Source organism: Pseudomonas sp. G.S.17, assembly GCF_038096165.1.
Lineage (GTDB): Bacteria > Pseudomonadota > Gammaproteobacteria > Pseudomonadales > Pseudomonadaceae > Aquipseudomonas.
Genome location: NZ_CP151076.1, coordinates 2,004,701 through 2,061,485, shown reverse-complemented (window position 1 = coordinate 2,061,485; position 56,785 = coordinate 2,004,701). Strand labels below are relative to the sequence as shown.

56 protein-coding genes (1 of these 56 only partly in view) are annotated in these 56,785 nt (G+C 57.6%); 25 read left to right on the top strand and 31 right to left on the bottom strand.

Annotated features, from left to right (window positions below; translation table 11 throughout):
• Window positions 1-376 precede the first annotated feature (376 nt).
• The 7 genes from AABC73_RS09455 to AABC73_RS09425 all read left to right on the top strand — a co-directional run bounded on the left by AABC73_RS09455 (window position 377) and on the right by AABC73_RS09425 (window position 8,059).
• The gene (locus tag AABC73_RS09455) at window positions 377-1,366 is read left to right on the top strand and encodes an IS5 family transposase (protein WP_341521129.1); all 990 of its coding nucleotides are present in this window, start codon (window positions 377-379) and stop codon (window positions 1,364-1,366) included.
• Window positions 1,367-1,647: 281 nt separating this feature from the next.
• A complete protein-coding gene (locus AABC73_RS09450; protein WP_341523355.1) occupies window positions 1,648-3,273 on the top strand; it encodes a methyl-accepting chemotaxis protein in 1,626 nt (541 codons plus the stop codon).
• Window positions 3,274-4,182: 909 nt separating this feature from the next.
• The gene (locus AABC73_RS09445; RefSeq protein ID WP_341523354.1) at window positions 4,183-4,860 is read left to right on the top strand and encodes a lipopolysaccharide kinase InaA family protein; all 678 of its coding nucleotides are present in this window, start codon (window positions 4,183-4,185) and stop codon (window positions 4,858-4,860) included.
• A 320-nt stretch (window positions 4,861-5,180) separates the two neighbouring features.
• Entirely contained in the window at window positions 5,181-5,474 is a 294-nt protein-coding gene (locus AABC73_RS09440) for a DUF6388 family protein (RefSeq protein WP_341523353.1), read from the top strand.
• Between the two features lie 5 nt (window positions 5,475-5,479).
• On the top strand, window positions 5,480-6,142 hold the full coding sequence (locus AABC73_RS09435; RefSeq protein WP_341523352.1) for a class I SAM-dependent methyltransferase: 663 nt from the start codon (window positions 5,480-5,482) through the stop codon (window positions 6,140-6,142).
• 121 nt (window positions 6,143-6,263) lie between these two features.
• Window positions 6,264-6,953 carry a crotonase/enoyl-CoA hydratase family protein gene (locus AABC73_RS09430; RefSeq protein WP_341523351.1) on the top strand — a complete coding sequence of 230 codons (690 nt, stop codon included), beginning with the start codon at window positions 6,264-6,266 and terminating at the stop codon, window positions 6,951-6,953.
• Between the two features lie 134 nt (window positions 6,954-7,087).
• Window positions 7,088-8,059, top strand: a complete 972-nt coding sequence (locus AABC73_RS09425; RefSeq protein WP_341523350.1) for a magnesium and cobalt transport protein CorA — start codon at window positions 7,088-7,090, stop codon at window positions 8,057-8,059.
• Window positions 8,060-8,064: 5 nt separating this feature from the next.
• Here AABC73_RS09425 and AABC73_RS09420 read toward each other — a convergent pair whose 3' ends face one another.
• From AABC73_RS09420 to speE, 11 genes are all read right to left on the bottom strand, one after another.
• Window positions 8,065-8,793 carry an amidotransferase gene (locus AABC73_RS09420; RefSeq protein WP_341523349.1) on the bottom strand — a complete coding sequence of 243 codons (729 nt, stop codon included), beginning with the start codon at window positions 8,791-8,793 and terminating at the stop codon, window positions 8,065-8,067.
• Between the two features lie 153 nt (window positions 8,794-8,946).
• Complete coding sequence (locus AABC73_RS09415; RefSeq protein WP_341523348.1) at window positions 8,947-11,091, bottom strand: 3-hydroxyacyl-CoA dehydrogenase NAD-binding domain-containing protein; 2,145 nt, start codon at window positions 11,089-11,091, stop codon at window positions 8,947-8,949.
• A gap of 45 nt (window positions 11,092-11,136) precedes the next feature.
• Window positions 11,137-12,342: an acetyl-CoA C-acetyltransferase gene (locus AABC73_RS09410; RefSeq protein ID WP_341523347.1), complete on the bottom strand. Its 1,206-nt coding sequence runs from the start codon at window positions 12,340-12,342 to the stop codon at window positions 11,137-11,139.
• 814 nt (window positions 12,343-13,156) lie between these two features.
• Entirely contained in the window at window positions 13,157-13,975 is an 819-nt protein-coding gene (locus AABC73_RS09405; protein ID WP_341523345.1) for a transglutaminase family protein, read from the bottom strand.
• Entirely contained in the window at window positions 13,972-14,931 is a 960-nt protein-coding gene (locus AABC73_RS09400) for an alpha-E domain-containing protein (protein WP_020291501.1), read from the bottom strand. The genes AABC73_RS09405 and AABC73_RS09400 overlap by 4 nt, the downstream gene beginning before the upstream one ends.
• Before the next feature lie 12 nt (window positions 14,932-14,943).
• Window positions 14,944-16,353 carry a circularly permuted type 2 ATP-grasp protein gene (locus AABC73_RS09395; protein WP_020291500.1) on the bottom strand — a complete coding sequence of 470 codons (1,410 nt, stop codon included), beginning with the start codon at window positions 16,351-16,353 and terminating at the stop codon, window positions 14,944-14,946.
• A 477-nt stretch (window positions 16,354-16,830) separates the two neighbouring features.
• Entirely contained in the window at window positions 16,831-17,184 is a 354-nt protein-coding gene (locus AABC73_RS09390; protein WP_065836272.1) for a ribonuclease E inhibitor RraB, read from the bottom strand.
• 246 nt (window positions 17,185-17,430) lie between these two features.
• Entirely contained in the window at window positions 17,431-17,667 is a 237-nt protein-coding gene (locus AABC73_RS09385; protein WP_341523343.1) for a hypothetical protein, read from the bottom strand.
• Window positions 17,668-17,848: 181 nt separating this feature from the next.
• Window positions 17,849-19,942, bottom strand: coding sequence for an LTA synthase family protein (locus AABC73_RS09380; protein WP_341523342.1), 2,094 nt, complete (start codon window positions 19,940-19,942; stop codon window positions 17,849-17,851).
• Between the two features lie 267 nt (window positions 19,943-20,209).
• Complete coding sequence (locus AABC73_RS09375) at window positions 20,210-20,488, bottom strand: hypothetical protein (protein WP_341523341.1); 279 nt, start codon at window positions 20,486-20,488, stop codon at window positions 20,210-20,212.
• Window positions 20,489-20,637: 149 nt separating this feature from the next.
• Window positions 20,638-21,498 (bottom strand): polyamine aminopropyltransferase, encoded by an 861-nt coding sequence (gene speE / locus AABC73_RS09370; protein WP_341523340.1) that lies wholly within the window; start codon window positions 21,496-21,498, stop codon window positions 20,638-20,640.
• Window positions 21,499-22,042: 544 nt separating this feature from the next.
• On the opposite strand from speE, the gene AABC73_RS09365 reads away from it, so the two are divergent.
• From AABC73_RS09365 to AABC73_RS09355, 3 genes are read left to right on the top strand one after another with little or no spacing between them, the layout of a single operon-like run.
• A complete protein-coding gene (locus tag AABC73_RS09365) occupies window positions 22,043-22,900 on the top strand; it encodes a DUF4123 domain-containing protein (protein ID WP_341523339.1) in 858 nt (285 codons plus the stop codon).
• Window positions 22,897-23,691, top strand: a complete 795-nt coding sequence (locus AABC73_RS09360) for a hypothetical protein (RefSeq protein ID WP_341523338.1) — start codon at window positions 22,897-22,899, stop codon at window positions 23,689-23,691. The genes AABC73_RS09365 and AABC73_RS09360 overlap by 4 nt, the downstream gene beginning before the upstream one ends.
• A 5-nt stretch (window positions 23,692-23,696) precedes the next feature.
• Entirely contained in the window at window positions 23,697-24,968 is a 1,272-nt protein-coding gene (locus AABC73_RS09355; RefSeq protein WP_341523337.1) for a lipase family protein, read from the top strand.
• Between the two features lie 73 nt (window positions 24,969-25,041).
• On the opposite strand, the gene AABC73_RS09350 is transcribed toward AABC73_RS09355, so the two are convergent.
• Window positions 25,042-25,233, bottom strand: coding sequence for a PLD nuclease N-terminal domain-containing protein (locus AABC73_RS09350; protein WP_020291491.1), 192 nt, complete (start codon window positions 25,231-25,233; stop codon window positions 25,042-25,044).
• Window positions 25,234-25,392: 159 nt separating this feature from the next.
• Between AABC73_RS09350 and AABC73_RS09345 the strand changes: the two genes are divergently transcribed.
• Window positions 25,393-26,319 carry a ZIP family metal transporter gene (locus AABC73_RS09345; protein ID WP_341523336.1) on the top strand — a complete coding sequence of 309 codons (927 nt, stop codon included), beginning with the start codon at window positions 25,393-25,395 and terminating at the stop codon, window positions 26,317-26,319.
• On the opposite strand, the gene AABC73_RS09340 is transcribed toward AABC73_RS09345, so the two are convergent.
• Together AABC73_RS09340 and AABC73_RS09335 are read right to left on the bottom strand one after the other, a co-directional pair.
• Window positions 26,320-26,844: a hypothetical protein gene (locus tag AABC73_RS09340; protein WP_341523335.1), complete on the bottom strand. Its 525-nt coding sequence runs from the start codon at window positions 26,842-26,844 to the stop codon at window positions 26,320-26,322.
• A 101-nt stretch (window positions 26,845-26,945) separates the two neighbouring features.
• Entirely contained in the window at window positions 26,946-27,482 is a 537-nt protein-coding gene (locus AABC73_RS09335) for an ankyrin repeat domain-containing protein (protein ID WP_341523334.1), read from the bottom strand.
• A gap of 452 nt (window positions 27,483-27,934) precedes the next feature.
• Between AABC73_RS09335 and AABC73_RS09330 the strand changes: the two genes are divergently transcribed.
• Window positions 27,935-28,213 carry a DUF3509 domain-containing protein gene (locus AABC73_RS09330; RefSeq protein ID WP_020291487.1) on the top strand — a complete coding sequence of 93 codons (279 nt, stop codon included), beginning with the start codon at window positions 27,935-27,937 and terminating at the stop codon, window positions 28,211-28,213.
• A gap of 172 nt (window positions 28,214-28,385) precedes the next feature.
• On the opposite strand, the gene AABC73_RS09325 is transcribed toward AABC73_RS09330, so the two are convergent.
• From AABC73_RS09325 to aroC, 6 genes are all read right to left on the bottom strand, one after another.
• Window positions 28,386-29,108, bottom strand: coding sequence for a LuxR C-terminal-related transcriptional regulator (locus tag AABC73_RS09325; protein WP_341523333.1), 723 nt, complete (start codon window positions 29,106-29,108; stop codon window positions 28,386-28,388).
• 263 nt (window positions 29,109-29,371) lie between these two features.
• Window positions 29,372-30,055: an acireductone synthase gene (mtnC, locus tag AABC73_RS09320; protein ID WP_341523332.1), complete on the bottom strand. Its 684-nt coding sequence runs from the start codon at window positions 30,053-30,055 to the stop codon at window positions 29,372-29,374.
• A 12-nt stretch (window positions 30,056-30,067) separates the two neighbouring features.
• Entirely contained in the window at window positions 30,068-30,616 is a 549-nt protein-coding gene (locus tag AABC73_RS09315; RefSeq protein WP_341523331.1) for an acireductone dioxygenase, read from the bottom strand.
• Between the two features lie 76 nt (window positions 30,617-30,692).
• Window positions 30,693-31,307, bottom strand: coding sequence for a methylthioribulose 1-phosphate dehydratase (locus tag AABC73_RS09310; protein WP_341523330.1), 615 nt, complete (start codon window positions 31,305-31,307; stop codon window positions 30,693-30,695).
• Window positions 31,304-32,497 (bottom strand): MFS transporter, encoded by a 1,194-nt coding sequence (locus AABC73_RS09305; RefSeq protein ID WP_341523329.1) that lies wholly within the window; start codon window positions 32,495-32,497, stop codon window positions 31,304-31,306. Before AABC73_RS09305 ends, AABC73_RS09310 begins: the two co-directional genes overlap by 4 nt.
• A gap of 6 nt (window positions 32,498-32,503) precedes the next feature.
• A complete protein-coding gene (gene aroC / locus AABC73_RS09300; RefSeq protein ID WP_341523328.1) occupies window positions 32,504-33,595 on the bottom strand; it encodes a chorismate synthase in 1,092 nt (363 codons plus the stop codon).
• Between the two features lie 159 nt (window positions 33,596-33,754).
• On the opposite strand from aroC, the gene AABC73_RS09295 reads away from it, so the two are divergent.
• Window positions 33,755-34,714 (top strand): alpha/beta fold hydrolase, encoded by a 960-nt coding sequence (locus tag AABC73_RS09295; RefSeq protein ID WP_341523327.1) that lies wholly within the window; start codon window positions 33,755-33,757, stop codon window positions 34,712-34,714.
• 132 nt (window positions 34,715-34,846) lie between these two features.
• Window positions 34,847-35,644 carry a hypothetical protein gene (locus tag AABC73_RS09290; RefSeq protein WP_341523326.1) on the top strand — a complete coding sequence of 266 codons (798 nt, stop codon included), beginning with the start codon at window positions 34,847-34,849 and terminating at the stop codon, window positions 35,642-35,644.
• Between the two features lie 127 nt (window positions 35,645-35,771).
• Here the strand turns inward: AABC73_RS09290 and prmB are convergent, their stop codons facing one another.
• Complete coding sequence (prmB, locus tag AABC73_RS09285; protein WP_341523325.1) at window positions 35,772-36,680, bottom strand: 50S ribosomal protein L3 N(5)-glutamine methyltransferase; 909 nt, start codon at window positions 36,678-36,680, stop codon at window positions 35,772-35,774.
• A 247-nt stretch (window positions 36,681-36,927) separates the two neighbouring features.
• On the opposite strand from prmB, the gene AABC73_RS09280 reads away from it, so the two are divergent.
• The 3 genes from AABC73_RS09280 (at window position 36,928) to AABC73_RS09270 (ending at window position 38,709) form a co-directional block, all read left to right on the top strand.
• Window positions 36,928-37,518 carry a cysteine hydrolase family protein gene (locus tag AABC73_RS09280; protein ID WP_341523324.1) on the top strand — a complete coding sequence of 197 codons (591 nt, stop codon included), beginning with the start codon at window positions 36,928-36,930 and terminating at the stop codon, window positions 37,516-37,518.
• A 225-nt stretch (window positions 37,519-37,743) separates the two neighbouring features.
• Window positions 37,744-38,064 (top strand): hypothetical protein, encoded by a 321-nt coding sequence (locus tag AABC73_RS09275; protein ID WP_065836290.1) that lies wholly within the window; start codon window positions 37,744-37,746, stop codon window positions 38,062-38,064.
• A gap of 87 nt (window positions 38,065-38,151) precedes the next feature.
• Window positions 38,152-38,709: a Smr/MutS family protein gene (locus AABC73_RS09270; protein WP_341523323.1), complete on the top strand. Its 558-nt coding sequence runs from the start codon at window positions 38,152-38,154 to the stop codon at window positions 38,707-38,709.
• A gap of 45 nt (window positions 38,710-38,754) precedes the next feature.
• On the opposite strand, the gene AABC73_RS09265 is transcribed toward AABC73_RS09270, so the two are convergent.
• Window positions 38,755-38,928: a hypothetical protein gene (locus AABC73_RS09265; protein ID WP_341524369.1), complete on the bottom strand. Its 174-nt coding sequence runs from the start codon at window positions 38,926-38,928 to the stop codon at window positions 38,755-38,757.
• A gap of 219 nt (window positions 38,929-39,147) precedes the next feature.
• Here AABC73_RS09265 and folE point away from each other — a divergent pair, with 219 nt between their 5' ends.
• Together folE and AABC73_RS09255 are read left to right on the top strand one after the other, a co-directional pair.
• Window positions 39,148-39,693: a GTP cyclohydrolase I FolE gene (gene folE / locus AABC73_RS09260; protein ID WP_020292882.1), complete on the top strand. Its 546-nt coding sequence runs from the start codon at window positions 39,148-39,150 to the stop codon at window positions 39,691-39,693.
• 76 nt (window positions 39,694-39,769) lie between these two features.
• Window positions 39,770-40,141 (top strand): glutathione S-transferase N-terminal domain-containing protein, encoded by a 372-nt coding sequence (locus AABC73_RS09255; protein ID WP_341523322.1) that lies wholly within the window; start codon window positions 39,770-39,772, stop codon window positions 40,139-40,141.
• Window positions 40,142-40,153: 12 nt separating this feature from the next.
• Here AABC73_RS09255 and AABC73_RS09250 read toward each other — a convergent pair whose 3' ends face one another.
• From AABC73_RS09250 to AABC73_RS09240, 3 genes are all read right to left on the bottom strand, one after another.
• Complete coding sequence (locus AABC73_RS09250) at window positions 40,154-40,546, bottom strand: lysozyme inhibitor LprI family protein (RefSeq protein ID WP_341523321.1); 393 nt, start codon at window positions 40,544-40,546, stop codon at window positions 40,154-40,156.
• A 133-nt stretch (window positions 40,547-40,679) separates the two neighbouring features.
• Window positions 40,680-41,282: a glutathione S-transferase family protein gene (locus AABC73_RS09245; protein WP_020292879.1), complete on the bottom strand. Its 603-nt coding sequence runs from the start codon at window positions 41,280-41,282 to the stop codon at window positions 40,680-40,682.
• Between the two features lie 34 nt (window positions 41,283-41,316).
• A complete protein-coding gene (locus tag AABC73_RS09240) occupies window positions 41,317-42,483 on the bottom strand; it encodes a PLP-dependent aminotransferase family protein (protein WP_341523320.1) in 1,167 nt (388 codons plus the stop codon).
• Window positions 42,484-42,565: 82 nt separating this feature from the next.
• Here AABC73_RS09240 and AABC73_RS09235 point away from each other — a divergent pair, with 82 nt between their 5' ends.
• Entirely contained in the window at window positions 42,566-43,045 is a 480-nt protein-coding gene (locus AABC73_RS09235; protein WP_341523319.1) for a MarR family transcriptional regulator, read from the top strand.
• A gap of 154 nt (window positions 43,046-43,199) precedes the next feature.
• Entirely contained in the window at window positions 43,200-44,390 is a 1,191-nt protein-coding gene (locus tag AABC73_RS09230; protein ID WP_341523318.1) for a benzoate/H(+) symporter BenE family transporter, read from the top strand.
• A 138-nt stretch (window positions 44,391-44,528) separates the two neighbouring features.
• Here AABC73_RS09230 and AABC73_RS09225 read toward each other — a convergent pair whose 3' ends face one another.
• The 4 genes from AABC73_RS09225 to AABC73_RS09210 all read right to left on the bottom strand — a co-directional run bounded on the left by AABC73_RS09225 (window position 44,529) and on the right by AABC73_RS09210 (window position 50,302).
• Window positions 44,529-46,499: a methyl-accepting chemotaxis protein gene (locus AABC73_RS09225; protein WP_341523317.1), complete on the bottom strand. Its 1,971-nt coding sequence runs from the start codon at window positions 46,497-46,499 to the stop codon at window positions 44,529-44,531.
• A 262-nt stretch (window positions 46,500-46,761) separates the two neighbouring features.
• On the bottom strand, window positions 46,762-47,694 hold the full coding sequence (locus AABC73_RS09220; RefSeq protein WP_341523316.1) for an LD-carboxypeptidase: 933 nt from the start codon (window positions 47,692-47,694) through the stop codon (window positions 46,762-46,764).
• Between the two features lie 98 nt (window positions 47,695-47,792).
• Entirely contained in the window at window positions 47,793-49,265 is a 1,473-nt protein-coding gene (locus AABC73_RS09215) for a mechanosensitive ion channel family protein (RefSeq protein WP_341523315.1), read from the bottom strand.
• Between the two features lie 275 nt (window positions 49,266-49,540).
• Complete coding sequence (locus AABC73_RS09210; RefSeq protein WP_341523314.1) at window positions 49,541-50,302, bottom strand: SDR family oxidoreductase; 762 nt, start codon at window positions 50,300-50,302, stop codon at window positions 49,541-49,543.
• Window positions 50,303-50,551: 249 nt separating this feature from the next.
• On the opposite strand from AABC73_RS09210, the gene AABC73_RS09205 reads away from it, so the two are divergent.
• Window positions 50,552-51,556, top strand: coding sequence for an NADP-dependent oxidoreductase (locus AABC73_RS09205; protein WP_341523313.1), 1,005 nt, complete (start codon window positions 50,552-50,554; stop codon window positions 51,554-51,556).
• Window positions 51,557-51,665: 109 nt separating this feature from the next.
• On the opposite strand, the gene pyrF is transcribed toward AABC73_RS09205, so the two are convergent.
• Window positions 51,666-52,373 carry an orotidine-5'-phosphate decarboxylase gene (pyrF, locus tag AABC73_RS09200; protein ID WP_341523312.1) on the bottom strand — a complete coding sequence of 236 codons (708 nt, stop codon included), beginning with the start codon at window positions 52,371-52,373 and terminating at the stop codon, window positions 51,666-51,668.
• Between the two features lie 214 nt (window positions 52,374-52,587).
• On the opposite strand from pyrF, the gene AABC73_RS09195 reads away from it, so the two are divergent.
• A complete protein-coding gene (locus tag AABC73_RS09195; RefSeq protein ID WP_020292869.1) occupies window positions 52,588-52,755 on the top strand; it encodes a DUF2897 family protein in 168 nt (55 codons plus the stop codon).
• A 59-nt stretch (window positions 52,756-52,814) separates the two neighbouring features.
• Here the strand turns inward: AABC73_RS09195 and AABC73_RS09190 are convergent, their stop codons facing one another.
• Window positions 52,815-53,606 (bottom strand): transporter substrate-binding domain-containing protein, encoded by a 792-nt coding sequence (locus AABC73_RS09190; RefSeq protein WP_341523311.1) that lies wholly within the window; start codon window positions 53,604-53,606, stop codon window positions 52,815-52,817.
• Window positions 53,607-54,219: 613 nt separating this feature from the next.
• Between AABC73_RS09190 and AABC73_RS09185 the strand changes: the two genes are divergently transcribed.
• Window positions 54,220-56,190 (top strand): acetyl/propionyl/methylcrotonyl-CoA carboxylase subunit alpha, encoded by a 1,971-nt coding sequence (locus tag AABC73_RS09185; protein ID WP_341524198.1) that lies wholly within the window; start codon window positions 54,220-54,222, stop codon window positions 56,188-56,190.
• A gap of 71 nt (window positions 56,191-56,261) precedes the next feature.
• Window positions 56,262-56,785: the 5' portion of an exonuclease domain-containing protein gene (locus AABC73_RS09180; protein ID WP_341523310.1), read on the top strand. Its footprint extends 19 nt past the window's final position; 524 of the gene's 543 nt are visible here — the first part of the coding sequence; the start codon lies at window positions 56,262-56,264; its stop codon lies off the right edge, out of view.

The following is a 56,785-nucleotide window of genomic DNA, read 5'->3' as shown; positions in this document are numbered from 1 at the left end:
ATATTCCTAGCGAATGTCAGGGGTTTTGTGTTTTTGGCCTAAGTTTTAGCGTAAGTTGGCGCTGGATTTGGCATCACTTAGCGTGATGTTTGGCACCAGCTCCGAGGTAATTCTCTCCGTTTGTTTTTCATCGTGCCCATCGGCGATAAATCATTCGGCTACCTTCGCGCGCCAACACCACAGGAATGCTTTGGACGTTCACCAATCCGTCTCCCACCCCATCACTTAACAGCTATGAAACCGTCATTTTTAAAAGACGATATTTTCACAATCTCCGCTCTATCTTCGGAAAATCAGCTCTGCTAGGGAAACTCTGAAAAAGACTTCCAAATCTGGTGAAATACGCCAGTCCCAAACACCGGACGGTTGAGCCCCGATGAAGCAAATCTCCTTCGCTGACGCCGAATATGCTGGCAAACGCAAACAAACCCGCCGTGAGCGCTTCCTGAACGAGATGGATCAGGTCGTGCCCTGGAATGGCTTGATCAAACTGATCGAACCGCACTATCCGAAGGGCGAAGGTGGTCGTCCGGCCTATCCGTTGATGGCGATGTTGCGGGTTCATTTGATGCAAAACTGGTTCGGTTATAGCGACCCGGCCATGGAAGAATCGCTCTACGAAACCACAATTTTGCGCCAGTTTGCCGGGCTGCATCTGGATCGGATTCCGGACGAAACCACGATCCTCAATTTCCGCCGACTGCTGGAAAAACATGAGTTGGCCGGCGGGATTTTGCAGGTGATCAATGGCTATTTGGGCGACCGTGGTTTGTTGCTGCGCCAAGGCACCGTGGTCGATGCGACGATCATTCATGCGCCGAGTTCGACCAAGAACAAGGACGGAAAACGTGACCCTGAGATGCACCAGACGAAGAAAGGAAATCAATATTTCTTCGGGATGAAATCGCACATCGGTGTCGATGCCGAATCCGGTTTGGTGCATAGCGTAGTGGGCACTGCGGCGAATGTGGCGGACGTAACCCAGGTCGATCAGTTACTGCACGGAGAAGAAACTTACGTCTCTGGCGATGCCGGTTACACCGGCGTCGAAAAGCGTCCCGAGCATCAAGATCGCCAAATGATCTGGTCGATTGCGGCGCGGCCCAGCAGCTATAAAAAGCATGCAAAGAAGAGCCTGATCGGGCGCATGCGTCGCAAAATCGAATACGCGAAAGCTCAGCTGCGTGCCAAGGTTGAGCATCCGTTTCGAGTGATCAAGCGTCAGTTTGGTTATACGAAAGTGCGCTTCCGGGGCCTTGTTAAAAACACCGCACAGCAGACCACGCTGTTTGCGCTGTCGAACCTGTGGATGATGCGAAAACGATTGCTGAATGCAGGAGAGGTGCGTCTGTATTGCGGACAATGAGCGCTGAAAAGCGCTCATACGCAGAAAAAAGGGGAATTAATAGAGGAAAAGGTCTGATTTTCGATTGAGTCGACATTTTTTGAGCCTCAAGCAACGGGGCCGTTGAAAACGTCTGCCTATTTCAGACCTTCCCTAGACACTGACACGCAGGAAAACTGTTGACGTCAATTATTTTCGCTCCTGAAGTTTATTAAAAAATTAAAGCAACGTCTTCATCAGCAGACAACCTAGTTGTTGGAACGGATTTCAGAATTCCTCCTAATAAACCGCTGGAGCCCACCATGAACCTGAGGTCAATGAACATTGCGCGCAGAGCCGCCGTCTGTTTCGGCGTCATCACAATTTTACTGATAGGACTAGGTGCCTTTTCTTATATCCAAATTCGGCATCTCAGGAGCGCCGAGCAGAATATAGAGACAAATACCCTGCCCAGTATCCAGGTCATTGATGACATCCAGATTGCCCTACTGCATGCCCGGCTTGAAAGTATCAGAATGCTTGCAAGTACCGCGCCCGACATTCACACAGCATCGCTGACGAAGACCCAGGAAGCAATTAAAACGCTTCAGGCACGTGCCGAATTTTATCGGAAAAACCTGATTGCGGGCGAGACCGACCAGGCTCAGTTCGAGCAGGCGGACAGGTTGATGCGTGACTACATTGATGGCCTTAATCAGGTGTTAGCGCTGGAATCTACTGATCATGAAAAAGCCGTATCCATTGCCAATAATGCACAAGCGCAAAGGGCAAGTGCTTATCAAGACCAGCTAACGGTTTTGCGCGAGCAGAACGCTCGTGAGGCCCTAAAATCGGGCATTGAGGCCGGGGACGTCTACGACCACAGCGTGAACGTATTAATAGCAGTTGTCGTTATCGCTTCAATCCTGACAGTCATTCTTGCCATTTCGCTAACCAGAAGTATCGTTACCCCTATTAGTTCGTCCTTGAAATTAGCAGAGGATATCGCCGCAGGCGACCTCACTCGTCAGCTTGAAGTGACAGGTTCTGATGAAGCATCAAGACTTATGAATGCACTGAACTTAATGGCAAAAAATCTGCGAGGTACTGTTCAAGAAATATCAGGAGCTTCAGCCCAGCTAAGCACCGCTGCAGTAGAGATGACTTCTATAACCGAAAGCGCTGACCGCACGCTTCAACGACAAAACAGTGAGATTGAACAAGCCGCTACCGCGGTTACTGAAATGAGCGCTGCTGTTGAAGAGGTTGCAAGAAACGCGACGTCGACATCCCAGGCTGCGAAACAGTCTAGCCTCTCCGCAGATGTCGGTAATAAAAAGGTGGCTGAAACCTTGGTCGCTATGCAAAACCTAACCGGGTTGGTGGAGGATTCATCTGCTCAGGTCCAAGCCCTTGCTACGCAGGCGCAAGATATCAGTAAGGTACTCAGCGTTATTCGTGCGATTGCCGAGCAAACCAATTTACTGGCGTTGAACGCCGCCATTGAGGCAGCTCGCGCAGGGGAGCAGGGTCGTGGTTTCGCCGTAGTTGCTGACGAAGTTCGGGCCTTGGCGCATCGCACACAGACGTCTACTCAAGAAATCGAACAAATGATTTCCGCCATTCAAGCCGGTTCTACTGCAACTGTCGAATCCATGAAGAACAGTACCCTGGAGGTTCACAGCACCCAACGTACTGCTGAAGATGCGGGACAATCGCTGCGTCAAATTACGGATTCGGTGCTCGAGATAAACAACCGAAACCTCCAAATTGCCACCGCGTCCGAAGAACAGGCCCATGTAGCTCGGGACGTTGATCGTAGCTTGATCAGTATTCGCGATTTAGCGATACAAAGCAGCGAAGGTACACGGCAAACTCTGATGGCAAGTAATGAACTATCGCGCCTCGCGGTCAATCTGAATGACCTGGTTCTGCGATTTAAAACTTGAGTGAAACGGCTCAGTCTGGGTAGTTCGGATATATTTGTTGTGCTTCGGGGAGGCGGCGGCGGGCAAGCTCTTATATTTCCGGACCGTCATGTCTCAAGGCAAGGAAGACGACACTCAGCTAGCAACCGGCAACAAGGCTTTGGCCTGCTGGAATAAGGGACCTGTTCAATGACCCGTCGTTCATTTCGGCGAGTCGAACAGGCTGGATTGAAGCGTTAGGAGCAAATGACAGGCTAAAAATTTGAAGCCCTCTACCATTTACTACACACACGCTGACGTTTTAACTTTTCTTCTAGTGGAAGTCGGAACTTTTCCGCCTAGGAAAGTTCGACAGGCTTCCTATATCGAGATGCCGCCCCGCCATCAGACTAAGTCAAACACGATTCGGCCAGGCGTGGCCCCTTGAACTTGACGGTCGGTTCTCTGCTGATATAGCAGTGCCATTTCTCAAAGGCATGTTCTTGACGTGCCCGAGCGATTTGCCACTCACTACCTCCAACATCACCGATGGCGAACGACATCATTTCAGCCGTAGCGGTATTCAGGTCATCCAGCAGATCACCGCTTCCTTCTGAAACGATTTTAAGACAGGGCATTTTCAGGGTCTTCTTGAATTGATACTAGTCAGACCACGACCTTGGGGTTTAGCACCTTCTATTTTCTTGGGCCTGACGACTGGTCAGTCATAAAACGTCCCAGTAGGTCGATACCAGCGACGCATACAGTCCTGCCTACGCTGGACGTACAGGCCACCGTAATGGTACTGACACCAATGACTATTGGTTCAATGGCCGACCGTCAAGTACCTGCCAACTATCCCTATCACAGTGACAATAGTTGTTTTATTCTCCGATGAAACTGTCAACTCAATGAGACTGACAAAGGATAATAATCGGACAGGAAACAGTAATGGGGACGTCTACTGTGCAGGAAAACTTCGCTTATTGGTGGGAAACGCAGGGAACTTGGGTTGAAGAACCTAATGTACGGCGCAGTGGTACCAGCGGGGTTCAGCGAGTCGTTCATAACGGAACCGTCGTGTATGTAAAACGGCAGACCGGTCATCTTTACCGCAGCCCCCGTTATCCGTTCGGCAGGCCGACTGTCCTGCGCGAAGGACGTGCACTGACCAAACTTGACCAGCTTGATGTAGCAGCGCCCAAGCCAATTTTTTATGGCGCTCGCAAAGTTGATGGCGTCTGGCAGGGCGTGCTGGTCACGCAGGATCTCAACGGCTTCCAGGATCTGGACTCCTGGTATGCGGATGGAGCTCGCGAACGGTATTCGCCTGACGAACATCTGCGCTTGTTCGAGCGGTTGGCGTTCCTGTTGTCGCGTCTGCACCTCGGTTACTGGCAACACAGCTGCATGCGGTCCAAACATATTTTCGTCAAAGTCGTGACGTCCATCGACGGTCCGCAATTCGAACTGGCCCTGCTCGACCTGGAAAAATCCCATCGCCGGATTACCTCCCTGGGAGCCGCGCGCCACGACCTTCGCCAATTACGACGCCATTCGTCCTGGACTGATACCGAGTGGGCGTATTTCCTCAAGGTGTATCACGCCGAGTTTGGCAGGGCTGTGTAGCGGTACGGTCGACCGCTCCGTGGGGGCCGGATTCATCCGGGAAAGCGTCGATCCGGTCAGCAATGTCTCCACTGCTGGCTCTACCGCTTCGCGAATAAATTCGCTCCCACAAACCCGGCGCGCCCTCTGCAACCGCGTATGCGTCAGCTATATAGCGCTATCTCCTACAGAACTCTCCGTAAATTCGGATTTATCCACGAAGTCAATTGCGTTGCACTGGAAGCCAGCCGGGGTATCGCGCACAATCGCGCCTTGCCGTCGAGTCTGCAACTGTGCAGTTCGACCTTCTTCGACTCGATCCAAACCTGCAGGAGTACCGCATGAACCTACTTGAATGGAACGACGTCGCCCTGGCGAAATACCTCACCACCAACCCGATCCTCGAAGATGAAATCAAGCAGCTGAGCGTCGAAGAACAGAAGCAGCAGACCCAATGGGCATTTGAGGATGAAGCCGAAGACCTCGGCATCGAACCCTGGGAACTGGCGTTGCAGCTGGTCGCCGAATCCCCTGAGCAACTCAAGTCCATGCGCCTGGAAGCCCATCAGCAGGTGGCCGAAACGCTGGGTATGGATTGGGATGAATATCGCGAGCTCAATGCCATCGAGGAATGACCCCCATGACCCAGTCGTCTCAAGCTGGCGCCGCTGTTTATTCGCCCCTGACCTTGAAGCTCTATGACGGCTGGGTACTTGGAGTTTCCAATCGGTTTGCCTGGCAGTGTCCAACCAGAAAAGTGCTACAGCCTTTTTTCAATCGTCACGTTGGCGCACGCCATCTGGATGTTGGCGTTGGCACAGGTTATTACCTGGCCAACGCCAATTTGCCGGCCAGCACCCAGGTAACTTTGCTCGACCTGAACCCCAGCAGCCTTGAAGCCGCACGCCAACGCCTCGGCCGTCCTGATACTCGGGTCGTGCAGCACGATGTATTCCAGCCGTTGAATGATGAACAGGTCGCGGTCTGTGATTCGATATCGCTGTTTTACCTGCTGTATTGCCTGCCTGGCACCATGGCCGACAAGGCGGTGGTGTTTGGCAATCTCAAATCCCGGCTGGCTGACAACGGAGTCCTGTTCGGAGCAACGATTTTGGGCGACGAAGCCAACCACAATGGCTTTGGCAGCAAATTAATGGCGGTTTACAACAAGAAGGGCATTTTCGGTAACCGCAACGACACGCTTGCCGGACTGCGTAGCGCACTGGCTCAGCACTTTGCGGATGTCAGCGTTGAAGTGGTAGGCAAAGTGGCGTTGTTCAGCGCCCGCTCGCCCCTTCGATAGTCCGAACTCATAGCACTGCGCAGTCTCTTCGAGCGGTTGCGAACTGACCCGGTAGTCAGCGCTTTACCTCACCGTTGCGGGTGAGTAACTTCTGCTCACTTCAATAAAAAGGAATCGCGACATGAGTGATTTGATCTCGTACCACCTGGAAGACGGTATCGCCACGCTGACCCTGAGCAACGGCAAGGTCAACGCCATTTCTCCTGACGTGGTCGCGGCATTCAACGCGGCGCTGGATCAAGCCGAGAAAGACCGCGCCGTAGTGATCATCACCGGGCAGCCGGGGATTCTGTCCGGCGGCTATGACCTCAAGGTCATGACGTCCAGCCCTGAAGCGGCCATCAGCCTGGTCAAGCAAGGCTCGACCCTGGCGCGGCGCATGCTTTCGCACCCCTTCCCTATCGTCATTGCCTGCCCGGGTCATGCGGTCGCCAAAGGCGCGTTCCTGTTGCTGTCGGCCGACTACCGGATTGGCGTCGAAGGGCCGTTCAGCATCGGCCTGAACGAAGTCCAGATCGGCATGACCATGCACCATGCTGGCATTGAGCTGGCGCGGGATCGTCTGCGTAAATCCGCCTTTCATCGCTCGGTGATCAATGGCGAGATGTTCGACCCCAAAGGCGCGCTGGATGCAGGTTTTCTCGACAAGCTGGTCAGCGTCGAAGCGTTGCAGGAAGCCGCTCGTACCGCAGCACTGCAATTGAAAAAAATCAACATGAACGCGCACAAAAACACCAAACTTAAAGTGCGCAAGGCGCTGCTGGACACCCTGGACGCGGCCATCGTTGCCGATCAGCAGCATTCGCTGTAGGCCAGACCCAGGACGCGAAGCCCGCCGAAGCGGGCTTTTTTCCGGTCGGCGAACTCGTACCGGATTGCCTGCTCTGATGCAGTAGAGCGCCCCGTTGCGCCGATAACAGCACACTATAAAGAAGCGAAACCAACATGGGCCGAGTCGTCGCTGCCGCGGTTTACAGTGCAGGCAAAAAAGTCACCAATATCACCCTCGATGAAGGGGCAGCCTGGGCGGCCAAGCCCGGCCACTTCGTCTGGATCGGGTTGGAACAGCCTGATGCCAGCGAACTGGCCAGCTTGAAAAAACAGTTCAACCTGCATGAACTGGCCATCGAAGATGCCATGGAGGTACATAGCCGTCCCAAGCTGGAAACCTTCGGTGACGCGCTGTTTATCGTGACCTACGCGCCAGTGCGCGAGAACGGCAAGCTCGAATTCATCGAAACCCATATCTTCGCCGGCAAGGGCTACATCATCACCTCACGTAACGGCCATTCGAAATCCTACGGGCTGGTGCGCCAACGTTGCGAGGCAAGGCCGCTGCTGCTCGAACATGGCGAGGACTTCGTACTGTATGCGCTGCTGGACTTCGTCACCGAGAACTACCAGCCGGTGACCGAAGCGATTCACTGCGAACTCGAAGACCTGGAACACAACGTGCTGAACGGCTCCTTGAACGAATCCGACATTCAGCGCATCCACAGCCTGCGCCGCGATCTGCTGCGTTTGCGGCGCTATGTATCGCCCATGGTGGAAGTTGGCGAGGAGTTGCAGCGCCTGGATTTCCCGTTCATCGACAAGAACATGCGGCCGTACTTTCGCGACGTGGAGATCCACGTCAAACGCCAGATGGAAGACCTGGGCAATTTGCGCGATATCGCCAGTCAGACCATCGAGATCGGCTTGCTGCTGGAGTCATCCCGGCAAAGCATCGTGCAACGCAAGTTCGCCGCCTGGGCCGCGATCCTGGCCTTTCCCACGGCGATTGCCGGAATCTACGGCATGAACTTCGAGAACATGCCGGAGCTGACCTGGCATTACGGCTATTTCACCGTGCTGGCCGTCATTGTCGGCGGCTGTACAGCGCTGTTCGCCAGCTTCAAGCGGTCGGGGTGGCTTTAAAGCAGCTAAACCGCTGCTTTATCTGCCTTGTGTGCCACAAACCGCATCATCCACTCGGCCACCGTCGTGCCGTTGTGCTCGTAATCCAGGCTGGCAATGCCCTGCTGATAAATGTGTTCACCCAGGCATTGCTGGCGGATGTCCAGCAAAGTGCGGGAGTAGTCGTGGATGAATTCCGGGTGGCCCTGGAAGCACAGCACCTGGTCGTTGATGTGATACGCGGCAAACGGGCAGAACTCGCTTGAGGCGATGACCGTAGCGTTTGCCGGCAGCGCAGTGACCTGATCCTGATGGCTGATCAGCAAGGTCAGCTTGTCCATGGCCGGACTCATCCAGGGCGTAGCAGGCGCCAGGGTGTAGTTGTGAATGCCCACGCCCCAGCCTTGCGTTGCCCGTTCGCTCTTGCCGCCAAGCAGCAAGGCCAGCAACTGATGCCCGAAGCAGATGCCCAGCAACTTGTCGCCGCGCTGATAACGTTCAAGCAGGTAGGTCCTGAGGGTTTCGATCCACGGATCAGTGCCGAACGAGTCAGCCTTGCTGCCCGTCACCAGGTAGGCATCGAAACGCTCGCCTTCGGGCGGATAAATGCCCTGCATCACGTTGTAGACAGTGAACTCGGCGGCAATCGGTTGCTGTGCAAAAAGCAGTTCGAACATCCGCCCGTAACCATGATATTGATCGACCAGTTCTGGGCGAAGGACGTCGGTTTCCAGAATGCAGATGCGTAACGGCATAAGAAAAAGTACCTGAAGCGGTAATGGCGATAATGCACTGACAAAGCCTGCCTTGAACGAGCACCGCAAGGCAAGGGGCGATTCACCCATCGGTGCGTTATTAGCTGAACCTTTGCTGTACTGATTCGCAGTCGTGCTGCCGCCCGCAGGCCTTCAGAACAAATCGCCCTTGAGGACCTTTTCAAGCAACAGTGCTGGCGGTTCGAAGCGCTCACCGTAGCGCCCGGCCAGATACCGTGCCCGGTCAATAAACCCCTGGATCCCATACTGGTTGATGAACTGCAACGCGCCGCCGGTCCAGCCCGCAAAGCCGATACCGAAGATCGAGCCGATATTAGCGTCGGCCACCGACAGCAGCACGCCCTCCTCCAGGCAGCGCACGGTCTCGATGGCCTGAATGAACAACAGGCGATCACGGACGTCTTGCGCGCAAATCTGCGCATCCGCCCGCTCGAAACGACTTTTCAGTTCCGGCCACAACTGCTTGGGCGCGCCCTCGGGATAATCATAGAACCCGCCGCCTGCCGCTTTGCCGACGCGTTTGTATTCGTTAACCAGCAGATCGACAACAGCAAAAGCCGGATGCTGCGGAACAGGTTGGCCTTCAGCGGTCAGATCCTTCAGTGCTTGCTGACGGATGTGGCTCATCAGGCTCAAGGACACCTCATCGGCGATCGCCAGCGGTCCAGTCGGCATTCCGGCCTTGCGCGCTTCGTTCTCGATCATCGCCGCCGAAATGCCCTCGCCCAGCATGGCGATACCTTCATGGGTAAAGGTCGCGAATACCCGGGAAGTGAAAAAGCCGCGGCTGTCTGCCACCACAATGGGGATTTTTTTGATTTGCAGCACGAAGTCAAAAGCCCGGGCCAGCGTTGCAGCACTGGTACGCTGGCCCTTGATGATTTCCACCAGTTGCATCTTGTCCACCGGGCTGAAGAAATGCAGCCCGATAAAACGCTCAGGCCGGGAAACCGCCTGGGCCAGACCGGTAATCGGCAGCGTCGAAGTGTTGGACGCAATCACTGCATTCTGCAGCGCGAACTGCTCTGCAGCGGCACTGACTTTGGCCTTGAGCTCCCGGTCCTCGAACACCGCTTCGATGATCAGGTCGCAACCCTCCAGATCAGAATCGCGCCCGGTCGGATGAATGCGCGCAAGAATCGCTTCACGCTTCTGCGCGTCCATGCGTCCAGCTGCAACCTGCTTGTCCAGCAGCTTGGCAGAATGCTCCTTGCCCTTTTGCGCGGCGGCGAAATTCACGTCCTTAAGCACCACCGCAATGCCCGCGCAGGCACTGACATACGCAATGCCCGCGCCCATCATGCCGGCGCCCAGAACCCCGACTTTGCGGGTGGCGAACGCTGGTGGGCCTTGGGGGCGAGACTTGCCGGCATTGATTTCGTTGAGCTGAAACCAGAAGGTGCCGATCATGTTCTTGGCGATCTGGCCGGTGACCAGCTCAGTGAAGTAACGCGTCTCGATTGCCAGCGCGGTGTCGAAATTCACCTGCGCGCCCTCCACCGCCGCGCAGAGAATTTTCTCCGGTGCCGGGTAGCAACCCTGGGTTTTGTTGCGCAGGATCGAGGGGGCGATGGCCAGCATTTGCGCAACGTTCGGTTGGGCCGGAGTACCGCCGGGAAGCTGATAACCCGGCATATCCCAAGGCTGCCGGGCGTCAGGATTGGCCATGATCCATTGCCTGGCCATGGCCAGCATTTCATCGCTGCTGGCGGCAAGCTGATCGATCAGGCCAGCTTGCAGGGCTTGCTGCGCGCCGAGTTTCTTGCCTTCGAGCAGATACGGCAGCGCCTTTTCCAGGCCCAGCTTGCGCACCATGCGCACCACACCCCCACCACCCGGCAACAAACCCAGGGTCACTTCCGGCAGGCCGATGGAAACCCCGCCGCAATTCAGGGCGATACGGTGATGGCAGGCAAGGCAGATTTCCCAGCCGCCACCCAACGCTGCGCCATTGATTGCCGCGACCACCGGTTTACCCAGGGTTTCCAGGCTGCGCAATTGCGCCTTTAGTTCGGTGACCATTGCCTGAAACCACTGCGCGCGGTCCTTGCCGACCCGGATCAATTCATTCAAGTCACCGCCGGCAAAGAACGTCGGCTTGGCCGAGGTGATAATCACCCCGGCAATCGACGCGAATTCGTCCTGCAGACGGGCAACGGTGGCGGCCATGGCATCGCGATAGACCGCGTTCATGGTATTGGCGCTTTGTCCCGGCATGTCGATGGTCAGGATAACAATCTGGTCCTGGCCTTTTTCATAGCGAATGGCATCGGTCATAACAGGTGATCTCAACGAATCCACAAGAAGGAAAGCAACAACGGCTCAATAACACTCGATGATGGTCGCAATGCCCATGCCGCCACCGACACACAGCGTTGCCAGGCCATAGCGCAACTGGCGCGCCTCAAGCTCGTCGAGCAAGGTGCCGAGTATCATGCAGCCGGTCGCGCCGAGGGGATGGCCCATGGCGATGGAGCCGCCGTTGACATTGACCTTGTCGGGATCAACCGCCATGTCCTTGATGAACTTGAGCACGACTGAAGCGAAGGCTTCGTTGACTTCGAACAGGTCGATGTCATCGACCGTCAACCCGGCCTTGGCGAGTGCCTTGCGCGTCGCCGGGGCCGGCCCGGTGAGCATGATGGTCGGATCGGTGCCGGTGACCGCCGTCGCCACGATCCGCCCTCGCGCCTGCAGCCCCAACGCCTTGCCCTTGGCCGCCGAGCCGATGAGCATCGCCGCCGCGCCGTCGACGATCCCGGAACTGTTGCCTGGCGTATGCACGTGGTTGATGCGTTCTACGTGGCTGTAGACCCGCAGAGCGGTGGCATCGAAACCCATCCGGCCGATCATTTCAAAGCTGGGCTTGAGATTGCCCAAACCTTCCAGCGTCGAGTCGGCGCGAATGAATTCATCGTGATCCAGCAACACCGTGCCGTTCTGGTCCCGCACCGGCACCAGCGACCTGGCGAACGCCCCGGCCTGTCGTGCCCGAGCGGCTTTTTGCTGCGAATGCAGTGCGTAGGCGTCCACATCCTGGCGGGTGAAACCTTCCAGCGTGGCGATCAGATCGGCGCCAATGCCTTGGGGCGTGAAGTGACACTGCAGGTTGGTCTGCGGGTCCAGCACCCAGGCGCCGCCGTCACTGCCCATGGGGACCCGCGACATGGATTCCACGCCACCGACCACTACCAGTTCCTCAAAACCGGAGCGAATCTTCATCGCCCCGAGGTTCACCGCTTCAAGACCCGACGCGCAAAACCGATTGATCTGCACCCCGGCCACGCTCACATCCCAATCGGCGACCAGCGCTGCCGTCTTGGCAATATCCGCACCCTGCTCTCCCACAGGCGTGACACAGCCGAGCACGATGTCATCGACCTGAGCGGTATCCAGATGATTGCGCAGCTGCAATGCCGCCAGCAGCCCGGCGATCAGGTTCACGGGCTTGACACTGTATAGCGCTCCATCGGATTTGCCCTTGCCGCGCGGGGTGCGTACCGCGTCGAAAATCAGCGCTTCTGTCATGTGTCTTCAGAGCCTTCATTATTGTTGGAATAAATACCGTGCTGACACCTTAGCTTCACTCCAGCGGTATTCAATAATCAAAACCACTGAATCGTTTTGCGCAGATGTAGGAATTATCCGAGCCAGACGAACGGTCGCGCCGAAAGCGAATCGTCTTGGGAAGTCCGAAAGCGTCTAGCCGGGTAGCGTCCGCTGGATTTACGAAACGCATAGACGTTTTTAAGATGAGATTTACAGCCCGTTATACGTAATAGTTCTAAATGTCACAGCACCTGGACTCTAAGGTTAAGTCTGTAGCAATGGGCGCCACGACAATCAAGACCAGCGCCTCGGTTGACGGCAAACTTGCCGCACCAGTTGCTCAACGCAATCACCTTTGCCAGCTGCCCGAACATTCATTGACGAATTCGGTGAGCTTTTGTAGCTCTGGAATAACAAAAAAGGCAGACAGCCATGTTCAAGCATTCAAAATTCCGTCAGGCCGGACTTATCGTCTTTGCCACTACACTGCTACTCATCCTGCCGAATATGACCCGTCTATTCGGTTGATGGTCGCGCATCGCATCGGAATCCGCGCCTGTAAGTGCGTTTTCGAACCGAGCACATCTGTGCCAGCCTCTCTATTCGAATGAATGGGGATGGTGTATGCGCAAAGGATTAATGTTGGCGAAGCCCGCGATAAGTTCTGCGCAGAGATCTGCTTGGCCGTGCCGTGTGGATAGGGGCTTTTGCAGGAATGAAATAACCCTGGGACATCGGATGATTTCAAGCCGCTCCAACGGTGATCAATGACCATCCGTTGGAGTAAGTGGCTTTACTGATGCTGCGCCTGCATCATGATTTTTGGTGCGTCGACCATCGGCGACACCAGAACCTTGGCGTGCATCTGCTCGCTGCCGCCACCGCGGCGCATGCCGCGCACCGGGCAGGCATCCAGGTAATCCAGCCCCACCGCCAGTTTCAGGTGGCGTTCCGGAATAGCCAATTCGTTGGTCACATCAAAGCTGTACCAGGCGTCATCAATCCACGCCTCGGCCCAAGCGTGACTAGCCAGGTGTTCGCTGTCTTCGCTGTACAGATAACCCGAGGCATAACGCGCCGGAATCCCCAGGCTGCGCGCGCAGGCCAGAAAGGCGTGCGTGTGGTCCTGACAGACACCGGCGCGACCGGCAAACGCCTGGACCGCGCTGGTATCGACTTCGGTCGAGCCCGGCGTGTAAGTGATGTGCTGGTTCAGCGCGTGCATCAAATCGATCAACGCACTGCGATCCTTACGTTTGCGACATTGTTTGGCAGCAAAGGCGCGGATCGCTTCATCGGGCTCGGTCAACCGCGTGAAACGCAGGAACGGCAGCGGTGACTGACTTTCGTGTTCGGCTTCACGCTTCTCGTCGATTTCAACCTGACCACGGGCACCGATGATGATCGCTTCATGGGGCTCGTCCATGGTCAGCACGTGCAGGATATTGCCGAACGGATCAACTTGCGCACGCACCGGGCGCGGCAGGGTCAGTTGCCAGCTGAGCACTTGCTGGCGCTCGCTGTCGTGTGGCGTCAGACGGAGATACTGAATACTGGCGCGGACCTGATCCTCGTAGTGATAGGTGGTCTCGTGGCTAACTGAAAGTCTCATGCAGCCTCCAGATAAGAAGTGTGTATGGCGTTACCCAATTGGGCTACCAAAGGAATGAATTCGTTCAACCACTCGTGCAGGCCTTCCTCCAGGATTTCGTCGATCCCGGTATAGCGCAGGCGTGCGTCAAGTTCCGCCGCCAGTCGCTGGGCGGGACGCCCGTTGGCCCCCGGCAGGCTGGCAAGGATCAGGTCGAGTTCTTCCAGACAGGCGCTCAGCGAACGCGGGATGTCCGGGCGCAGCAACAGCAATTCGGCGACTTGCCGCGCGCCGGGTGCATCGCGGTACAGCTCGGTGTAAGCCTCGAACGACGACAGCGCACGCAATAACGCGCTCCACTGGTAGTAACCATGAGCAGAGCTGTCGGAAACCTGATGGGTATCGCGACCACGCAGTTCGAGCATTTCGTAGCGCGCATCCAGCAGGCGCAAGGTGTTGTCGGCGCGTTCGATGAAGGTGCCCAGACGAATGAAACGGAAGGCATCGTGACGCATGATGGTCCCGTAAGTGGCACCGCGAAACAGGTGCGAGCGTTCCTTGACCCATTCGCAGAACCGGCTCATGCCATAACGGCTCAAGCCTTGTTCAGCGATGCCGCGAATTTCCAGCCAGGTAGCGTTGATGTTTTCCCACATGTCGGCGGTAATTCGCCCACGAACCGCATGGGCGCTCGCCCGCGCGGCACCCAGACAGCTGTAGATGCTGGCCGGGTTACTCGCATCCAGGGCGAAAAAATGCAGCAAGCGCTCGGCGTGCAGCTCCCCATGGCGCTCAAGATAATGGTCCAGCGTGCCGGTAATCAGCAGCGGCATGGCCAGTTCATCCAGGCCGTCACCGCGCCCGTCCTGCGGCATCAGTGACAGCGAGTAGCTGACGTCGAGCATTCGCGCGAGATTCTCCGCTCGCTCCAGATAACGCGACATCCAATATAAATCCGAGGCAGTTCTACTTAGCATTGGCAGGCATCCTTAATCCTCAACCACCCAGGTGTCTTTGGTTCCGCCACCTTGCGACGAGTTCACCACGAGCGAACCTTCACGCAGCGCGACTCGGGTCAGCCCGCCGGGTACGACGCGGGTTTCACGGCCGGACAGGACAAATGGGCGCAAGTCGATGTGTCGCGGGGCAATACCGTTCTCGACAAAGGTCGGGCAGGTCGACAGGCAGAGCGTGGGCTGGGCGATGTAAGCGTGGGGCTTGGCTTTGATTCTGGCCCGGAACGACTCGATTTCCGCTGCGGTCGATGCAGGCCCCACCAACATGCCGTAGCCACCGGAACCCTGGGTTTCCTTCACGACCAGATCGCCAAGATTGGCCAGCACGTGGGACAGCTCTTCCGGTTTGCGGCACTGGAAAGTCGGCACGTTCTTGAGGATTGGCTCTTCGTCCAGATAGAAACGAATCATGTCGGTCACATACGGATAGACCGACTTGTCATCCGCCACACCGGTGCCGATGGCGTTGGCCAGCACGACATTACCCGAGCGATAGGCCGACAGCAGGCCAGGCACGCCGAGCATCGAATCCGGATTGAACGCCAGAGGATCAAGGAACGCGTCGTCCAGGCGACGGTAGATCACGTCGACAGCCTTGGGACCATCAGTGGTGCGCATGAACACACGATCATCGCGCACAAACAGGTCAGCACCCTCGACCAGTTCCACACCCATCTCACGCGCCAGAAAGGCGTGTTCGAAAAAGGCGCTGTTGAAGCGACCGGGGGTCAGCACCACGACACTCGGGTTGTCGATAGGGCTGGAGCTTTTCAGGGTATCGAGCAGCAGGTTCGGATAATGATCGATCGGGGCAATGCGCTGCGCGGCGAACAGCTCCGGGAACAGACGCATCATCATCTTGCGGTCTTCGAGCATGTAGCTCACCCCGCTCGGGGTCCGCAAGTTGTCTTCCAGCACGTAATACGTGCCGTCGCCGTCGCGCACCAGATCGACACCGGAGATATGCGAATAAAGATCGCGGTGCAGATTCAGGCCTTGCATCGCTATCTGGTATTGCTCGTTGGCCAATACCTGCTCGGCGGGAATAATCCCGGCCTTGATGATGCGTTGCTCGTGATAAAGGTCAGCGAGAAACATATTCAACGCTTTCACGCGCTGAATGCAGCCTCGTTCTACCACCCGCCATTCACTGGCAGGAATGCTGCGCGGAATCGTATCGAAAGGGATGAGGCGCTCTGTCCCCTGCTCGTCACCGTACAGCGTGAACGTGATCCCGGCGCGATGAAACAATAGATCGGCTTCACGTCGACGCTGAGCCAGTAACTCAGGCGGCGTTTCACCCAACCAGCGGGCAAATTCCCGGTAATGCGGGCGGACCAGGCCACCGGCATCGTACATCTCATCATAAAAGGTGCGGATCATGCCGTACTCCTTGTCACCACGGACACCAAGGGCCTTCGCAAGGCCCGTGCCATCGGCATAAACGCTTAAATATCAATCGGTTAAATAAAAACACAAGGATCACCGCACCATTCCTGTGCAATATCCTTCCTAACCAATTCTCCTACGCCTCATTCGGAAGCGTCCTTCAACTGCAAACGCTATGACCAGCATAGCCAGAGTTGATTTCACGAGTGGATATTGTTTCCCGATAATCCCCTGCATTCGGGCAATCACTCATTCGGATGCCCTGTTTCAAGTCGTTGTCGAAAAACACCGCAGCGCCTGCAACAACCGAATTTTCCGAACTTCCCTTTGAGCCACTCTCTTGAGTGGCTTTTTTTTGCCTGCCCTTTTTTGGTCAGCGGCGCGGCGTATATTCATAAACAGTTTTAGAGTCCACAAACCAAAACCGGCCGATTCCAGGAATGCCCCTGAATCGACCGGTCGTTCAGCGCATCAATGACATCTCATGCGCTGGGAGCCTCTGATCTCCTGCGTAACGCCCCAGCCCTCGACTTCACCGTCGAGCGCTTCGATTGCTGTCTGGAAGTCCTGCTCGAAATCACCGATGCCGTCATAGGTCGCATACATGACCTTGCTTAACTGCAAATGCCACGCGCCGTCATCTCCGACGTTGATCTGGGTATTAAGGGATTCGCCACGAAATCGTCCCGCAGCCTGCCGTGCCCGCTCCTCATCCGGAAAAATGGCATAAAACTCGATGGGGTGAATACGCGCGAAATCGAAACCGCCCTCTTTCATGCGGCGCAGTACGTTACTGCTGATGTCCTCTTGATAGGCTGTGCTCATGAAACGTCCTCCTATGCAACGATAGATAGAGTTTCAACGCTCCCATACGACGCTCCGATCGGAGGCCGTCACACGGCAGATACTCTGCCGGGCGGGAATCAAGCATGTAGCTGACAAGGCCACGCCTGCTGGGCGGGCGAGGCATCGACATGACGAGGCTGGAGAAACGCTTCACCGGCCTCATTTGCAGAGTAACCCCATCGTTGGCGTTATGCCAATTGGGGGAGAGGGATTTTTTTCAGGTGCTCAGGAGGCTTCAGTGATGGAGATGATCTGCACCGCATTCTGGTCTTTCAAGGATTTCACGGTGGGCTCGGCCGTGCGACCTTCGAGGTCATTGAGGTCAAGCTCATCGGCCACAGGAAACAAAATCGGCCGTAGCCGACGAGCGACTTCCTCTTCGCTGGGACGCTGCTCGGCATCAAGATCCAGGCTTTGTTGCACACCATCTTTATCCAGATACGAAATGGTCCACTGTTTCATCGATGTCTCCTCAGCAGCCGAAAACGCGGCTTACGTGATCTTGACCTTTTTTGGCGGTCATTCGTTCAAACGAGTTAAGCGGATTAACCCGCAGAAACATAGAGCTGGCTGCGGATACAGGCTGGAGCCGAAAATGCAAAAAGCCCCTGGACAAGGGGCTTTTTGCGTTGCAGTGCAGCGATCAGTTCTTGTTCTTGCTCGCCTCTACACCGGCTGTGTTATCCAGCAGGCTCTTGGTCGCGGTTTGCAGGAAGCTGTCGAGTTTGTTGCGCAGTTCCTGAGTATCCGGCGCATCCGGGATCACCTCGGCATGAGGTGTGCGGCCCAATGTGTACGACAAGACTTTCGGTTCCATTTCCTTGGGTTCGATCAGGATCCGGTCGCCGGTTACCAGCGCGACGGTCTGCTCGCTGCCCGAAGGCTTGATCACGCCAAAACCCTTGTCGCCTTCCGGCAGGTTCAGCAAGTCGCGACCCCAGCACTGGTTGCGGCTTTCCCCGCCCAGGCGGCCCATGATGGTCGGCACGATGTCGATCTGGGTACCGACGATGCTGCTGCGCTGGCCAAACTTCTGTTGCACGCCCGGACCAATCATCAGCATTGGCACGTTGAAACGGCCCAGGTCCATCTCAGTGATTTGCTGGTTATTGCCGAAACCGTGGTCGCCGACGACGATGAACAGCGTGTCCTTGTAGTACGGCTCTTTCTTGGCCTTCTCGAAGAACTGCCCAAGCGCCCAGTCGGAGTAGCGCATGGCAGTCATGTGCTCGTTCAGCGACCCCTGATCCGTCACTCGCTCAACTGGCAGGTTGGCTGGCAACGCGTAAGGCGTGTGGTTCGACAGGGTTTGCAGCAAGGCATAGAACGGCTTGCCTTTTTCGCCACGGGCTTTCAATTCCTGAGCGCCGCGATCGAACATGTCCTGATCGGACACGCCCCAGGTCGGATCAGAGAACACCGGATTGACGAAGTCATTGCGACCAATGAATTTAGTCATGCCCTGGTTACTGAAGAAGCCAGACTGGTTGTCCCAGGCGAAGTCGCCGTTGTAGACGTATACGTCATCGTAACCACGGGCGCTGAGCAATTGCGGCAGGCCGGACAGCTTATGACTGCCTTCCGGCGTCTGCATCAGGTACTCGAAGCCCGGCAGGTTCGGGAAGCACGCCATGGTGGCAAACATGCCTTGGTGGGTGTGCGTGCCGTTGGAGAAGAACCGGTCGAACAACAGACCTTCCTTGGACAGCTTGTCGAAGTAAGGCGTGATATTCGCCTCGTCGCCCAGCGCACCTACCGAGTGACCGGCGAAGCTTTCCATCAGGATCACCACGACGTTCTTGATCGGCAGGGTATTTTCCGCCGGCGGCATGGAGTCGCGACGCACTGCCGCGATCTCTGGATCAACCAGTTTATCGTGGGAGGTGAGCAACATGTCTCGCACAGTCTGCTGCGCCTGTGGCTGCGGCAGAGTCGCCTTCCAGATGTTGTCGCGATCTTCCGACATGCGGCTTTTCGCAGCAGCAATCAGGGTCAGCGTACCGTTGAGGCCCAGGGTATTGGCGAAGTTCGACTCTGTGGTGTAAGCATCGCCCCAACGCAGCGGCGGGCCCTGGCGCAAGGTGCCGCGAGCTGCGACAACCGCAATCAACAGGCACACAACGAAGACACCAATACGCGCATACCACGGCGCAATCGAACGCTGGCTGGAAGTGCCGCCAGCCACCGAGCGTCGTGGCCGGGTTGCCCGATCCACACCTTTGAACACCAGGCTCAACAGCCAGGTGACGAAAGCCCAGGCCAACAGATAGCGAACCACCGGGAAGCCGTACCACAACATGCTCAGAACGGTCTTCGGATCTTCCTTGACGTACTGGAACACCAGGCCGTTCAGGCGCTGGTGAAACTCGCGATAGAAGTCCATCTCCATCAGGCCGAAGAACAGCGTCAGGCTGGCGACCAGCGTCAGCCAGAAACGAAAGAACCCGCGCATCGCCATGATTCGCGCACTGAACAGCGCCAGAATCAGGGGAATAAGCAGGTAAACCGTCAGACGCAGGTCAAAGCGCATGCCGTTGAGCATCGCTTCAACAAATACCGATGCCGGCGTGTCACCGATCATTTCGCGGTTGTAGACCAGCAGTGCAATACGCAACAGCGTATACAGCACCATCAGGACCAGCCCGCTTAGCAGCGTGTACGCCAGATGCGATTTGACGGTAGGTTGCATCGAGCGCGACGAGGCGGGCTGATGACTCAGGGCGTCCGTTGTGGCCATGTCGTTCTAGGATCCGTTGGATTCAAAAAGGGGTTCAAAAGTCTGTGCGTCAGGCGACGTTTTCACATCGAGCAACGCGCGGGGGGCAAATCTTACGTGATCATTCACTGATAAACACCGATGGCTGTACGATGTTTCATCTTGAACGGTACGAAATCGACGGCGTCATTGCTCTGCAATCAGGGTTGGCAGCCAGCGAGGCGTTATTAAGCGCGGCAGATTTTCAGCGACATAACGTGAAAATTTCGTCGTTCGCAGGGCAAGGATTCAGCTGAAAGACTGGCTGTAAAGGCTCAGGCTGTACTCGATTGCCTCGAAAACCCCTGGCGGGTCACCGGCGAATTCGGCGTTGTCGCGCAACGACGCCTGCGCCGCCGCGATCAGCTTTTGCAGGCGTTGCCGGGGTTTGACGACATCACAGACCTGCGCCAGGGCAAGAATCCCCAACCGTGAGGCGAACAGGCTTTTCGATCCGTCGAGGCTCAGCGCCAGCGAATCCTCTTTTATGTAAGCAGTTGTGTTGACGATATCGTAGAACAGCTCCACCGATGACCGGATGCATTCCGGTGCGCAGAACAGGCGAATCGCGCGGGCACCTTTTTCATAGCTGGAAGCGACATGGGCACCAACAGCAGAGTGTTACGTGTGCATAACGTTTCCGATGAAATGTTATGTACACGTAACTTTCGACACTATCAGTCGTTGCTAGGCTTGTTGACCGCCTGCAGTACGTATTGCGGCAGGGCGAACGCGCCGATGTGGACTTCCGGGTTGTAATAACGGGTCACGATGCCGCTACCTGCGAAACGCTGACGCAAGGTATCCAGCGGCAGTTTGCGATAGGCCGTATTGGTTGCGCCCCAGGCAAAGGTCATGGCGCCACCGATGTAGGTGGGGATCGCCGCCTGATAGAAATGCCAGTCAGCAAACAATCCGCGCATCCGCCCGGCCGTGGTTTGTACGCCGCTCAATTGCATGAAAGGCGTGCCGTTCTGGGTGACCAGGATGCCGCCTTCATTCAGACAGCGGTGGCAGGCCTGATAGAAATTCTCCGAGAACAGCACTTCGCCCGGACCAATCGGGTCCGTGGAATCGGAAATGATCACGTCGAATTTTTCTTCGGTTGTGGCGACAAAGCGCATGCCGTCATCGATCACCAGGTTCAGGCGTGGATCTTCGAACGCACCCTTGGAGTGGTTCGGCAGAAACTCTTTGCACATCTCGACCACGGTACCGTCGATTTCGACCATGGTGATGTGCTCGACACTGCGGTGCTTGGCCACTTCACGCAACATGCCACCATCGCCACCGCCGATGATCAGCACCCGGCGAGCAGCGCCGTGGGCCAGGATCGGCACGTGAGTCAGCATCTCGTGGTAGATGAACTCATCGGCTTCAGTGGTCTGAATCACGCCATCGAGGGCCATGACGCGACCCATGCGTGGGTTCTGGAAGATCACCAGGTGCTGATGCTCGGTGCGCACCTCGTGCAGCAGTTTTTCCATGCGAAAACGCTGGCCATAACCTTCGTACAACGTTTCTTGATAATCGCTCATGGGTAAGTCCCTGATAAATACGGATGGCAGGACGGCAGGCCGCCCATAAGAATGGCGCGCATTCTACGTCGAGGAACATGACAGGTCGAACCTCCATTGCAAATCCACACCCTCCGAGCACTGCTACCGGGCTCAAGGTCCGCGTTGGAATGGTAAACATACCGGAAAGCCGGATTTAGAGCAGCAGTGACGAGTGGACAGTCTTTTTCTGGCACTCCGCTCGGTGTCAGCTTTTTACAGAATAAAATCCGCAGGTCAGGCTGGTGTTGCCACAATCAACTGGTAATCAATTGATGGATATCAAGCCACATCAACACTAGGAACTTCAAACCAACGCATAACCGCAATCAATTACGAATAATCCTACAAAGTTAAGATTCTCTACCTACATCCAAATACATTGACACAGTGGGATGATGCGAACCCAAAGCAAAACTCAGCCAACTAAACACAATTTTAATACGTGATAAACAACGAAAACAACGTATTCGCAGCGCGGGCCTGACCGAAATCATGCGATGCAGTAACCACAGGATATAAAGCCATGAACAATGCGTTCATTCAGCCTCAACAATGGCTAAACGAACACAAAACTTTTAAACATCAATTACTCCTGATTATTGACACGGTTGCGGCCCCGGAAACTATCGCGAAAATATTTCAACTCGCACCGATCCGTGAGTATGTTCGGCTGTTTCAGGGCACAGAGTTCGAGAGTCTGCTTGAGCAAAGCCCGTGGCTGGTGCGTATCGACGAATCGTCCGCGCCGATTCTCACATATCTACTGCAGTGCCCCGAACGCAATTGGGGCTGGATCGCCAGCGCTGTCCACCTTGATTTGAACGATGTTGCCCAGCACTGGCGCGAACGCCTGGTGATAAACGAGGACGGCAAACGATGGTTTTATCGCTTTCAGGATAATCAGGTTATTGCTCGCCACCTCAGCGGCTTAACAGTGCAACAAATCCCCCTGCTACTTGGACCGTTAATAGGAGCATTGACGTGGGATGGTAAGCAGTGGCTGGCCTTTGAAAATGAAACCCCTGCGCTCATTCCAGTTCCGTTCGCAACACCGTGGCTCAACATTCCAGAGCCGCTGGAGATCGCAAATGGTATTGAGTTGCGCGCACTCCACGCATGGCTTTGGGAACTAAAGGGCGAGGCCACCCAGCAGCTGGCCGAAACTCGCCCACTACGACCTTGGCTGGAAGAGCAGTTCCAGCGTGCAGGCGCGTGGGGCTGGGATACAGGCGACCAAAAATGTTTCCTGCTTGAGCAGCAACTAAATCCGTCACTTGCCGAGCATCCCGCTTGGGAGCCCCGAGCCAATGAAACCCCGAGGCAGCATTTCGCCCGATGCCAGCGTGAACTGCTCGCTGCCAGCAAGGGGCATGTCTTATGAGGCGAGTATTGCCTTTAGCCGCGCTGGCTAGCGCTCTGCTTGTTATTGGCGGATGCAGCCTCATCGTCTCGGCAGCAAAAGAAAGTGCCCTGTCAGTTACGGGTCGCGAAGGCTGGGATAGTTTCAATCTGACGGGGGAGTTACCGGCTGAATTCGGCGTAGAAGCGACCGTCTGGTATGGACCGATAACGCCCGGCGCGAGCTGCGAAACCGATAACATTTATACGGCTAAAAAAATGCCTCGCAGCCATGCCAAATCGTTTGAACAAGACTTTCATCCACACGCGCAGACCTTTAATTTCAAAGTTCCATTGAAATACAGCATTGGACTGTGCGCGATGAAAATCGGCAGGGTTGATATGAAAATCAGGGGCCGCTTCGGTCACAAGGATTGGCAACAAGCCTATGACGACGCTGGACTGAGATTCGTAAAAACCTTGCCGCAAGGCAGCCCTGGCTTTAACACAAATGGAATTCTCGAGATAACGGGCAAATGTGAATGGTGGTTCCAGGACAGCAAGCTGGTCCTTGAGCTCGATAAATCTCTCAATTGCAAAGGTGCCGGTGCTTATTTACAAACAGACCAACTAACGGGCAAGACAGTCAAATTTAAAATCGAGGTTAATCCCGAAGAAACACCCTATCGTGATGATACATGGATCAAGTTTCTCAATGGCTGGAAACCTTGCCTGCCGAAAGAAGGATGGCAGAGGTGCCAAACTCCCCCGCAGTTCAAAACATTCAAAATGAACGGTAAAACCTGCACCATTTATCCAGGATGTACGGAGTAATACCTATGGCCTTTCAAGAAAAACGACTTCAAGAAAAATGCCCGCAACGTGACTACTGGTGCAGCTTCCGGCTGGTCAATGAACAGGGAGACGGAAAAGCCTACGCCGGACTTACTTACAGGTTGCATGATCGTTGGGGTGAAATATACTCCGGAGAGTTGAACGAAGACGGCCAGGGCCAGGCTCATAATGGTTTTCATCAAGCCTTCGTGGGTGCCAAGGATTTTGTTCGTCGTTACTTCAGAGACTTCTACACCGACCAAACCATTTTGATCTGCGGCCATAGCCTGGGCGGAGCCATTGCCTTGCTGTTGGCGGAGTGGTTGAACCGCTCTTACCCCAACGCGAACGTCATCCTTTACACCTACGGCTCACCCCGGGCCGGTGACAGCGCCTTCGTCAAAGCAGCGGCGGGGTTGACTCATCATCGTCTGGTCAACCATCACGACCCCATCCCCGGTGTGCCTTCCACCTGGATGGATGGCAACTGGAAACACCTGCTGCCGGGTACGGCCATGCTGGTGGCCTCGATCGGTACGCCACTGTTGGGCACAGCGGTGTTATTGGGCGGGTTGCTGAACCTGCGCGGCGACAACTTCGAGCACCACGGCGAGCAACGGCATTTCATGCCGCGCAAGGCCACGTCGGATGGCTACAGCTCGATTCTCTGGCAGCCGGGTTGTGTCGCCCTGGAGCAGAAAACCTGTGCGCAATGGGCTGCGGAAATTGATCTGCGAGGCGACATGCCAACTAGGTCGATCCTCACTCAAATGTTGTCTTTCGCTGAGCACTCCAGCAATAGCGGTTACAGCCGCGCCGCCTTGACCACCCTGTTGCGCTGGATCACGGCTCAACAGCGCAATGGAACCTTGTTCACCGACCTGGAGCGCAGGCAGATCAGCAAGCAAATCGACCCCATTGAACAAGATATGGCGGCCTGGCAGCCCGAATCCTACTTACGTTTCCGGCAAAACTTGCGCACTAAAACCCATCCGCGCCTGAATCGCCTCACTGAACTGGATCTGCGGGCTTACTACGACAAAAGCCATGGCGAAATCCTCGAATTCAAACCTGAACAACAGAAAAGCCTGAGCAAGGCACAAAAACGCCTGAAGGCCCAATCCCGAGTGATCGTCACCCGCAAAGACGTCTTCGGCGACGAGGCCGAACGTGCTGATCTCGACGCTCTGGTTACCGAATGGCTGGAATTAGCGGAGATCAAGAAAGCCGCAGTATTAGCTAAAGTTTCTATAGATTCGCCAACGCTGGTCAGCTGAGAATGGATATTGACGCGGGCACCAGCTAACGGCGTACTACCGAGAGCTGGTGTTCATCTGACTTCGCTAGATATCAGATCCGCACATTGCCGCGCGGACCGGCGATCGCCCAGATGATCAGCCCCAGCACCGGCAGCAGCGCAATCAGCAATACCCAGAGGATCTTCATCCCGGTTTCGGCACCACTTTTCAGAACGTTGATGATGGCCCAGATATCGAGGGCAAGAATGATCAGCCCTACCAAACCATTGAAAGTGGAACCCATGGTGTCGCTCCTGATTGTCCCGAATGAATACATGCCTGCTTAGGATAGTCGCAGTCTTCAAGGGTTCCGTTGAACCATCGGCATATTTTTACGCTCCGACTTGATAACACAGGCGTAACGGCGCAATTTTTTTACTAACTCCGCAAAGGTCAGGCACTCATGCAAACTCCCGCACAACCGCGAACGTGGTGGGCGACATGGTTCGCTCAGGCACAATCCACGCCCTTGCTCAGTCTCGGTTTTCTGCTGGTGTTGCTGGTGGTGCTCGGGCTGCTGATCGCCAGTGGCTACAACGCCATCTACGGCGCCAATCAGGACAACCTGCATTACGCCTTGCTGGGCGGCACCGCCGGTTTCGGCGCGACCGCGTTGGGCGCGGTGATGGCCGTGGCGATGCGCGACATCAAGCAGCGCAGCCAGGACATCATGCTCGGTTTCGCGGCGGGAATGATGCTCGCGGCGAGTTCGTTTTCGCTGATCCTTCCCGGCCTGGCCGCTGCCAGGGAAGTCACCGGAAATGGCCCCTTTGCTGCGGCAACCGTGGTGCTGGGACTCGGACTGGGCGTGCTGTTGATGCTGGGCCTGGACAAATTCACCCCCCACGAACACGAAAGCGTGGGCCGTCAGGGGCCACACTCCGAACGGATCAATCGGGTCTGGCTATTCGTCCTGGCAATCACCCTGCACAACCTTCCGGAAGGCATGGCCATTGGCGTCGGTTTCGCCAATGGCGACATGAATGTCGGCCTGCCGCTGGCGACTGCGATCTCGATTCAGGATATTCCAGAAGGCCTGGCGATTGCCCTGGCCTTGCGCGTCACCGGGCTTTCAGCATTCAAAGCGATGCTGGTGGCGATCGGTTCGGGCCTGATGGAGCCCATCGGCTCGCTGATCGGACTGGGAATTTCCAGCGGCTTCGCCATCGCTTATCCGGTCAGCCTGGGTTTGGCAGCGGGCGCCATGTTGTTCGTGGTTTCCCATGAGGTGATTCCGGAAACTCACCGCAACGGCCATCAAACGCCCGCAACCCTGGGTTTGATGGGCGGTTTCGCGGTCATGATGTTTCTCGATACCGCGCTGGGTTGATCAGCTCGATGCTTTCAGCGCCTGCAGTGCAGGCGCTGCGTGGATACCGACCGCAGCGCACAACTCAAGAACGCGCGCCTGATCATTACCGTAGACCAGCACGGCTTGCAGCTCATCATCCAGAGGCTGGCTGAAGTTCATCAGCACGTAGCCGCCCATTTCCTTGTTCATCGCGCCCAGCTGAATCTGGATACGGTTGAGCGCGGTCAGCGGCTCGACCTTGGCCAATTGCTTGGGCTTGATATTGAACGTGACGTCCGGTCCGAACGACTCGACGATTTGCGCGAACAGGTCCTCGTAGGTATCGGCCTGGAACAGCACAGTCTCTGGCAAGCTGCCCACCACGACCCACTCCCCCAATGCAATCGGGAAAGTCTCGTCGTAGTTGATGTCCGGATTAGCTGCCAAAAACGCCTGAGGATCAGCGTACGCCTGGGCCGCTTCGTCGGCGATGCGCTCGATATCCTGCTCGCCCATGCAACCCGAACTGATTTTGCCGATTAATTCGATAAGTTGATTCTTCATGGGGCGATCCTGATCACAAGCAAAAATAAAGGCGCGAAGGATAACGGCAAATCCTGCGCGCCTCTATATCAGTTGGGCATATCAGTTCAGCTCATACGCATTCAGTTGGCGAGTTTGCTCAACTGCGCAGCCGTATCTACCGCGCCCATGGTTTGCGCGGCGGTCAGCGGCGTCACGCCTTTAGCGTCCTGCACGTGAGGATTGGCGCCCTTGCTGATCAGGTAATCGACGATTTCAGTGCGATTGAACATTGCCGCCATCATCAATGCAGTGCGACCGTCCGCCGAAGCGCCTTCCACGTCTGCGCCGCCTTCGATGAGTAATTTAACGACCGCCATATCGCCCTTGAACGCTGCGCCCGCCACCGGGCTTTGACCGTTGTCGTTACGGATTTCCGGATCGGCTTTATGGTTGAGCAACACCCGAACGGCGTCTTGATGGCCGTGATAGCTGGCCAGCATCAACAAAGTGTCGCCCTTGTGGTTGCGCAGGTTCGGTGTCAGACCTTTCTCCAGAAGTTTGTCCAGCATTACCGCATCGCCACGGCGCGCCACGTCAAACACCTGCTCTGCGAATTCGAGGGCTTCTTCATCGGTCATTTGCACCGGTCCGGCAGCCGTGTTGGTTGGATCTGACATCTGGTATCTCCTCGCAGGCAGTTTGCACGCGGCATCAATAAGGTTCAGGGAAGCTGTCTGGTAATGACCGCAACTGTGCGCAGCCGTTCGAATCGGGTCAAGGCAAAGCCGCCTATCGAGGTCATTGATAAATAGACGGAAAAGGTATTTTTGGCCGGTTCGAATAATTCCTCAAAAACGTGGTCAGAGCGTCCAGGTGTGTTCGCATCACCGTCCGGTTTTGCCAGAACCCGGACGTTCGCTTAAGTTCCGCGCTTGCCCTCTCCAACCGCGAAAAAACCCGCAAAATGCAGGATGCACGATGGGCCTTCATGCAAATTGCACGAGCCGCGAAAAAATCAAATTTGATAAGTTATTGATTTTAAACGACTTAATTAAGATTCAAATACTGGCACAGTCACTGCACTAGTAATTCCACGCTTGTTATCCCATGAGCAATGGAGCCGCTAGACATGACTTTTATTCAAGAAAAATTCGCTTCCGTCTTTTCCGAATTCGACGTAACCACTCAGGCCCGTCCTGACGGTGGTGTGCTTCTTTCTTTGCGTAACAGTGAAGGCAAACAGATTCGTCGCTCCGTGTCCTATGCGCAGCTCCATACTCCGGTTCAACTGGAATGGGTAATCAGCGCGATTCGCCGCGACCTCGCAGCACAAGCCAGCGAACTGCCGGCCATCTCAATGCTGCAAAGCCAACACCGTTTTGATTTGCCGACCTACCACACTCGCTGATTGCTGGTAAGGCCGACTGCACGCTTCACGTTGTACTGATTCACCCGCTCTCTCATCCTTTGTTTTTTTGCCGCGACTGCCGAAAGGCTTTCGCGGCTTTTTTTGGTTTGAGCATTCGCACTGAATTAAACCGTAGGAGGGATTCAGGGCGTCAAGACGGTCTCTACTGTATCTATTTGATAATCCCCTGGGACAACGCCTCCCCCACCGCCTGCGCGCGATTGGAAACGCCCAACTTGTTGTAAATGCTCTTCAGGTGATATTTCACGGTTGGTGCGGCGATTTGCCGGATCGATGCGATCTCGGAAGTGGTCTTGCCTTCTCTGACCCATTCCAACACTTCAATTTCTTTCTCGCTAAGCCCCCGGGATCGTAACTTTGCACCTCTGCCCACCATGTGCAGCACCGGCACCAGACTGGACAGCAAGTATTTATCAGCACCGGTGAGGCTTCTGGTCAAACCATTGAGCGAGCAGATTGAAGTGACACCCTGAAATCCCTGGCCCTGATGACTGTAGCCATAGGAACAACCTGGATTCAGTTGATGACTGGCAACGGCCTCGCTATAGGTGCTGGAAGGCGGATCAAGCTGGAACGCCTTGCGCCAGTCGAGAAAGCCCAGCTGTTCCCGGTAATAGTTGACCACCGGATCTTCCAGCAGCATCCGACTGCGGCGGTACATGTGGCGCCAGTTGCTGTCGACGTTGGACGTCACAATGGTCAGCAGCATCGAACCCCGGAACTGATAAAACATTGCCCGCTCGCAATTGCACTCGCGTCGCAACCAGATCAATGCGTTCTCAATCGCATACTCGCTGTCCAGCTCGGTAATGCTGCTGACCATTTGCTGGATGAGCGGATCGAGATTCGCGTTTCGTGAATTGGCAGTTTCCATTGGCGCTAGCTCCTTCTCCAGCCCGCCACTGTTTTATGGTGTGCAAGCAATATCGGCGATGGCTGGATGGGCAGAAAACTACACGAATAAACGCACTGAAAAGCCAAAGCGAAAACAAACAGTCTTCGCTGACTTACATCGAAGCCGCGTCCCACAGCGCATTCAGAAAAGGCTGACTAAAGTTCTGCAGATAAGTAACGAGGCAGGCGATGTTGACTGACGGCAGTCGCGGTTCTGGCCCGCGACTGCCGGGGGAAGAGGAATCAGAAGCGCGTCAGATCAATTACGGCGAAACTGGCAACGTTGCTGTGTCCGACCAGTTCCCCGCCATTGCGGACCAGGCCACAGGTCGGCATGCCGGCAGCTTGTGCGGCGTCCAGTTCCTCAACGATGTCGGACAGGAACACGATCTGCTCGGCAGGCAAGCCGATAGCGGCGGTGATAGTTCTGTAGGACTGCGGATCGCGCTTGGGCCCGGAAGTGGTATCGAAATAGCCACTGAACAACCCGGACAAATCGCCCGCTTCAGAGCAGCCGAAAATCAGTTGCTGCGCCTGAATCGACCCGGACGAATAAACGTACAGCGCGTAGCCTTCCTGATGCCAGCGTTTGAGGGCTTCCACGGCGTCGGGATAAACGTGACCCTTGAGCTGACCGGCCTTGTAGCCCTGCTCCCAGACCATACCTTGCAGCGCTTTGAGCGGCGTGGCCTTGCGGTCCTCGGCGATCCATTGCAGCAGGATTTCGACAACCCGTTGCACCGAAGCATCCGGCTCGGCGCTTTCAGCGCGCACCGCTTGCAACTGCGCGGCAACGGCAGGCTCGCTGGCGTACTGGAGCACGAAGTCCGGCAGATGTTTCGCGGCGTAAGGGAACAGCACTTCGAAGACAAAGCTCACGGCGCTGGTGGTGCCTTCGATATCGGTCAGGACAGCTTTAATCGTCATCAGTATCCGGTCCTATAAATCGTCGAGCTGCGGAAAGTTGCGGGCGATGCTTTCGCCGGTGAAGTTGGCGACCCAGCCTTCAGGATTGTTGAACAGCCGAATGGCCACGAAATGCGGGTTCTCGCCCATGTCAAACCAGTGCAGGGTACCCGCTGGAACAGAAATCAGGTCGTTCTTTTCGCACAGGACGGCATAGACATAATCTTCGATGTGCAGCGTAAACAGCCCACGGCCGGCAACGAAAAATCTTACTTCGTCTTCCCCATGCCGATGTTCGTCGAGGAATTTGGCGCGCAGTTCGGCTTTTTGCGGATGGTCGCTGTTGAGGCTGATCACGTCGACAGTGACATAGCCCCGTTCGGTCATCAGCTTGTCGATCTGCACCCGATAGGCGCTGATGACGTCTTCCTGGGTCGCGCCGGGCGCAATCGGCGTAGCCGCCTGCCAACGATCAAAACCGACGCCGTGTTCGGCCAGGGTCGAGGCGATGTCTTCGACGTGGGTCAGGACTTTGTTGGGCTGGTCAGGGCTGGACTCGTGATAAACGAACAGGCTGCTCATGGGGCAATTCCTCGGTTTTGGTGACCCTGCGGCGGATTTTAATAGTGAGAAAGCCAGGCCGCTGCGGGTAAATCTGTTATCGATTCAATATGGCCAGGGTTTTCAGCTCGCATTCAAACAGAAACTCGAACGCTTCGATCTGACGCAACGCATCGCTCATTCGCGCACCCCAGGTATACAGACCGTGGCCGCGAATCAGATAACCGGCGCAGTCTGGATGGGCATCGAGCCAGGGCTGAACCTTGGCGGCCAGTCGGGCGATATCCTGATCATTGTCGAAAATCGGCACCACAACCCGGGATTCATGGGTGACGACACCGCTGAATGCCTTTTGCAGCTCGTAGTCCTCGAACACCAAGTGATCGGCGGCGGTCAGACGAGACAATACCGTAGCGTTCACCGAATGGGTGTGCAGCACCGCGCCGACGTCCGGCCTGCAGCTGTATAGCTGAGTATGCAGCAAGGTTTCCGCTGAAGGCTTCTTGCCCGGCTCCAGGCTGTTGCCGGCCAGATCGGTCGCCAGCACGTCGTCCGGCCCCAACTCACCCTTATGCTTGCCGGAAACGGTCAACAGCACTTCGGTCGCGCTTAGTCGTGCGGAATAGTTGCTGCTGGTGGCTGGCGACCAGCCCCGTGCATATAAAAAGCGCCCGGCATCAATAATTGCCTGGCTTAGCTGTTCGCGGCTCATGCGCGCTCCTCTTTCATTCTTGAACCTGTGATGACGGCGGCGGCCAATGCCGCAATGCTGGCGATGCTGAACGTCCAGCCCGGGCCCAGCAGATTCCAGCTGTAGCCTGAATACAACGCCCCCAATGCGCCGCCGGTGCCGGCCAACGCCGCATAAAGCGCCTGGCCCTGACCTTGTTGTTGCGGCCCGAAACTACGTTGCACGAAATGAATGGCAGCTGCGTGAAAACTGCCGAACGTCGCCGCATGCATCAGTTGGGCAACCAGCAGCACCGCCAAGTACTCGGCAAAACTACCCAGCAACACCCAGCGCAACGCCGCCAGCAGGAAACTCGCCAGCAACACCTGACGCACAGTAAAACGCTTCAGCATGCGGCTCATGGCCATGAACATCAGCACTTCAGCTACCACGCCCACGGACCAGAGCAGACCGATGATGCCGCGACTGTAACCCAGGCTTTCGAGGTGCAGGGTCAGGAAGGTGTAATACGGGCCGTGGCTCAACTGCATCAGCCCGACGCTGACATAAAACGCCAGTACCCCGGGCCGGGTCAGTTGCCGGAAAAAACCTCCGGCGCCCAGGCGCGCGGCCGACAGCACCGGCTGGGCATTGGGCACCCACCAACTGCTGGCGACAATACCGAGCAGGATCACCAGCAACGCCTGGGGATAAAGGTCGAGGCTAAACCCTTCAAAAAGCCGGCCCAGGGCGACCACGGCGAGAATGAAGCCCACTGAACCCCAGAGTCGAATCTGGCTGTAGCGTGAGGTTTGCCCTTGTAGGTGCGCCAGGGTTATGACTTCGAACTGCGGTAATACTGCGTGCCAGAAGAAGGCGTGCAACGCCATGACCATCGCCAGCCAGGCATAGCTTTTGTCGAACAGAATCAGCGAGAACGTCAGCAGCGTGCAGACTGCGCCGAAGCGCACGATGGTCAGGCGTCGCCCGGTGTAATCGCCGAGCCAGCCCCAGAGATTGGGCGCGATGCAGCGCATCAGCATGGGGATTGCCACCAGCTCGCCGATCCGCGCGCTGGAAAAACCCAGATGATGAAAATACAGCGCCAGATACGGCGCCGTGGAGCCGAGCAAGGCGAAGTAGAACAGATAGAAGCTGGACAGCCGCCAATACGGCAGCGGCCCGGCTGAGACTGGCGCCACGCTAGCAGGCTGCGCTGGCAGCGGCGCCATTGATCATCAGAGCTGACCCAGCACAGGCGTGCTGACTTGCACACCGGCGTTTTGCCCGCGATGGCGCAACAGGTGGTCCAGCAAGACAATGGCCATCATCGCCTCGGCAATCGGCGTGGCGCGAATGCCGACGCACGGGTCATGGCGGCCTTTGGTGATCACGTCCACCGGATTGCCGTTGATGTCGATGGAACGTCCCGGTGTGGTGATGCTGGAGGTCGGCTTCAGCGCCAGATGCGCAACAATCGGCTGCCCGGAAGAAATGCCACCCAGAATGCCGCCGGCATTGTTGGACAGGAAACCTTCCGGCGTCAGCTCGTCGCGATGCTCGGTACCGCGCTGGGCGACACAGGCAAAACCGGCGCCGATCTCGACGCCCTTGACGGCATTGATGCTCATCAGCGCATGGGCCAGCTCGGCGTCCAGACGATCAAAGATCGGCTCGCCCAGACCCGGCATCACCCCTTCGGCGACCACGGTAATCTTCGCACCGACCGAATCCTGATCACGACGCAGCTGGTCCATATAGGCTTCCAGCTCCGGGACCTTGTCCGGATCGGGGCAGAAAAAGGCATTGTCTTCGACCGAGTCCCAGGTCTTGAACGGAATCTCGATCGGGCCCAGCTGGCTCATGTAGCCGCGCACCACGATGCCCAGGCTCGCCAGGTATTTCTTGGCGATGGCACCGGCCGCGACACGCATGGCGGTTTCCCGCGCCGAACTGCGACCGCCGCCACGATAATCGCGAATGCCATATTTATGGTGATAGGTGTAATCGGCATGGGCCGGGCGGAACAGGTCCTGGATCGCGGAATAGTCCTTGGACTTCTGATCGGTGTTGCGAATCAGCAAGCCGATGGAAGCGCCTGTGGTCTTGCCTTCGAAGACACCCGAGAGGATTTCCACCTCGTCGGCTTCCTGACGCTGGGTGGTGTGACGGCTGGTGCCAGGCTTGCGCCGGTCGAGGTCAAGTTGCAGGTCTTGCAGCGACAGCTCAAGGCCCGGCGGGCAGCCGTCAACGATAGCAACCAGCGCCGGACCATGGCTTTCGCCGGCGGTGGTAACAGTGAACAGCTTGCCGAAAGTGTTGCCGGACATGCGGACGCTCCGAGAAGTCAGCGAAAAAAGCGAGATCGATAAAACCAGATCAATAAAAACCAGGCGCGCCAGTATACGCAGGCTGGTCGTGTAGTTCATCCTCGAACCTTATTCGTCTGGCCGCGTCCAATCGGCACCCAAACAGATAGTGGCCCAACGATGTTACGAGTTATTGCCTTGATACTTCCCTTGCTCACCGGGCTTGCCTACGCTGGCGAACCAGTTGTCCTGCAACGTCCTATCAGTCTCGACACCGGTACCGGTGAGCTGTTCGGCACCTTGTTGCTGCCTAAATCCGACACGCCAGTGCCGGTGGTGCTGATCATTGCCGGCTCCGGTCCGACGGACAGAGACGGTAACAACCCCGATGGCGGGCGCAACGACAGCATGAAGCGTCTGGCGCGCATCCTCGCCAAACACAACATTGCCAGCGTGCGTTACGACAAGCGCGGGATCGCCGCCAGCAAACCGGCCACACCGGACGAACGCAACCTGAGCATCGAAGGTTATGTGGCGGATGCCGAAGCCTGGGGACAAAAACTCAAGGCTGATCCGCGTCTGGGCCAATTGATTCTGCTGGGCCACAGCGAAGGTGCTCTGGTCGCCTCGCTGGCTGCCGAGAAAGCTGGCGCCGCTGCGGTGATTTCCGTGGCTGGCACTGGTCGCCCGGTTGATCAGGTGCTGCGCGAACAGCTTCAGTACCGTCTGCCGCCGCCGCTGCTGGCGCGCAGCAATCAGTTGATCGATGAAATCAAGGCCGGCAAGACCGACGACGATGTGCCCGCCGAGCTGGAAGTGGTATTTCGTCCCAGCGTGCAGCCGTACCTGACTTCGCTGTTCCGACAGGATCCGGTCGCTGCCTTCGGCAAGTTGCAGGTCCCGGCGCTGATCGTTCAGGGTCGCCACGACATTCAGGTCGGCGTGGGCGATGCGCAGCTTCTGCAGCAAGCCAAACCCGATGCTGAACTGGCCTTGATCGACGGCATGAACCACGTGCTGCGCATTGTGCCCAACGACATCAAACGCCAGCTCGCGTCGTACAAGGATCCGCAATTGCCCCTGGCCAGTGAACTGACTACCCGCATTCTGCGTTTCATCGGCACCCTGCCCGCCGCTTGATCCAATTTTTGACGACAACACACGCGAAATACCCTTCAGGACTGGCAAAAACGGCCGATAGGATGCTACTGGCACCGTGTTTGCAATACTTTGTATGCAACCTAAGGATCATGCACAAGATCGGCGGGAAAAATGACTGAAACGAATGCTCTGCACACTGTTGCCGAAAAAACCGCCACTGCTGAAGTACCGGCGGTTGCGCAGCCGTGGGAAGAGGTTCAGCCGGAAACCTTCATGATGTTGCGGTTGGCACCGCTGCAGACTGACCGGGCCACCGGCGCCCGTCCCCTGCGATTCATCCAGTTCGGTCGCGCCGAGCGCCACAGCAAGGAGCTGAGCCTGCTGCGCCTGGCCATCCAGCTGCCAGGACAACGGGTGCGGCGCGAACAGAATCATCTGGACGTCTGGGTCGACCACGAAAAGCGCCTGGTGCGCATGGGGCCCGACTCCGGCTTGCAGATCGAACCGTGGAACCGCGGCATCGGTCGTTTCCTGGCCGCCCAAGGCATTCTTTGGGCGCAGAAGAAGTGGTCGACGTACAAGATTGAAAGCGTGGCGCTAGCCAGCAAGGACGGCCTGAACGAAGACACCCGCCTGCGCCGCGACCACTTTTTGCGCACCCAGGGTTTTGAAGTCGCCTACGCCGATGCGCAACATATGAAAGGCAGCGTCAAGGATGTCCAGGTCGGCAACCTGCACAGCACCTGGAATACCGAAAAAATTCAGATCATCGAAATCCTCGAAGCCTCGCAAATGCTGGAGAACGCCGAGAAGAAGATGATCGAGCAGGAAGTGCTGATACGCCAGCACGAAGACCGGGTGGCCAAATACAAGCGCGAGGACAGCAGCCTGCGCTTCACGATTGCGTGCCTGGTGACCTTCGCGGTATTCCAGGCAGGGTTGCTGATCTGGATTGCGACGCATCGGTGACCGGCATCCACCGATGCCGGAAATGAAAACCTTTGCCGACGGTGCACGAATCGGGTAGGAGGGGACTTGTCCCCGATGGGGTCTGCGCCGAAGCCATCGGGGACGAGTCCCCTCCTACACGCTACGCTCACACCCGGGTTTCAAACAACGCCTGATGGTCCCGGCACTGGGCAGCGGTCAGCATGAACACGCCATGCCCGCCGCGCAGGAAGTCCAGCCAGGCGAAGTCCACTTCCGGGTACAGCGCCTGCACATGAACCTGACTGTTGCCGACCTCGACGATCAACAAACCCTTGTCGGTCAAATGATCGGCGGCCTGGCTGAGCATACGCCGGACCAGATTCAAGCCATCACTGCCGCATGCCAGCGCCAGTTCAGGCTCGTGTTGGTATTCGTCAGGCATATCGGCGAAGTCTTCAGCGTCGACATAAGGCGGATTGGAGACGATCAGGTCAAAGCGCTGCCCCGGCAAACCATCGAAACCATCGCCCTGCACGGTGTACACGCGAGTATCCACGCCATGGCGCTCGATGTTCTGATTGGCCACTTCCAGCGCTTCATAGGACAGATCCGCAAGCACCACTTCAGCGTCCGGAAATACGTCGGCGCAGGCAATGCCGATGCAACCGGAGCCTGTGCACAGATCGAGAATCCGCGCCGGTTCGTCGGGCAACCAGGGCGCAAAGCGATTTTCGATCAGCTCGGCAATGGGTGAGCGTGGAATCAGCACGCGATCATCGACAATGAACGACATCCCGCAGAACCAGGCTTCGCCGAGCAGATAAGGCGTCGGGATGCGCTCGTCGACGCGGCGCATGATCAAGCGCTGCAGGAGCGCAATCTCATCGACTTCAAGGCGGCAATCCAGATAGCTGTCAGCAATTTCCCAAGGCAGGTGGACCGCACCCAGCACCAGTTGCCGGGCTTCATCCCACGCGTTATCGGTACCGTGCCCGAAAAACAGGTCTTCTTCGTGAAAGCGACTGACCGCCCAACGGATATGGTCGCGCAGCGTACGCAAGCGGGATGTGATCACTTCAGACAACTCCTTGAGAAAACGACGGGGGATTCTAACAGACGATGCCGTGACGCCGTGAAGGCGTATCGGGCCATCTTCTCCGCTGCACTTTATGTATCCCGGCAAAACAATCAAGGCATACTGCCATTACGCAGGTGAAAACAGCGCTACAGCCCAGCAAAACCGTTAGTTGTCATCGTTGCCATTCCCAGAACCGCTCAGCCGGAGGAGAATGTCGCAAAAGCCCCACCTGAAGGAGCCCCAGATGTCAGATCCAAAGACCATGTTTCAACTCAGCGGCCGTGGTTATGCACCCGCCACTTTGAGTAATGCCACCCTGATTATCATCGATGCCCAGAAAGAATATGTCAGTGGTCCGCTGGCACTGAGCGGTATCGACGAAGCCGTCGCCAATATCTGCCTGTTGGTAGCGGCTGCCCGCGCTGCGAAATGCCCGATTGTGCATATCCGTCACCTCGGCACCGTCGGCGGCCTGTTTGACCCGCAAGGCGAGCGCGGCGAATTCCTGCCGTCGCTGCTGCCCCAGGATGGCGAGCGCGTCGTCGAAAAGCGCCTTCCCAATGCCTTCAATGGCACCGGTCTTGACGATCTGTTGCAGAGCCTTGGTCATCTGGACCTGATCGTGTGCGGCTTCATGAGCCATTCGAGCATCAGCACCACGGTCCGCGCGGCCAAGGACTACGGCTATCGCTGCACACTGGTCGATGACGCCTGTGCGACCCGCGACCTGCCAAGCCCTGAAGGCATCGTCAGCGCTCGGGTCGTGCATCGCACCGAGATGGCCATCATGAACGACAACTTCGCCACACTGGCCTTGACCAAAGACTTGATCTGAGGCGCTTGAGCATCAGGAATCGATCCACTGCCACCCTGCGCCACTGTTGCGCCGGAGCATCTCGAGACGGTTCCTGAAGCAATGCCTGCACCCCCTGCGAACATGTGATCTACTTCTCATAACCGCCTATCCATTAATCACTCGCATTTGCCTCTGAACCTGTTGTGGCGGGAACCACCGGTTCATATCCGGGTCAGAGCGCCGATACACCTGGAGGAAATCGGAATGAAAATATCCGATGGTTTCGACGCCCGTCGCCTGCGCCCCAAAGGGCAAGGGAACTGGGGTGTGCGTATTGGTTCTGCGATTGCTGCCTTGCTGGCGACGCTGGGCGTTTTGCTGACCATGGCGGGTGTGTCCAGTCTCATCGGGCATCCCCAGGCATTGGGCGAACTCAATGCCAGCCCGGTCGGCGCGGCATTCATCGTGGCTGGCGGTTTGCTGGTGCTGTATCTCGGCATCTGGTTGTGGCGGCGTTGCCGTCTGAGTCGGCGCCGGGCAAAGGGTTTGAATATGTCCCCGCACCTGATGAAAAAACACGACTGATTGCTGCAGCGTTTTTTTCTCGACACGAGTTTAGTCAACCCGAGCACCCCGCGACTTGGTTAAACTAGCCCTCTTCGCGGAGGCACCATGCAAGACGACGACTTTTCCCTGTTCCGAAACGAGACGCGCGGCGTCAAGCCCATCAAGCATGAACATGCGGATGTGGGCAAACCCAAGACCGATCGTAAACTTCTGGCCAGGCTGCGCCAGTCAGCAACAGTGCGCACCGATTCGGTAACCGTTGACGGCCTGTCTGATCAGTTCGTGATTGATGTGGGCCCCGAGGACGTGCTGAGCTGGTCAAGGGACGGGGTTCAGGAAGGTCAGATGCGCAAGCTCAAGCTGGGTCAGATCAGCTTCGAGGGCAGTCTGGACCTGCATGGCATGAGCGTCGAAGTGGCGCGCGAGACCTTGTGGGAATTTCTCGCCGAAGCGACCAGGCTGGAAATCCGCTGCGTGCGCGTGACCCACGGCAAGGCGGTGCGCCTGGACGGCAAGCGGCCGATGATCAAAAGCCACGTCAACACCTGGCTGCGGCAACATACCCAAATCCTGGGTTTCTGTTCATGCCTGGCCAAACACGGCGGCGCGGGAGCGGTGTACGTGATCCTCAAGCGCACCATGATGGAAGGCCGCGACGAATAAACCGTCGCAGCCTGGTTCAAGCCTCAGCCTGAAGAAACGCAGGTGTTACGGACGGCCGCCTGGGCCACCAAAGCCCGGGCCGCCCTGGCCACCACCGTCATGATGACCACCGCCACCACCGCCGCCGCCATGACCACCCGGCCCCCAGAACGGGAAGCATCCGGAAACCGTGGACAGTACAGCTACAACCATTGCGACTTTAACTATTCGAGCAAACATCTAATTAACTCTCTATGCGACAGGTATTTGTTACCTGTACGTCAGACACCGCCAGCACCCGTATGTACGTAGCAGCTTGGTAGAGGTCAGGTATCAAGCTTGATACATAGGCGCACCATCCGGCCTCGACCGCGACGTGTCGGCTGCAGGTAAGTTACTATGTGCGCCTTGGCGGGCCTTCAAACCCGCGTTTATTGAACCCACACGGAATAAAGCTCTGTGACACTGGAACAGAATTACACCGCGATCCTTGGCCAACTGGGCGAAGACGTTTCCCGCGAAGGTCTGCTCGACACCCCCAAGCGTGCTGCCAAGGCGATGCAGTATCTGTGTCGCGGCTATGAGCAAACCCTGGAAGAAGTCACCAACGGCGCGCTGTTCAGCTCCGACGCCAGCGAAATGGTGATGGTCAAGGACATCGAATTGTATTCGTTGTGCGAGCACCATTTGTTGCCGTTCATTGGCAAGGCTCACGTGGCTTATATCCCCAACGGCAAAGTGCTCGGTCTGTCCAAGGTCGCGCGCATCGTCGACATGTATGCCCGTCGCTTGCAGATCCAGGAAAACCTCAGCCGCCAGATCGCCGAAGCCGTGCAGACGGTTACCGGTGCGCTGGGTGTGGCGGTGGTCATCGAAGCCAAGCACATGTGCATGATGATGCGTGGTGTCGAGAAGCAGAATTCGGCGATGATCACTTCGGTGATGCTCGGCGAATTCCGTGAAAACGCAGCGACCCGCAGCGAGTTTCTCAGCCTGATCAAGTGATTGCCGCCCTGCCCGACTGCGTTGCGTTCGGGCCTTGGGCAATCTTTCAGCCTAGGTTTTTCAGAAGGTTTGCATCATGTTTATCAAGGCATTAAGAGTTGGCCTGGGCCAGCTGATCATCTTCGGCGACTTCCTGACCCGCCCCGGCAAAAAGCAGCGCACGCCGCAAGCTCAGGCAACGGTCGATGCGGCAGCGCTGGACCTGACGCTGTATCAGTTTCACGCCTGCCCGTTCTGCGTGAAGACGCGCCGCACCCTGCGCCGCCTGAACGTGCCGGTTGCGCTGCGCGATGCGAAGAACAACGAGGCGGACCGTCAAACATTGCTCACCGAAGGCGGCAAGATCAAAGTCCCTTGCCTGCGCATTGATGAAGGCGGCAAAACGGTCTGGATGTACGAATCCAGGGTCATCATCGATTACCTGAATCAGCGCTTCGCTGCGGTCTGAGACCTCGCTCGATCAGTTCGGGCAACCGTCCTGGCGACAGGCGACGTAAGCTTTCAATTGCTTGACCCGCAACTCAGTGTGCTCGGCCAGACACTGGGATTGCAGCAGCGGCCAGATTGACCCGGAATCCTCGCGTTTACCCACCTGATACAGGCAATCGGCGTCGCGAAACGCGATCCACTTGACCTGCGCATCCTTGAGCGACTGCTTCTGCGCGGCGTCTTTGAGATAGCTCATCTGCGCCTTGTACTGTTTATTCAGATCCGCATCCAGCGTTGCCAATTGCTTGCCCGCGCAGGCGTTCATTTCGCCTTGGGTGCCATCGCAATCCTGGATCTGCGCCTGTGCCGAACAGCCTATGCCCAGCGCCATGAATGCCAGCACCGCCATCATCGAAAAACGCATGTGAAACTCCTCATTAACAAACGACTGAACTCCGGGGCAAACCTGTTTGCTGTAGGACCGGCTTCAGCCGGGAGGGCCTTCCTCGCGGCTAACGCCGCTCCTACGGCTCCATATTTGCCCGATTAGACACGCATCAATCCAGCATACCCACATAGCCCGGTTGGCCCTTGACCCGTGCCAGCCAGTGTTGAATGGCTGGGTATGGTGCCAGGTCGAAACCGCCCTGATGGGCCACATGGGTATATGCGTAGAGCGCAATGTCGGCGATGGAGAACATCTCGCCCACCAGATACGGCGTGCGTTTGAGCTGTTGTTCCATCACCGCCAGGGCGCGATAACCGGCCTTCTGCAAGGAGCGGTATTCAGCGAGCCGTTCCTCGGGCATGCCCAGATAGAACTGAATAAAGCGCGCAACCGCAATACATGGCTCGTGGCTGTATTGCTCGAAGAACTGCCATTGCAAGACCTGAGTGCGCAAGCGCGGCTCGGCCGGCAGGAAATGGCTGCCATCGGCGAGGAAATTGAGGATCGCATTGGATTCCCACAGGCAGGTACCGTCTTCAAGCTCCAGGACCGGAATCTTGCCATTGGGATTCTTTTCCAGAAACGCCGGCGTCTGGGTCTCGCCGCTGAGGATGTCCACCGGAATCCATTGATACGCAATGCCCAGCAGGCTGAGCATCAGCTTGATCTTGTAGCAGTTGCCCGAGTTGTAATCGCCATAAACCTTATACATCACTGCTCTCCTTTCACTGCTTGTCCTGATGGCCTTAAGCCGCTTGTTGCTGCTGAGCCATTCGCACGACCACCGCCAGTCGCTTCAGACCTTCGCCGAGGCGGGCCGGGTCGATGTGGCTGAAGTTCAAACGCAGATAGCCATGATTGGCATCCGGGTCAGCAAAAAACGGCTCGCCGGGCATAAACGCAACATCCTGTGCCAACGCTGCATTGAGCAAGGTCCGAGTATCCAACGGTTGCCGCAACGTCAGCCAGAAAAACAATCCGCCTTGCGGGCTGTTCCACTCGGCCAGATCGCCGAAATGCTCTTGCAGGGCGACTTCGAATGCATCGCGACGCCCACGATAGAAGTCCTGCAATTGCAACAAATGCTTGCGGTAGTGTTCGGTGCCGATCCATTGCAGCGCCTGCCATTGGCCCAGCCGATTGGTGTGCAGGTCGGCGGACTGCTTCAATCGCAGCAAATGCGGGAACAGATCAGGACTGGCAATCAGGTAGCCGACGCGCAAGCCGGGCAACAAGGTTTTCGACACGGTGCCGGTGTAGATCCAGCTGGCTTTTTTCAGGCGACTGGCAATCGGTCGTGCGCTGCCGCCATCGAAGGTCAGGTCACGATACGGTTCGTCTTCGATCAACGTCACGCCGAACTCATCCAGCAGCGCCGCGACCGCCTCGCGACTGGCCTCGCTGTAACGCACCGCAGACGGGTTCTGGAACGTCGGAATCAGGTAGGCAAACGCTGGTTTGTGCTGCTCCAGGCGCTGACGCAGCGCAAGCAGATCCGGGCCGTCGGCCTGCAACGGTACGGTCAGGCAGTCAGCACCGAACAGCTGGAATATCTGCAGCGCAGCCAGGTAAGTCGGCGCTTCCAGGACGATTTCCGTGCCTTTGTCGATGTACAGCTTGGCGGCCAGATCCAGGGTTTGTTGCGAACCGCTGACGATCAATACCTGGCTGGCATCGCAGGGCAGACCAATGGCGCGGGCTTCATCAGCCAGGGCTTCGCGCAACTCGGGCTCACCTTCGCTCATGCCGTATTGGCCCAACGCCACGGGCATGTCGGCCCACTCCACACGGGGCAGCATGGCTTCCGCCGGCAGACCGCCAGCAAACGACATGACTTCCGGGCGCTGCGCTGCCGCGAGAATTTCACGAATCAAGGAGCTTTTCAGGCGGGAAACGCGTTCGGAGAATGCCATGGAGATCACCGGTAGCCGAAATAAATGGAAATAAGTCAAACTGGTTGACCGAAACTACGATATCGCAACCGGATACGTCAATATGCTTGACCTTAAAAATCCCGCCACGCAGCAAGTCGCCATGGAAGCTTTTTTCTTCGGCTATCAGGCCTTCACTGCCAAGGCGGATGAAATGCTGGAGCGGCGCGGCTGCAGCCGGGTGCATCAACGCATCGTATTTTTTATCGCGCGCTACCCCGGCTTGAGCGTGACGGAGTTGCTGAGTGTGCTGGGCGTCAGCAAGCAAGCGCTGAATGCGCCTTTGCGCCAGCTGGTTGCCATGGATCTGGTGCAAAGCGCCGCGCCGGATAGCGACAAACGCAAGCGTTTGTTGGCACTGACTCCCGAAGGCATAAAGTTTGAACAGGCGCTACGCCGCGAACAGGTCAAGCTTTTACAACGGGTGTTTCGCGACGCGGGCCAGGAAGCAGTGGACGGTTGGCTGGCAGTAAACCAGGCGCTGGGGCAAACCCGACAAAGCCTGGCAAAACCTGTCGAGGGACACGAAGAACCGATTTCATGAGCGCTGTATGAGCGGTTTTCAGCTCACCCGTACAACGCTTCACTTTTGCTATGTTTAAGCTAACTGTACTTGCGTTTGTGCAGCTGGCTGTATCGCAATGCCTTGTAACGACTACGTTTAGGCTTAGCGCCTGATTTCGCGCAAGGAATGTCCGATGACTGATACCACACAAGCCCCGTTACGCCCGCTGGCGGACTCTTCCGCGTCAGCCATTGTTGCCGGGTTTATCGCCATGATGACCGGCTGCACCAGCTCGCTGGTCTTGATGTTCCAGGCTGGTCAGGCGGCGGGCTTGACCACGGCGCAGATTTCCTCATGGATCTGGGCACTGTTCATGGGCATGGCGGTGTGCAGCATCGGCCTGTCCCTGCGTTACCGCACACCGATCACTGTCGCCTGGTCGACGCCCGGCGCGGCATTGCTGGTGACCAGCCTGGGCGGCGTTGCCTACCCTGAAGCGATTGGCGCCTTTATCACCTGCGCGGTGCTGGTGATGATCTGCGGTTTGACCGGCAGCTTCGAACGGCTGGTCAGACGCTTGCCGGCATCCCTGGCTGCGGCATTGCTGGCCGGAATCCTGTTCAAGATCGGCAGCGAGATTTTCGTCGCCGCTCAGCACCGCACAGCGCTGGTGCTGGGCATGTTCTTTACTTACCTGATCGTCAAACGCCTTTCGCCGCGCTACGCCGTGCTGGGCGCGCTGCTGGTGGGCGTCGCGCTGGCCGGTGTGCTCGGCTTGCTGGATTTCAGCGGGTTTGCCCTGGAAGTCGCCCTGCCGGTCTGGACCACGCCTGAATTCTCCCTGGCCGCGACGATCAGCATCGGTATTCCGTTGTTTGTGGTCGCCATGACCTCGCAGAACATGCCGGGTATCGCCGTGCTGCGCGCCGACGGTTATCAGGTGCCCGCCTCGCCGCTGATTTCCGCCACCGGCATTGCCTCCCTGATCCTCGCGCCGTTCGGCTCCCACGGGATCAATCTTGCGGCGATCAGCGCGGCAATCTGCACCGGCCCTCATGCCCATGAAGATCGGGACAAGCGTTATACCGCAGCGGTCTGGTGCGGGATTTTCTACGGCATCGCCGGAATTTTCGGCGCAACCCTTGCGGCCCTGTTTGCGGCATTTCCCAAGGAACTGGTGCTGTCCATCGCGGCCCTGGCGCTGTTTGGCTCGATCATCAACGGCCTGACCGTGGCAATGAACGAACCCAAGGAACGCGAAGCAGCGCTCATCACCTTCATGGTCACGGCATCGGGCCTGACGCTGTTTTCCATCGGCTCGGCGTTCTGGGGGATTGTTGCGGGGGTCTTGACGTTGTTGATTCTGAATGGGCGGCGGGGTTAAAGGACGGTTTTGTCTGCAAAGACTGCAGGACCGAATTCATTCGGGAAAGGGCCAGCGTGGACAAAGAATTCTTGTGAATACGCGCTAACGCCCTCCCGGATAAATCCGGTCCTACAAAAATTCCCGTGTACGGAAATCCTACAATTTGAAATGCCCCACCATCCCCTTCAATTCCATGCCCAGCGACGCCAGCTCGATACTTGAGGCCGCATTGCCGCGCATCGCCAAGGCCGACTGATCGGCGCTGGCGCGGATGCTGGTGACGCTGCGGTTGATTTCTTCGGCCACTGACGTCTGCTCTTCGGCAGCCGCAGCGATCTGCTGATTCATCTGCTGGATCATCGACACCGCCGCGGCGATGCTGCCCAGCGCGCTTTCGGTTTGCAGGACATCGCTGACTGCCAGCTTGACCAGTTCTGCGCTGCTGCGAATTTGTGTCACGGAAGCTTGTGCTCCATTCTGCAAGCTGCCCACCAGACGTTCGATTTCTTCTGTCGATTGCTGAGTACGCTTGGCCAGTGCCCGAACCTCATCAGCGACAACCGCAAAGCCTCGACCCTGCTCACCCGCCCGTGCGGCTTCGATTGCTGCGTTCAAGGCCAGCAGGTTGGTCTGCTCGGCAACGCTTTTGATCACGCCGAGCACGGTCCCGATGTTCTGAATTTCCGCGCTGAGGCTTTCGATGCTGTCGCTCGCCGATGTCGCGGACGTGGCCAGTTGCTCGATACGTTGCAGACTCTGGCGCACGACGCTCTGGCCGCTGTCGACCTTGTTGTCGGCGGTCTGCGCGGCCAGTGCCGCCTCTTCGGCATTGCGCGCCACATCGTGGACGGTCGCAGTCATCTGGTTCATGGCAGTCGCCACTTGCTCGGTTTCCTGCTGCTGGCTGCTGACTTCCCGATTGGTCTGTTCTGTCACCGCCGACAGGGAATGAGCCGAGCTGGCCAACTGTTCGATACCTGCTTGCAGGCCACTGACGATGCCGCTCAGGCCTGCGCCCATCTGTTGCATGGCGAGCATCAGTTGGCCAATTTCATCGCGACGCTTGACCGCAACACTGGCGCTCAAGTCGCCGGCGGCAATGCGCTGCGCGAAGGCGATGACCGTGCGCAGCGGCCCGACAATCAGCCGGGTAATCAGCCAGGACGCTATCAGCCCCACGAACAAGGCGATGATCGACGAGCCGATGATCTGCATGGAATTGGTCTTGATTTGCGCCTGCATGGAGACGTCTTCAGCGGCGTAGGCTTGATTGACCTGGTCCACGACCTGCCGGGCATTGGCTGCCAATTGCTTGGAGACCTGCGCTTCGCTGGCCAGCAATCCAGTGTATTCGTTGAGCTTATCGGTGAAATTGACGATGTGCGTGCTGACTTCCCCCAGCACGGTGAGATAACCCGAGTCCTTGATCACGCCCTTCAGCTCTTCCGCCAGGGCCTGCGCCTGATCGGCCTGCTCGATCTTGCCGGTTTTGGCTTCCTCGCCTGAACCGGTCTTGCGGCTCTTGTCCAGGCGCACCCGCGCTTCGTCCATCGCCTGCATCATCAGTTTGGAAACCTGACTGACCTGATTGGCCTGCTCGATGAACTCACCACCTTGCTGGCCTTGTGAATCTTTCAGGCCATACGCACCGTCATCGGCCAGCCCGGCCTGCAGCACATCGAGGTTGTTGGCGACGCTGGAGACCGACCAGCTGGCCATTTCCAGCGCCAGATCCTTGCTCTGACTGAGGCTGACGAATTCATCGAAGGATTTGCGGTAAGCGGCCAGGCCTTGCTGGACCTGAGTCATGATTTGCTGGTTGGCGGGAGACTGGCCTTTGAGGTTTTCAGCAAGAATATTGAGGTTTTCAACGCCAGCATGCAGCGCTTCAACGATTTTCGGGTCGCTGCGCAACGCATAATCCTGCTCCAGCAGCCTCACTTTGAGCACGCCGCTGTTCAACGCAGACATCTGTTTCAGTCCGTCGAACTGCACGCTGATGTTTTTCAACGACCAGACGCCGATGGCTGCCACCAGAACGGTCAATAGCAGAACCAGCGTGAAACCCACGCCCAGTTTTTTCGCCATCCCCAGATTAGCGAATCGTGCTTGCACGGCCGAAATCATAGCGTCGCCTCCCCTGTGAATACCTTGGGCACTCTGGCCTTTAAGCAGGCCATTCAATAATCGTGCAGATTCGCAATGGCTCACGGCAGATACAAGTCTTTGCCGACGGAATAATGGCAAAAAGCTACGCTGAAGTCGCTTTCAGGACGGTCTGAGTCGGCGCGCAAAAATCCGCTGCGCCCAGCCATCAACAATTCTCGAAAAAACGCCCGGATTCGTACCCGTAAGAGGCAACGCTGTACTGATCCGGTGCGACTGAAAACTACCGGGCGGCGGCGGCCACCAGCAGCGTGCCCGCGTCGGCATCCAGCGTGGCTTCGGTGCCCAACGGCACTGCGATATTGCTGGTGCCATGCCCGATGGATAGACCACCCAGGACCGGAATACCCAGGTTGCCCAGACGCTCAGTCAATACCTCGGACGCTGATACTGCACTCAGCCCGTTGCCCGGAAGACTGAACTGGCCCACGGCGATACCGGCCAGACGTTGCAGGATTCCACAGTTGAGCAAATGGGTGAGCATGCGATCAATCCGGTAGCTCGCCTCCCCCACATCTTCGAGCAGCAGAATGGCGCCGGTCAGGTCGGGCATGAACGGGGTGCCGACACAGGTACTGAGCATGCTCAGGTTCCCGCCGAGCAATATTCCCGAGGCACGCCCCTTGATACGGACATTGAAAGTGGGTTCGTCTGCGTTGGCCTCCACTAGAACCGGCTCGGTGCTCATCACGGTGTGACGCGTGCCACTGGTGAACACACCGCCGCGCTCAAGCTGGGTCGCCACCGGCCCGTGAACAGTTGCCAGCCGGGCCTCGGTCCAGAGTGCCGCATGCAACGCGGTAATATCGGAAAAACCCACCAACAGCTTCGGATCGCGGCGCACCGCCTCAAAATCCAGACGCTGAATGATGCGCTGTACGCCATAGCCGCCACGATTGCAGATAACGCCACGGATTTCAGGGTCGGCCAGCGCATCATTCAGGTCGCCCGCGCGATCTTCATCGCGGCCGGCGTAGAACGAGTATTGATCCAGCGCGTGGGGATAAACCCGCGGGCGTAAACCCCAGCCCTGCAATACCTGCACGGCTGATTCGATTTTTTCAGTGGCCACGGGACCGGCTGGCGATACCAGCGCCACCGCATCGCCAGGGCGCAGTGCTTGGGGATGGAGCGTCGGCAAGCAGATGGAAGGCATTCAACTGACTCAGGCTTGAAGTGAAAGGGGCTATGTTGCAAGCCAAGGTAATGTAGAGCACTCCTGACGGTTGATCTACATAACTAATTACCGACACGTTAACTGAGTTTGTCGGTCTTGCGCGGCTCACGCGGTGCCTGGAAGCGCGTGACACCCTTGCGCAGCCATTTGAGAAAGCCATTGGGATCGGGCGCCGTCGGCTTGTTGGTGAGCATCGCCGCGCGGGCCTTGGCCCGGAAACGTGCCAGCCCGGCCAGCGCGCCGCGCAACTCGGGATGATCCTTGAGCCAGGGCTCCAGGTCCGCCAGCGCGATGCGGTACACCATGCAATCGGTCAGCGCGCAGAAACGTCCCACAGCCGGCGATTGATCGACAAACCCGGTTTCGCCCATCAGTTCGCCGGGGCCCATGCGCCCGACTTCGACCCAGCCCTCGGGACGCTCGATGGACACCGAAACAATCCCGGATTCGATGATATACAGCGCCTCCGGGACGACGCCCGCCGCCAGAATCACTTCATGGCTCTGGAAGGCATTGAGGCGCATGTTGCGCTCAAGCTCGGCCAGATCGGCGTTGCTCAACATGCGCAACGCACCGACCGTGTTGAGCACTGCCGAAACGCGGGTCGCGGGGCGCACCTGATCCTGGCGCGTTTCGCTGGCGGCCAGCTGGCGGTAGATCAAGTCATGCAACTGGTTACGTACCGCAGAACGACGATCCCGGGACTGAACGTAGCCGGTGACTTCATATTCGACGCTGCGCAGCCCGGACCTGACCACCACCGCGCTGGACGCCGGCTGCACGAGCAATTCCCGACAACCCTGCAACGCCTTGCCGATGGCGTCCAGCACCAGACTGGGCCGCAGGCGCACGGAGAGTTCGATGCTCAGGGTCACCGCGTGAAAATGATCCGGGCGACTGAAATTGACGATCCGCGTCTTGGCGGCCATGGCATTGGGAATGACCGCCATGCTGCCTTCGGAGGTCAGCAAGTGGGTCGAACGCCAGTCAATCTCGATGACCTTGCCTTCAATGTCGTCGACACGAATCCAGTCATCGACGCGAAACGGTTTGGTGGCATTGAGCACGATGCCGGAGAACACATCGCTCAACGTGCTCTGAACCGCCAGGCCGAGAATGATCGCCACGGCGCCGGAAGTTGCCAGCAGGCCTTTGACTGGCAGATCGAGCACATAAGCCGCAGCTGCCACCGCGGCAAAAAGAAAGATGATCGCGCCCAGTACGTCTTGCAGCAGATGGCCTTTGCCGCCAATGCGCGGCGCCAGCAGCACGCTGATGAGGATCGTCAAGGTTCGCGCGCCAAACAGCCACCAGGCGATGGACAACATGGTTGCCAGTACGTGACGCGATACTGGCAGCTCGGTCGGCACCGTAATCAAAGGACTCAGCCCGGCCTTGATCAAACACATGCTGAACAGCAGGAACAATCCCAGCCGCACCACCATCTTCCAGCGCAACCAGCGCTGATCCAGCCACTGCCAGAATGTCAGGTCGATAACCAGGATCAGCGAGGCGCTGACCAGCGGAAAAGCCAACCACGGGAAATCCATCGACGCGCTCCAGAAAAACCGGAAATCAGGCGCAGTTACACCGATGCGCCTGAAACAAGCCGAGCTTAGCTGATTGAAATCCAAAGCGGTGGAGGACTGTAAGGCAGGTAACGATTTACCGAGGGAGCGATGAGGTGTTTGGCAGCAAGGTCACACTGTGGGAGCGAGCTTGCTCGCGAAGGATTAGTCGACCCGGCAGAGATTCACCGCCTGAGATTGCTTCGCGAGCAAGCTCGCTCCCACGAGGATAGTATTTGGAATGTAATAAGGATGCTTCACATCGCCGTCACCCCGCCATCCACCGCCAGCGCCTGGCCGGTGGTGAAAGCGGCGCCGTCGCAGCACAGGTAAAGCACCGCAGTGGCGATTTCTTCGACTTTGCCGATGCGGCCGACCGGATGCATGGTGGCGGCGAATTCGCCCTTCTTCGGATTGGACTCCCAGGCGCGGCGGAACATGTCGGTGTCGATGACCGCAGGGCAAACCGCGTTGACGCGGATTTTCTTCTTAGCAAATTCGATGGCAGCGGATTTGGTCAGGCCGATCACTGCGTGTTTCGACGCGCTGTAGATGCTCATTTTCGGCGCCGCGCCCAGGCCCGCCACCGAAGCCGTGTTGACGATGGCCCCGCCGCCCTGGGCGAGCATCAGCGGCAATTGATATTTCATGCACAACCAGACGCCTTTGACGTTGACGCCCATGATCGCGTCAAACTCGGCCTCGCTGCCTTCGGGCAAGCGGCCTTTTTCGATTTCGATCCCGGCATTGTTGAAGGCGTAATCGACCCGACCGTAGACCTCCACGGCACGCTCCATCAACTGCCGCACTTCGCTTTCCTGAGTGACGTTGCAGCGCACGAACAGTGCTTCGCCGCCAGCTTCGTGGATCAGCTGCGCGGTCCGTTCGCCACCATTGCTGTCCAGATCCGCCACCACCACCTTCAGCCCTTGCGCGGCGAACGCCAGGGCGGTGGCGCGGCCAATGCCTGCTGCGGCGCCTGTCACCAGCGCCACCTGACCGGAAAACGTCATGCTCATCGGGATTGTCCTTATTGTTGTGATGAATCGAGAAGAGCATTGAGTCTAGTCACTGGGCAGCCTGCTCCGTCAGCACTATCAAGCGCTCGGTTGGGAGAGCATGAATTGCAGTGATACAAATGACCTCGCTTCATCATCTTGCTGGATCGGCGTGCATTCGCTGAACGGCCTTTGCTTGCCTCAACCTCGGGCAGCGACTTCAATGATCTTTTGCTGCCCTGCCCTTTTACCCCTTTGCGAGGACCTCCCATGACCGCCCAGACCAATCGTCAATTCCTGCTCGCCAAACGCCCCGTCGGCACAGTCAGCCGGGAAGATTTCACCTATCAGGAAGTGCCGGTCGGCGAGGTTTCGACCGGGCAGATTCTGGTCAAGAACCAGTATTTGTCGTTGGACCCGGCCATGCGTGGCTGGATGAACGAGGGCAAGTCATACATTGCGCCGGTGGGGTTGGGCGATGTCATGCGCGCCCTGGGCGTGGGCGAAGTCGTCGCCTCAGAGAACGACAAGTTCGCGGTCGGCGATTTCGTCCAGGGCGCGTTGGGCGTTCAGGATTACTTCCTCGGCGAACCGAAAGGTTTCTACAAGGTCGATCCGAAACTGGCGCCGCTGCCGAGATACCTTTCAGCGCTGGGCATGACCGGCATGACCGCGTACTTCGCTTTACTGGATGTCGGCGCACCGCAAAGCGGCGATACCGTGGTGATTTCCGGTGCGGCGGGTGCAGTTGGCAGCGTCGCGGGACAGATTGCGAAGATCAAGGGCTGCCGCGTAGTGGGCATTGCCGGCGGAAAGAAAAAATGCCAGTCGCTGGTGGAAGAGCTGGGTTTCGACGGCGCTATCGACTACAAGAACGAAGACGTCCTGGCGGGACTGAAACGCGAGTGCCCGAACGGGGTAGATGTGTATTTCGATAACGTTGGCGGCGACATCCTTGACGTGGTGCTCAGCCGCTTGGCGCCCAAAGCCCGGGTGGTGATTTGCGGCGCGATCAGCCAGTACAACAACACGTCACCGGTGAAAGGCCCAAGCAATTATCTGTCGCTGCTGGTCAACCGGGCGCGCATGGAAGGTTTTGTGGTGATGGACTACGCCGACCGCTTCGCCGCAGCAGGTCAGGAAATGGCCGGCTGGATGGCTCAGGGCAAACTCAAGAGCCGGGAAGATATCGTCGAAGGCCTGGAAACCTTCCCGGAAACCCTGCTCAAGCTGTTCAAGGGCGAGAATTTCGGGAAGTTGGTGTTGAAGGTCTGATCCACACAAGTGGGAGCGAGCTTGCTCGCGAAGGCTATGGACCAATCCGTAAATATGAGTCGACTACAGCGTCCTCTTCGCGAGCAAGCTCGCTCCCACCGGTCATTCTTCAGCCCGGCAAATTCAGCTCGGCCACCACCGCCGCCAGCGCTTTGGCCGGATCGGCGGCCTGGCTGATCGGGCGACCGATCACGAGGTAATCGGAACCTGCGTCCAGCGCCTGACGCGGGGTGAGGATGCGGCGCTGGTCGTCCTGGGCGCTGCCGCTTGGGCGAATCCCCGGTGTCACCAGTTGCAGCGTCGGGTGCGCAGCCTTCAGCGCCCGGGCTTCCAGCGCCGAGCAAACCAAGCCGTCCATGCCGGCCTTTTCCGCCAACGCCGCCAGACGCAAAACCTGCACCTGCGGATCGACGTCCAGACCGATGCCGGCCAGATCTTCACGTTCCATGCTGGTCAACACGGTCACGCCGATCAGCAACGGTTTAGGACCGCTGCGCTGATCCAGGACTTCGCGACAAGCCGCCATCATGCGCAAACCGCCCGAACAATGCACATTGACCATCCACACGCCCATTTCCGCCGCGGCCTTGACCGCCATCGCCGTGGTGTTGGGGATGTCATGGAATTTCAGGTCCAGGAATACTTCGAAGCCCTTGTCGCGCAGGGTTTCGACGATGTCCGACGCACAGCTGGTGAACAGCTCCTTGCCGACCTTGACCCGGCACAGCTTGGGGTCGAGCTGGTCGGCCAGCTTCAAGGCGGCCTCACGGGTCGGGAAATCCAGGGCGACGATGACAGGAGTCTGGCAGGCGGACATGAGCGGGTTCTCTGGTAAGTCGAAATCGGCGCGCATTGTAGCCGAACCCGTCCCCGGACGGGTAATCGATCCGGCGTGCGCAGACCATTCGCCGATGAACACACCCTGGACCGGCGCGGTATTGCAAACAGCAGCAACCAAAGGGGGATGGGGCTAGACTTGAACCATTGAGCGGCGACACGGCTCAAACCGGTATCACAACAAGGAGAGCACTATGCCCTGGTATGCCTGGTTAATTCTGGTAGTTGCAATCGGCTCGATCGTCGGGGGGCTGATGATGCTGCGCGACTCGGCAAAAAAACTGCCGCTGACCGACGAACAACTCAAACGCGTCCATGAGCGCAATGCCGAGATGGATGCCAAGGAGGCCAAGGATCGCTGAATACCCCGGGGCGATGCCTGACCCGCATCGCCCTCTTGTATTAAGCCGATTGTTACAGCCTACGGCGCTTCAAGGTTTTGCTTGCCGGCCACCGAAGACTCGGTCAGCGGCGACGTAACCGCAATGCGATACGGCTGGAAAATCTTCAACATCTGGCCACTATCGCGCAAATTTGCCAATAACTGGTCAAACCGTACAGCCGTAATCGGTGCAGCCGGACGCAGCAAAGCATAATGCCGATAAACCTGATCGATACGCTCTGAAACCAGTAGCTGTCGGGCCTCGTTTGGGTTGCGCGCGAGAAAGTCGCTCAAATATGAGCGGGTTACCAGCGCAATATCGGTACGTCCGCGCAGCACCATCAACAGGTTGCTGTCGTGGGAGTACGTCAAAGTTGCGTTGAAATTTTTCGCCAAATAAGCCGGATCAGCATTGAACTGCGCAAATGCGTAGTGGTACCCGCTGAACAGGGCCAAGCGCTTGCCGTCAAAATCGTTGAAATACGTCTGATCTCGCCCCTCCGCCTTGCGTGCCACGAAAATCTCGGCATCTTCCAGCTTCATGTCGACAGCCTGGTGAGCGATGCGCTCCCAGCCCCAATCGGGGTTCTCGAAAATCGCCATGTCAATACGGCCTTGCTCCAGATCCCGAAAGCGGCGCGGGATCGAGGTCGGTACCAGGACGAACTTATAGTCGTGTTGCGCAGCATTCAGAGCAGCGGCCAGTTCCGGCAGCAGCCCGGTGTCTTCGCCCTTTTCCGGGCGAATGGTATAAGGCGGAAAATGCGCGGCACCAATTCGCACAACTTGCTCGGCGGCGGCCTGCATGGACAACGCGGCCGCTGCGGCCATCAAAACTGCCCGCCAAACCTCTCGCACAGACACATACATCAAGACTGCGCACCCCAGAGTGATAATACAAAGGAGCTAAATTAGGCGTTTTGCGAAGTTTAAACAATTGCCCAAAAGAATGAATTCACAGGGTTTTGTACCGAAACCTCCCTGGAAATCACCGCCAATGCTCCGTCGGTTAACAACCGGGGGCTTTTGTTCATTCATCAATACCCCTCCAGCGACCATTGCGCCAGCTTGGGAAATCCAAGTTGCGCTCCGCGCCAGGCAAGCATCAGACCAGACGCTTACGCCAATAGCTGGCCAAAGACGCCGCCGACGGTCTGCGCGTCGTGCGGGAAATCACTGCACTGCTACTGTGCAAGGTGTTGCGCGAAACGCAATGAGAGCGAACTGGTTCGCGAGGGTCACGTTGGAGCGGCTTTAGCCGCGAGAGACTTTCTCCCGGCTAAAGCCGGTCCAATACCCATTCGCGGGCAAGCTGGAACACCCCCCGGTCGCTCTGACGGGACCGGCGATTAGTGACAGGACGGCAACGGTTCAACGCCAGCCGGGACGAGGAGAACAATAAAAAATGCACGTCACTCCAGAACACGAATCACGGGGCCGCAAGATTCCCGTCTTCGACAAGATCCTCATTGCCAATCGGGGAGAAATTGCCTGCCGCATCATCAGTACCGCACGCGATCTGGGGTATCGAACGGTGGCGGTCTTCAGTGCCGCCGACAGCGACGCCCGGCATGTGCAAATGGCCGACGAAGCGGTGTGCATCGGGGCGCCAACGGTGCAGCAGTCGTATTTAAATATCGAGGTAATTCTCGATGCCGCGCAACGCACCGGAGCCAACGCCATTCACCCCGGTTACGGCTTTCTCTCGGAAAGCGCCGAATTCGCCCGCGCCTGCGAAACCGCCGGCGTGGTGTTCATAGGTCCCAGCGCCGAAGCCATCGAACTGATGGGCAGCAAGCGTTTGTCAAAATTGGCCATGATTGCTGCCGGTGTGCAGTGCGTCGCCGGTTATCAGGGCGTCGAGCAGGACGATCAGACCCTGAGCCGCGAAGCGCGGCGGATCGGCTATCCCGTGCTGATCAAGGCCAGCGCCGGAGGTGACGGGCGAGGCATGCGCCTGGTGGAACATGACGATCAGCTGCTGGAGCGGCTCAACACCGCGCGTGCCGAGGCGCAGAACGCGTTCGGTTCGGCGGAGCTGATTCTGGAGCAGGCGCTGATTGACCCCCGGCATGTCGAGGTGCAGGTTTTCGGCGACAGCCACGGCAACCTGGTCTTTCTCGGCGAGCGCGATTGCTCGGTGCAGCGCCGCCACCGTAAAGTCATTGAAGAGGCGCCCAGCCCCGCCGTCGACCCGCAGCTGCGCGAAGCCATGGGCCGCGCTGCCTTGACGGCGGCCCGAACGGTGAACTATCAGGGCGCCGGCACTGTGGAGTTTTTGCTGACCCAGGACGGTCAATTCTACTTTCTGGAAATGAACACCCGCCTGCAGGTCGAGCATCCAGTCACCGAAATGATCACCGGCCAGGACCTGGTGGCTTGGCAGATAAAAGTGGCGGCTGGAGAAACCCTGCCTTTGCGTCAGGAGCAGATTCAGCTGAACGGTCACGCCATCGAGGCGCGGCTGTACGCCGAAGACCCGGCGCGAGGTTTCCTGCCGCAGACCGGTCGAGTGTTGCGCTGGCAGCCGCTGCTGTTCGATGGCGTGCGGGTCGATCACGGCTTGCTGGAAGATCAGGCCATCAGCCCGTTCTACGATCCGCTGCTGGGCAAGATCATCGCTTACGGCGCAACCCGCGAAGAGGCGCGGCGCAAACTCCTGCGCGCCGTGCAAAGCAGCGTGTTGCTGGGCGTGCAGACCAATCAGCGGCTGTTGGCCGGTGTGCTGAAGCATCAGGCTTTCGTCGACGCACGGGTCGGCACCGGTTTCATCGGCCAGCACCTGCGCGACGACGCGAGCCTGTTGCCGCAGATTGCCAAGGCCTCGCAGCTGGCCCTCGCCACGGCCCTGTTCTATCAGGGTTCGGCCGGCGCCCACCCGTCAAAACCCGCAGGCTGGAGCAATACGGGGCCGGAGCAACGCCGTTACCTGCTGGGCCACGACGAGCGGGTCATGGAAGTGCATCTGATCCGCAATGGCGCGCGCCTGGACCTGAGCATCGCCGACAGCGTCCACAGCATTCAGGTCCTGGAAGCCGACGGACGTTCGGCCCATGTGGAAATCGACGGGGTTCGACGCCGCTATGCCTGCCACTTGCAGGGCAAGAATCTGTGGTTGCACTGCGAATCCGGTGCGTTGCATTTCGTTGATCGCACCCATGACACCCTCACCGGTACGGCACTCGCCGGTTCCGGAACCGTCAGGGCCCCCATGGACGGCTCGATTGTCGAGGTATTGGTCAGCGAGGGCGCGACGGTCAGCCAGGGTCAGCTGCTGGTGGTGCTCGAAGCGATGAAAATGGAGCAGCCGCTCAAGGCCGGGATCGCCGGCGTCATCCGTCAGGTTCAGGTAACTCGCGGCGATCAGGTCAAGGGGCGACAAGTGTTGCTGGAAGTCGCGCCGTTTCAGGCCTGATTGGACGTAACACGGCTAATGTGACTACCCTCCACTCCAGACCAAGTCGATTTGATGGAAAGGAGCCGCACATGCCGCACTGGTTGGTGATAGATCTGGAGGCCACCACGGATGAAGGCGGATGGCCAGTGGCAGAAATGGAAATCATTGAAATCGGAGCCACCCTGGTCAATCAGGATGGACGCGAACTGGATCACTTCGAACGCTTCGCTCGACCGGTGCGCCGCCCACTGCTGACCAATTTCTGTCGGGAACTGACCCATATCAGTCAAAGCAACATCGACAGCGCCGCGCCGCTCACGGCGGTCTGGCCGCTGTTCGAACGCTGGCTGAGTCATCATCAGGCGCAAATCGTCGGCTGGGCCAGCTGGGGCGATTACGATCGCCAACAGTTCGAGCAGGAATGGCGTCAGCAGGGGTTGACCAGCGTCCTGAGCTCTTTGCCCCACGTCAATCTGCGACAACGCTTCGCCCAGGCGCGTCAATTACAACGCCCGCTGGGCCTCAATGGCGCACTGCAACTGGCAGGCATGCAGTTCAGTGGGCAACAGCATCGGGCCTTGGTGGATGCGCGCAATACCGCCCGTCTTCTGCC

Bases quoted from the DNA above. Each gene is read 5' to 3' on its own strand.
- AABC73_RS09400 (WP_020291501.1), bottom strand. From the start codon at position 14,931: ATGCTAAGTAGAACTGCCTCGGATTTATATTGGATGTCGCGTTATCTG.
- pyrF (WP_341523312.1), bottom strand. From the start codon at position 52,373: ATGTCCGCCTGCCAGACTCCTGTCATCGTCGCCCTGGATTTCCCGACC.
- AABC73_RS09435 (WP_341523352.1), top strand. From the start codon at position 5,480: ATGACCCAGTCGTCTCAAGCTGGCGCCGCTGTTTATTCGCCCCTGACC.
- AABC73_RS09270 (WP_341523323.1), top strand. From the start codon at position 38,152: ATGCAAGACGACGACTTTTCCCTGTTCCGAAACGAGACGCGCGGCGTC.
- AABC73_RS09225 (WP_341523317.1), bottom strand. From the start codon at position 46,499: ATGATTTCGGCCGTGCAAGCACGATTCGCTAATCTGGGGATGGCGAAA.
- AABC73_RS09395 (WP_020291500.1), bottom strand. From the start codon at position 16,353: ATGATCCGCACCTTTTATGATGAGATGTACGATGCCGGTGGCCTGGTC.
- AABC73_RS09275 (WP_065836290.1), top strand. From the start codon at position 37,744: ATGAAAATATCCGATGGTTTCGACGCCCGTCGCCTGCGCCCCAAAGGG.
- speE (WP_341523340.1), bottom strand. From the start codon at position 21,498: ATGAGCGATTATCAAGAAACGTTGTACGAAGGTTATGGCCAGCGTTTT.
- AABC73_RS09305 (WP_341523329.1), bottom strand. From the start codon at position 32,497: ATGGCGCCGCTGCCAGCGCAGCCTGCTAGCGTGGCGCCAGTCTCAGCC.
- AABC73_RS09250 (WP_341523321.1), bottom strand. From the start codon at position 40,546: ATGCGTTTTTCGATGATGGCGGTGCTGGCATTCATGGCGCTGGGCATA.
- AABC73_RS09440 (WP_341523353.1), top strand. From the start codon at position 5,181: ATGAACCTACTTGAATGGAACGACGTCGCCCTGGCGAAATACCTCACC.
- AABC73_RS09280 (WP_341523324.1), top strand. From the start codon at position 36,928: ATGTCAGATCCAAAGACCATGTTTCAACTCAGCGGCCGTGGTTATGCA.
- AABC73_RS09390 (WP_065836272.1), bottom strand. From the start codon at position 17,184: ATGAGCACAGCCTATCAAGAGGACATCAGCAGTAACGTACTGCGCCGC.
- AABC73_RS09450 (WP_341523355.1), top strand. From the start codon at position 1,648: ATGAACCTGAGGTCAATGAACATTGCGCGCAGAGCCGCCGTCTGTTTC.
- AABC73_RS09350 (WP_020291491.1), bottom strand. From the start codon at position 25,233: ATGGGTTCCACTTTCAATGGTTTGGTAGGGCTGATCATTCTTGCCCTC.
- AABC73_RS09210 (WP_341523314.1), bottom strand. From the start codon at position 50,302: ATGAGCATGACGTTTTCCGGTCAGGTGGCGCTGGTGACAGGCGCCGCA.
- AABC73_RS09265 (WP_341524369.1), bottom strand. From the start codon at position 38,928: ATGTTTGCTCGAATAGTTAAAGTCGCAATGGTTGTAGCTGTACTGTCC.
- AABC73_RS09190 (WP_341523311.1), bottom strand. From the start codon at position 53,606: ATGGCCGCAGCGGCCGCGTTGTCCATGCAGGCCGCCGCCGAGCAAGTT.
- AABC73_RS09235 (WP_341523319.1), top strand. From the start codon at position 42,566: ATGCTTGACCTTAAAAATCCCGCCACGCAGCAAGTCGCCATGGAAGCT.
- AABC73_RS09195 (WP_020292869.1), top strand. From the start codon at position 52,588: ATGCCCTGGTATGCCTGGTTAATTCTGGTAGTTGCAATCGGCTCGATC.
- AABC73_RS09325 (WP_341523333.1), bottom strand. From the start codon at position 29,108: ATGGAAACTGCCAATTCACGAAACGCGAATCTCGATCCGCTCATCCAG.
- AABC73_RS09290 (WP_341523326.1), top strand. From the start codon at position 34,847: ATGACTGAAACGAATGCTCTGCACACTGTTGCCGAAAAAACCGCCACT.
- mtnC (WP_341523332.1), bottom strand. From the start codon at position 30,055: ATGACGATTAAAGCTGTCCTGACCGATATCGAAGGCACCACCAGCGCC.
- AABC73_RS09380 (WP_341523342.1), bottom strand. From the start codon at position 19,942: ATGGCCACAACGGACGCCCTGAGTCATCAGCCCGCCTCGTCGCGCTCG.
- AABC73_RS09295 (WP_341523327.1), top strand. From the start codon at position 33,755: ATGTTACGAGTTATTGCCTTGATACTTCCCTTGCTCACCGGGCTTGCC.
- AABC73_RS09410 (WP_341523347.1), bottom strand. From the start codon at position 12,342: ATGACAGAAGCGCTGATTTTCGACGCGGTACGCACCCCGCGCGGCAAG.
- AABC73_RS09230 (WP_341523318.1), top strand. From the start codon at position 43,200: ATGACTGATACCACACAAGCCCCGTTACGCCCGCTGGCGGACTCTTCC.
- AABC73_RS09245 (WP_020292879.1), bottom strand. From the start codon at position 41,282: ATGTATAAGGTTTATGGCGATTACAACTCGGGCAACTGCTACAAGATC.
- AABC73_RS09430 (WP_341523351.1), top strand. From the start codon at position 6,264: ATGAGTGATTTGATCTCGTACCACCTGGAAGACGGTATCGCCACGCTG.
- AABC73_RS09220 (WP_341523316.1), bottom strand. From the start codon at position 47,694: ATGCCTTCCATCTGCTTGCCGACGCTCCATCCCCAAGCACTGCGCCCT.
- AABC73_RS09345 (WP_341523336.1), top strand. From the start codon at position 25,393: ATGCAAACTCCCGCACAACCGCGAACGTGGTGGGCGACATGGTTCGCT.
- AABC73_RS09215 (WP_341523315.1), bottom strand. From the start codon at position 49,265: ATGGATTTCCCGTGGTTGGCTTTTCCGCTGGTCAGCGCCTCGCTGATC.
- AABC73_RS09415 (WP_341523348.1), bottom strand. From the start codon at position 11,091: ATGACCGATGCCATTCGCTATGAAAAAGGCCAGGACCAGATTGTTATC.
- AABC73_RS09425 (WP_341523350.1), top strand. From the start codon at position 7,088: ATGGGCCGAGTCGTCGCTGCCGCGGTTTACAGTGCAGGCAAAAAAGTC.
- AABC73_RS09255 (WP_341523322.1), top strand. From the start codon at position 39,770: ATGTTTATCAAGGCATTAAGAGTTGGCCTGGGCCAGCTGATCATCTTC.
- AABC73_RS09330 (WP_020291487.1), top strand. From the start codon at position 27,935: ATGACTTTTATTCAAGAAAAATTCGCTTCCGTCTTTTCCGAATTCGAC.
- AABC73_RS09405 (WP_341523345.1), bottom strand. From the start codon at position 13,975: ATGAGACTTTCAGTTAGCCACGAGACCACCTATCACTACGAGGATCAG.
- AABC73_RS09310 (WP_341523330.1), bottom strand. From the start codon at position 31,307: ATGAGCCGCGAACAGCTAAGCCAGGCAATTATTGATGCCGGGCGCTTT.
- AABC73_RS09445 (WP_341523354.1), top strand. From the start codon at position 4,183: ATGGGGACGTCTACTGTGCAGGAAAACTTCGCTTATTGGTGGGAAACG.
- AABC73_RS09315 (WP_341523331.1), bottom strand. From the start codon at position 30,616: ATGAGCAGCCTGTTCGTTTATCACGAGTCCAGCCCTGACCAGCCCAAC.
- AABC73_RS09340 (WP_341523335.1), bottom strand. From the start codon at position 26,844: ATGAAGAATCAACTTATCGAATTAATCGGCAAAATCAGTTCGGGTTGC.
- AABC73_RS09355 (WP_341523337.1), top strand. From the start codon at position 23,697: ATGGCCTTTCAAGAAAAACGACTTCAAGAAAAATGCCCGCAACGTGAC.
- AABC73_RS09455 (WP_341521129.1), top strand. From the start codon at position 377: ATGAAGCAAATCTCCTTCGCTGACGCCGAATATGCTGGCAAACGCAAA.
- aroC (WP_341523328.1), bottom strand. From the start codon at position 33,595: ATGTCCGGCAACACTTTCGGCAAGCTGTTCACTGTTACCACCGCCGGC.
- AABC73_RS09205 (WP_341523313.1), top strand. From the start codon at position 50,552: ATGACCGCCCAGACCAATCGTCAATTCCTGCTCGCCAAACGCCCCGTC.
- AABC73_RS09420 (WP_341523349.1), bottom strand. From the start codon at position 8,793: ATGCCGTTACGCATCTGCATTCTGGAAACCGACGTCCTTCGCCCAGAA.
- AABC73_RS09360 (WP_341523338.1), top strand. From the start codon at position 22,897: ATGAGGCGAGTATTGCCTTTAGCCGCGCTGGCTAGCGCTCTGCTTGTT.
- AABC73_RS09335 (WP_341523334.1), bottom strand. From the start codon at position 27,482: ATGTCAGATCCAACCAACACGGCTGCCGGACCGGTGCAAATGACCGAT.
- AABC73_RS09240 (WP_341523320.1), bottom strand. From the start codon at position 42,483: ATGGCATTCTCCGAACGCGTTTCCCGCCTGAAAAGCTCCTTGATTCGT.
- AABC73_RS09385 (WP_341523343.1), bottom strand. From the start codon at position 17,667: ATGAAACAGTGGACCATTTCGTATCTGGATAAAGATGGTGTGCAACAA.
- AABC73_RS09365 (WP_341523339.1), top strand. From the start codon at position 22,043: ATGAACAATGCGTTCATTCAGCCTCAACAATGGCTAAACGAACACAAA.